Annotated in this window: 58 protein-coding genes (2 of these 58 only partly in view); 29 read left to right on the forward strand and 29 right to left on the reverse strand. The window is 71.6% G+C overall.

Annotated elements, in window-relative coordinates; genetic code table 11:
• The 7 genes from AXK60_RS03165 to AXK60_RS03195 all read left to right on the forward strand — a co-directional run.
• Nucleotides 1–149, forward strand: the 3' end of a protein-coding gene (locus AXK60_RS03165; protein ID WP_068569497.1) for a DUF58 domain-containing protein. Its footprint begins 784 nt before the window's first position; 149 of the gene's 933 nt are visible here — the last part of the coding sequence; the start codon falls outside the window, past its left edge; its stop codon occupies nt 147–149.
• Complete coding sequence (locus AXK60_RS03170) at nt 150–1,133, forward strand: VWA domain-containing protein (protein WP_068569498.1); 984 nt, start codon at nt 150–152, stop codon at nt 1,131–1,133.
• A gap of 60 nt (nt 1,134–1,193) precedes the next feature.
• The gene (fabG1, locus tag AXK60_RS03175; RefSeq protein WP_068569499.1) at nt 1,194–1,919 is read left to right on the forward strand and encodes a 3-oxoacyl-ACP reductase FabG1; all 726 of its coding nucleotides are present in this window, start codon (nt 1,194–1,196) and stop codon (nt 1,917–1,919) included.
• A 72-nt stretch (nt 1,920–1,991) separates the two neighbouring features.
• On the forward strand, nt 1,992–2,834 hold the full coding sequence (gene inhA, locus AXK60_RS03180) for an NADH-dependent enoyl-ACP reductase InhA (protein WP_068569500.1): 843 nt from the start codon (nt 1,992–1,994) through the stop codon (nt 2,832–2,834).
• Nucleotides 2,831–3,844, forward strand: coding sequence for a ferrochelatase (locus AXK60_RS03185; RefSeq protein WP_068569501.1), 1,014 nt, complete (start codon nt 2,831–2,833; stop codon nt 3,842–3,844). The genes inhA and AXK60_RS03185 overlap by 4 nt, the downstream gene beginning before the upstream one ends.
• Nucleotides 3,841–4,287, forward strand: a complete 447-nt coding sequence (locus AXK60_RS03190; RefSeq protein ID WP_139057719.1) for a hypothetical protein — start codon at nt 3,841–3,843, stop codon at nt 4,285–4,287. Before AXK60_RS03185 ends, AXK60_RS03190 begins: the two co-directional genes overlap by 4 nt.
• A gap of 159 nt (nt 4,288–4,446) precedes the next feature.
• A complete protein-coding gene (locus AXK60_RS03195) occupies nt 4,447–5,697 on the forward strand; it encodes a hypothetical protein (RefSeq protein WP_068982469.1) in 1,251 nt (416 codons plus the stop codon).
• A gap of 9 nt (nt 5,698–5,706) precedes the next feature.
• Here the strand turns inward: AXK60_RS03195 and AXK60_RS03200 are convergent, their stop codons facing one another.
• On the reverse strand, nt 5,707–6,480 hold the full coding sequence (locus AXK60_RS03200; protein ID WP_068569504.1) for a hypothetical protein: 774 nt from the start codon (nt 6,478–6,480) through the stop codon (nt 5,707–5,709).
• A gap of 83 nt (nt 6,481–6,563) precedes the next feature.
• Here AXK60_RS03200 and AXK60_RS03205 point away from each other — a divergent pair, with 83 nt between their 5' ends.
• The 6 genes from AXK60_RS03205 to AXK60_RS03230 all read left to right on the forward strand — a co-directional run bounded on the left by AXK60_RS03205 (nt 6,564) and on the right by AXK60_RS03230 (nt 12,099).
• Nucleotides 6,564–7,670: a phosphotransferase family protein gene (locus AXK60_RS03205; RefSeq protein ID WP_068569505.1), complete on the forward strand. Its 1,107-nt coding sequence runs from the start codon at nt 6,564–6,566 to the stop codon at nt 7,668–7,670.
• Nucleotides 7,667–8,830, forward strand: a complete 1,164-nt coding sequence (locus tag AXK60_RS03210) for an Rv3169 family protein (protein WP_244881002.1) — start codon at nt 7,667–7,669, stop codon at nt 8,828–8,830. The genes AXK60_RS03205 and AXK60_RS03210 overlap by 4 nt, the downstream gene beginning before the upstream one ends.
• Before the next feature lie 54 nt (nt 8,831–8,884).
• Nucleotides 8,885–9,703: a DUF3097 domain-containing protein gene (locus tag AXK60_RS03215; RefSeq protein WP_175399916.1), complete on the forward strand. Its 819-nt coding sequence runs from the start codon at nt 8,885–8,887 to the stop codon at nt 9,701–9,703.
• 35 nt (nt 9,704–9,738) lie between these two features.
• Nucleotides 9,739–10,362, forward strand: coding sequence for a TetR/AcrR family transcriptional regulator (locus AXK60_RS03220; RefSeq protein WP_068569507.1), 624 nt, complete (start codon nt 9,739–9,741; stop codon nt 10,360–10,362).
• Between the two features lie 70 nt (nt 10,363–10,432).
• On the forward strand, nt 10,433–11,338 hold the full coding sequence (locus AXK60_RS03225) for an AurF N-oxygenase family protein (protein WP_068569508.1): 906 nt from the start codon (nt 10,433–10,435) through the stop codon (nt 11,336–11,338).
• Entirely contained in the window at nt 11,335–12,099 is a 765-nt protein-coding gene (locus AXK60_RS03230; RefSeq protein WP_068569509.1) for a DUF4873 domain-containing protein, read from the forward strand. The genes AXK60_RS03225 and AXK60_RS03230 overlap by 4 nt, the downstream gene beginning before the upstream one ends.
• A gap of 1 nt (nt 12,100) precedes the next feature.
• Here the strand turns inward: AXK60_RS03230 and AXK60_RS03235 are convergent, their stop codons facing one another.
• Both AXK60_RS03235 and AXK60_RS03240 read right to left on the reverse strand, forming a co-directional pair.
• The gene (locus AXK60_RS03235; protein WP_068569510.1) at nt 12,101–12,982 is read right to left on the reverse strand and encodes an alpha/beta fold hydrolase; all 882 of its coding nucleotides are present in this window, start codon (nt 12,980–12,982) and stop codon (nt 12,101–12,103) included.
• A gap of 13 nt (nt 12,983–12,995) precedes the next feature.
• Nucleotides 12,996–13,868, reverse strand: coding sequence for an alpha/beta fold hydrolase (locus AXK60_RS03240; RefSeq protein WP_068569511.1), 873 nt, complete (start codon nt 13,866–13,868; stop codon nt 12,996–12,998).
• 82 nt (nt 13,869–13,950) lie between these two features.
• Here AXK60_RS03240 and AXK60_RS03245 point away from each other — a divergent pair, with 82 nt between their 5' ends.
• Nucleotides 13,951–14,385 carry an NfeD family protein gene (locus AXK60_RS03245; protein WP_068569512.1) on the forward strand — a complete coding sequence of 145 codons (435 nt, stop codon included), beginning with the start codon at nt 13,951–13,953 and terminating at the stop codon, nt 14,383–14,385.
• A gap of 28 nt (nt 14,386–14,413) precedes the next feature.
• A complete protein-coding gene (locus tag AXK60_RS03250; RefSeq protein ID WP_068569513.1) occupies nt 14,414–15,679 on the forward strand; it encodes an SPFH domain-containing protein in 1,266 nt (421 codons plus the stop codon).
• On the opposite strand, the gene AXK60_RS03255 is transcribed toward AXK60_RS03250, so the two are convergent.
• The 4 genes from AXK60_RS03255 to AXK60_RS03270 form a co-directional block, all read right to left on the reverse strand.
• Nucleotides 15,673–16,545, reverse strand: a complete 873-nt coding sequence (locus tag AXK60_RS03255) for an SDR family NAD(P)-dependent oxidoreductase (RefSeq protein WP_068569935.1) — start codon at nt 16,543–16,545, stop codon at nt 15,673–15,675. The two genes, AXK60_RS03250 and AXK60_RS03255, sit on opposite strands and share 7 nt — an antisense overlap.
• Before the next feature lie 121 nt (nt 16,546–16,666).
• Nucleotides 16,667–17,236 carry a hypothetical protein gene (locus tag AXK60_RS03260; protein ID WP_068569514.1) on the reverse strand — a complete coding sequence of 190 codons (570 nt, stop codon included), beginning with the start codon at nt 17,234–17,236 and terminating at the stop codon, nt 16,667–16,669.
• Nucleotides 17,233–17,844 carry a hypothetical protein gene (locus tag AXK60_RS03265; RefSeq protein WP_068569515.1) on the reverse strand — a complete coding sequence of 204 codons (612 nt, stop codon included), beginning with the start codon at nt 17,842–17,844 and terminating at the stop codon, nt 17,233–17,235. The genes AXK60_RS03260 and AXK60_RS03265 overlap by 4 nt, the downstream gene beginning before the upstream one ends.
• Nucleotides 17,845–17,897: 53 nt before the next feature.
• Nucleotides 17,898–18,950: a YeiH family protein gene (locus tag AXK60_RS03270; RefSeq protein WP_068569516.1), complete on the reverse strand. Its 1,053-nt coding sequence runs from the start codon at nt 18,948–18,950 to the stop codon at nt 17,898–17,900.
• 71 nt (nt 18,951–19,021) lie between these two features.
• On the opposite strand from AXK60_RS03270, the gene AXK60_RS03275 reads away from it, so the two are divergent.
• Nucleotides 19,022–19,942, forward strand: coding sequence for a LysR family transcriptional regulator (locus tag AXK60_RS03275; protein WP_068569517.1), 921 nt, complete (start codon nt 19,022–19,024; stop codon nt 19,940–19,942).
• Here the strand turns inward: AXK60_RS03275 and AXK60_RS03280 are convergent.
• The 5 genes from AXK60_RS03280 to AXK60_RS03300 are packed head-to-tail and all read right to left on the reverse strand — an operon-like array spanning nt 19,896 to nt 24,817.
• A complete protein-coding gene (locus AXK60_RS03280) occupies nt 19,896–20,690 on the reverse strand; it encodes an ABC transporter permease (protein WP_068569518.1) in 795 nt (264 codons plus the stop codon). The two genes, AXK60_RS03275 and AXK60_RS03280, sit on opposite strands and share 47 nt — an antisense overlap.
• The gene (locus AXK60_RS03285; RefSeq protein ID WP_068569519.1) at nt 20,690–21,550 is read right to left on the reverse strand and encodes a 2-aminoethylphosphonate ABC transporter permease subunit; all 861 of its coding nucleotides are present in this window, start codon (nt 21,548–21,550) and stop codon (nt 20,690–20,692) included. Before AXK60_RS03285 ends, AXK60_RS03280 begins: the two co-directional genes overlap by 1 nt.
• A complete protein-coding gene (locus AXK60_RS03290) occupies nt 21,547–22,626 on the reverse strand; it encodes an ABC transporter ATP-binding protein (RefSeq protein WP_068569520.1) in 1,080 nt (359 codons plus the stop codon). The genes AXK60_RS03285 and AXK60_RS03290 overlap by 4 nt, the downstream gene beginning before the upstream one ends.
• Nucleotides 22,623–23,654 carry a 2-aminoethylphosphonate ABC transporter substrate-binding protein gene (locus AXK60_RS03295; RefSeq protein ID WP_068569521.1) on the reverse strand — a complete coding sequence of 344 codons (1,032 nt, stop codon included), beginning with the start codon at nt 23,652–23,654 and terminating at the stop codon, nt 22,623–22,625. The genes AXK60_RS03290 and AXK60_RS03295 overlap by 4 nt, the downstream gene beginning before the upstream one ends.
• Nucleotides 23,655–23,710: 56 nt before the next feature.
• Nucleotides 23,711–24,817, reverse strand: a complete 1,107-nt coding sequence (locus tag AXK60_RS03300) for a TIGR03364 family FAD-dependent oxidoreductase (RefSeq protein WP_068569522.1) — start codon at nt 24,815–24,817, stop codon at nt 23,711–23,713.
• A gap of 155 nt (nt 24,818–24,972) precedes the next feature.
• Between AXK60_RS03300 and AXK60_RS03305 the strand changes: the two genes are divergently transcribed.
• A complete protein-coding gene (locus tag AXK60_RS03305) occupies nt 24,973–25,737 on the forward strand; it encodes a GntR family transcriptional regulator (RefSeq protein WP_068569523.1) in 765 nt (254 codons plus the stop codon).
• The gene (locus AXK60_RS03310) at nt 25,734–26,432 is read left to right on the forward strand and encodes a phosphonatase-like hydrolase (RefSeq protein WP_068569524.1); all 699 of its coding nucleotides are present in this window, start codon (nt 25,734–25,736) and stop codon (nt 26,430–26,432) included. Before AXK60_RS03305 ends, AXK60_RS03310 begins: the two co-directional genes overlap by 4 nt.
• A gap of 29 nt (nt 26,433–26,461) precedes the next feature.
• Here AXK60_RS03310 and AXK60_RS03315 read toward each other — a convergent pair whose 3' ends face one another.
• Nucleotides 26,462–27,148, reverse strand: a complete 687-nt coding sequence (locus AXK60_RS03315; protein WP_244881003.1) for a TVP38/TMEM64 family protein — start codon at nt 27,146–27,148, stop codon at nt 26,462–26,464.
• A 124-nt stretch (nt 27,149–27,272) separates the two neighbouring features.
• Between AXK60_RS03315 and AXK60_RS03320 the strand changes: the two genes are divergently transcribed.
• From AXK60_RS03320 to meaB, 3 genes are read left to right on the forward strand one after another with little or no spacing between them, the layout of a single operon-like run.
• Entirely contained in the window at nt 27,273–29,066 is a 1,794-nt protein-coding gene (locus AXK60_RS03320) for a methylmalonyl-CoA mutase family protein (protein ID WP_068569525.1), read from the forward strand.
• Nucleotides 29,066–31,297, forward strand: a complete 2,232-nt coding sequence (gene scpA, locus AXK60_RS03325) for a methylmalonyl-CoA mutase (protein ID WP_068569526.1) — start codon at nt 29,066–29,068, stop codon at nt 31,295–31,297. The genes AXK60_RS03320 and scpA overlap by 1 nt, the downstream gene beginning before the upstream one ends.
• Complete coding sequence (gene meaB, locus AXK60_RS03330; protein WP_082777807.1) at nt 31,297–32,277, forward strand: methylmalonyl Co-A mutase-associated GTPase MeaB; 981 nt, start codon at nt 31,297–31,299, stop codon at nt 32,275–32,277. Before scpA ends, meaB begins: the two co-directional genes overlap by 1 nt.
• 4 nt (nt 32,278–32,281) lie before the next feature.
• Here the strand turns inward: meaB and AXK60_RS25535 are convergent, their stop codons facing one another.
• Nucleotides 32,282–32,725 (reverse strand): hypothetical protein, encoded by a 444-nt coding sequence (locus tag AXK60_RS25535; protein WP_068569528.1) that lies wholly within the window; start codon nt 32,723–32,725, stop codon nt 32,282–32,284.
• A gap of 157 nt (nt 32,726–32,882) precedes the next feature.
• Entirely contained in the window at nt 32,883–33,296 is a 414-nt protein-coding gene (locus tag AXK60_RS03340; protein WP_068569529.1) for a hypothetical protein, read from the reverse strand.
• Between the two features lie 104 nt (nt 33,297–33,400).
• Between AXK60_RS03340 and AXK60_RS03345 the strand changes: the two genes are divergently transcribed.
• The 4 genes from AXK60_RS03345 to AXK60_RS03360 are packed head-to-tail and all read left to right on the forward strand — an operon-like array spanning nt 33,401 to nt 37,225.
• The gene (locus tag AXK60_RS03345; protein WP_068569530.1) at nt 33,401–33,868 is read left to right on the forward strand and encodes a flavodoxin domain-containing protein; all 468 of its coding nucleotides are present in this window, start codon (nt 33,401–33,403) and stop codon (nt 33,866–33,868) included.
• Nucleotides 33,869–33,927: 59 nt separating this feature from the next.
• The gene (locus AXK60_RS03350; RefSeq protein ID WP_068982470.1) at nt 33,928–35,574 is read left to right on the forward strand and encodes a thiamine pyrophosphate-binding protein; all 1,647 of its coding nucleotides are present in this window, start codon (nt 33,928–33,930) and stop codon (nt 35,572–35,574) included.
• Complete coding sequence (locus AXK60_RS03355; protein WP_068569532.1) at nt 35,571–36,203, forward strand: hypothetical protein; 633 nt, start codon at nt 35,571–35,573, stop codon at nt 36,201–36,203. The genes AXK60_RS03350 and AXK60_RS03355 overlap by 4 nt, the downstream gene beginning before the upstream one ends.
• On the forward strand, nt 36,200–37,225 hold the full coding sequence (locus AXK60_RS03360; RefSeq protein WP_068569533.1) for a 3-oxoacyl-ACP synthase III family protein: 1,026 nt from the start codon (nt 36,200–36,202) through the stop codon (nt 37,223–37,225). Before AXK60_RS03355 ends, AXK60_RS03360 begins: the two co-directional genes overlap by 4 nt.
• 7 nt (nt 37,226–37,232) lie before the next feature.
• Here the strand turns inward: AXK60_RS03360 and AXK60_RS03365 are convergent, their stop codons facing one another.
• Nucleotides 37,233–37,616, reverse strand: a complete 384-nt coding sequence (locus AXK60_RS03365; protein WP_068569534.1) for a QsdR family transcriptional regulator — start codon at nt 37,614–37,616, stop codon at nt 37,233–37,235.
• 229 nt (nt 37,617–37,845) lie between these two features.
• On the opposite strand from AXK60_RS03365, the gene AXK60_RS03370 reads away from it, so the two are divergent.
• Entirely contained in the window at nt 37,846–39,144 is a 1,299-nt protein-coding gene (locus tag AXK60_RS03370; protein WP_068569535.1) for a TrpB-like pyridoxal phosphate-dependent enzyme, read from the forward strand.
• Between the two features lie 10 nt (nt 39,145–39,154).
• On the opposite strand, the gene AXK60_RS03375 is transcribed toward AXK60_RS03370, so the two are convergent.
• From AXK60_RS03375 to AXK60_RS03395, 5 genes are all read right to left on the reverse strand, one after another.
• Nucleotides 39,155–39,535, reverse strand: a complete 381-nt coding sequence (locus AXK60_RS03375) for a PspA/IM30 family protein (RefSeq protein WP_068569536.1) — start codon at nt 39,533–39,535, stop codon at nt 39,155–39,157.
• A gap of 49 nt (nt 39,536–39,584) precedes the next feature.
• Complete coding sequence (locus tag AXK60_RS03380) at nt 39,585–42,119, reverse strand: sensor domain-containing protein (RefSeq protein ID WP_068569537.1); 2,535 nt, start codon at nt 42,117–42,119, stop codon at nt 39,585–39,587.
• A complete protein-coding gene (locus AXK60_RS03385) occupies nt 42,101–42,979 on the reverse strand; it encodes a Gfo/Idh/MocA family protein (RefSeq protein ID WP_068982471.1) in 879 nt (292 codons plus the stop codon). The genes AXK60_RS03380 and AXK60_RS03385 overlap by 19 nt, the downstream gene beginning before the upstream one ends.
• Before the next feature lie 99 nt (nt 42,980–43,078).
• Entirely contained in the window at nt 43,079–44,374 is a 1,296-nt protein-coding gene (locus AXK60_RS03390) for a styrene monooxygenase/indole monooxygenase family protein (RefSeq protein ID WP_068569538.1), read from the reverse strand.
• 23 nt (nt 44,375–44,397) lie between these two features.
• Nucleotides 44,398–45,612: an acyl-CoA dehydrogenase family protein gene (locus AXK60_RS03395; protein ID WP_068569539.1), complete on the reverse strand. Its 1,215-nt coding sequence runs from the start codon at nt 45,610–45,612 to the stop codon at nt 44,398–44,400.
• Nucleotides 45,613–45,793: 181 nt separating this feature from the next.
• Between AXK60_RS03395 and AXK60_RS03400 the strand changes: the two genes are divergently transcribed.
• Nucleotides 45,794–47,425 (forward strand): AMP-binding protein, encoded by a 1,632-nt coding sequence (locus AXK60_RS03400; RefSeq protein ID WP_068569540.1) that lies wholly within the window; start codon nt 45,794–45,796, stop codon nt 47,423–47,425.
• Between the two features lie 292 nt (nt 47,426–47,717).
• Here AXK60_RS03400 and AXK60_RS26755 read toward each other — a convergent pair whose 3' ends face one another.
• The 6 genes from AXK60_RS26755 to AXK60_RS03425 are packed head-to-tail and all read right to left on the reverse strand — an operon-like array spanning nt 47,718 to nt 52,307.
• The gene (locus tag AXK60_RS26755; RefSeq protein WP_156485513.1) at nt 47,718–47,882 is read right to left on the reverse strand and encodes a hypothetical protein; all 165 of its coding nucleotides are present in this window, start codon (nt 47,880–47,882) and stop codon (nt 47,718–47,720) included.
• A 56-nt stretch (nt 47,883–47,938) separates the two neighbouring features.
• Nucleotides 47,939–48,556, reverse strand: coding sequence for an ASCH domain-containing protein (locus AXK60_RS03405; protein ID WP_068569541.1), 618 nt, complete (start codon nt 48,554–48,556; stop codon nt 47,939–47,941).
• A 5-nt stretch (nt 48,557–48,561) separates the two neighbouring features.
• The gene (locus tag AXK60_RS03410; protein ID WP_068569542.1) at nt 48,562–49,029 is read right to left on the reverse strand and encodes a mycothiol transferase; all 468 of its coding nucleotides are present in this window, start codon (nt 49,027–49,029) and stop codon (nt 48,562–48,564) included.
• Nucleotides 49,016–50,053, reverse strand: coding sequence for a nucleoside hydrolase (locus tag AXK60_RS03415; protein WP_068569543.1), 1,038 nt, complete (start codon nt 50,051–50,053; stop codon nt 49,016–49,018). The genes AXK60_RS03410 and AXK60_RS03415 overlap by 14 nt, the downstream gene beginning before the upstream one ends.
• A gap of 44 nt (nt 50,054–50,097) precedes the next feature.
• Nucleotides 50,098–51,564, reverse strand: a complete 1,467-nt coding sequence (locus AXK60_RS03420) for an SDR family NAD(P)-dependent oxidoreductase (RefSeq protein ID WP_068569544.1) — start codon at nt 51,562–51,564, stop codon at nt 50,098–50,100.
• 14 nt (nt 51,565–51,578) lie between these two features.
• Nucleotides 51,579–52,307 (reverse strand): hypothetical protein, encoded by a 729-nt coding sequence (locus AXK60_RS03425; protein WP_068569545.1) that lies wholly within the window; start codon nt 52,305–52,307, stop codon nt 51,579–51,581.
• A 147-nt stretch (nt 52,308–52,454) separates the two neighbouring features.
• Between AXK60_RS03425 and AXK60_RS03430 the strand changes: the two genes are divergently transcribed.
• Nucleotides 52,455–52,955: a gluconokinase gene (locus AXK60_RS03430; protein ID WP_197466722.1), complete on the forward strand. Its 501-nt coding sequence runs from the start codon at nt 52,455–52,457 to the stop codon at nt 52,953–52,955.
• A 3-nt stretch (nt 52,956–52,958) separates the two neighbouring features.
• Here the strand turns inward: AXK60_RS03430 and AXK60_RS03435 are convergent, their stop codons facing one another.
• Both AXK60_RS03435 and AXK60_RS03440 read right to left on the reverse strand, forming a co-directional pair.
• Nucleotides 52,959–54,125, reverse strand: coding sequence for an NADH:flavin oxidoreductase (locus AXK60_RS03435; RefSeq protein ID WP_068569547.1), 1,167 nt, complete (start codon nt 54,123–54,125; stop codon nt 52,959–52,961).
• Nucleotides 54,126–54,148: 23 nt separating this feature from the next.
• Nucleotides 54,149–55,312: an MFS transporter gene (locus AXK60_RS03440; RefSeq protein ID WP_068569548.1), complete on the reverse strand. Its 1,164-nt coding sequence runs from the start codon at nt 55,310–55,312 to the stop codon at nt 54,149–54,151.
• A 62-nt stretch (nt 55,313–55,374) separates the two neighbouring features.
• Here AXK60_RS03440 and AXK60_RS03445 point away from each other — a divergent pair, with 62 nt between their 5' ends.
• A protein-coding gene (locus tag AXK60_RS03445; protein WP_068569549.1) for a TetR/AcrR family transcriptional regulator crosses the window boundary here: on the forward strand, nt 55,375–55,688 show its 5' portion. The gene runs 301 nt beyond the window's last position; the window shows 314 of its 615 coding nt (coding positions 1–314); the start codon lies at nt 55,375–55,377; its stop codon lies beyond the right edge, outside the window.

Below are 55,688 nucleotides of genomic sequence, written 5' to 3' on the forward strand. Positions count from 1 at the left end.
CGGCCGCGCAGGCGCACCGTGCGCAGGTCGCCCGAACGCTGCGCGGCGTGGGCGCGCCGATCCTCGAGCTGCGCACCGACCGCGACTGGCTGGCCGACATCGTGCGGTTCGTCGCCGCGCGCCGACGTGGATTGGCCGGTGCTTCCTAGATGGGCGGATTGACCTCGCTCGCCACGCCGATCTGGCTGCTGGGCATCCTCGTGGTGCTGGCCATCGTGGCCGGGTACGTCTACAACGAGCGGCGCCGCGAGAAGCGTGCACTCAAGTTCGCGAACATGTCGGTGCTCGATTCGGTGGCGCCGCCCGGGCGCAACCGGTGGCGGCACGTCCCCATCGCACTGCTCAGCATCGGCCTGATCCTCATGATGGTCGCCCTGTCGGGGCCGCAGGCCATGCGGAAGGTGCCGCGCAGCAAGGCGACGGTCGTGCTCGTCATCGACACCTCCCTGTCGATGCAGGCCACCGACGTCAGTCCCAACCGGCTCGACGCGGCCAAGGAGGCGGCGAAGAAGTTCGTCGGAGAACTGCCCGCCGGGATGAATCTGGGCATCGTGTCGTTCGCCGGCACCGCGCAGCTGCTGGTCTCGCCGACGCCGGATCGGTCGCTGGCGACCAACGCGATCGACCATCTCGACCTCGCGCAGCGCACCGCGACCGGCGAGGGGATCTACGCGGCGATCCAGTCGATCAAGAACATCCGGGACGTGCTGGGCGGCAAGGACAACGCGCCGCCGGCCCGGATCATTCTGGAATCGGACGGTAAGCAGACGGTGCCGACCGACCTCGACGATCCTCGCGGCGGCTTCACCGCGGCGCGCAAGGCCAAGGAGGAGGGGATCCCCATCTCCACCATCTCCTTCGGCACGCCGGGTGGCACGGTGAACATCGAGGGGCAGAACATCCCCGTCCCCGTCGACGACGCCTCCCTGAAGAAGATCGCCGATCTCTCGGGCGGCCAGTTCTTCTCCGCGTCGTCGCTGAGCGACCTCAACGAGGCGTACGGCACGCTGCGCGACGAGATCGGCTGGGAGATGCAGAAGGGCGACAATTCCCGGGTCTGGGTGCTCTGGGGCACGGTGCTGCTCGTCCTGGGCGCGGCGGGCGCCGTGGCGTACAACCGGCGGTTGCCGTGACACGCTGCCGGATACCCGGAGATTTCCCCGCTCGCGCGGGCGATTGATACGTTGTCTTCCATGTCGACATCTGAATTCACGCCCCGGTCCGTCCTCGTCACGGGCGGTAACCGCGGTATCGGCCTCGCGATCGCACAGCGCCTGGCCGCCGACGGCCACAAGGTGGCCGTGACGCACCGCGGCTCCGGCGCCCCCGGGGGCCTGTTCGGCGTGCAGTGCGACGTCACCGACAACGACTCCGTCGAGGCCGCGTTCAAGGCCGTCGCCGAGCACCAGGGCCCCGTCGAGGTGGTCGTCTCCAACGCCGGCATCACCGAGGACACCTTGGTCATGCGCATGAGCGTGGAGAGCTTCGAGAAGGTCATCAACGCCAACCTCACCGGCGCCTTCCGGGTCACCAAGGCTGCGACCCGCGACATGCTCAAGAAGCGCTGGGGCCGGTTCATCTACCTCGGCTCCGTCGTCGGCCTCGCCGGCACCGGCGGCCAGGCCAACTACGCCTCGTCGAAGGCCGGCGTGGTCGGTCTCGCCCGTTCGGTCACCCGCGAGATGGCTTCCCGCAACATCACGGCCAACGTGATCGCGCCGGGCCTGATCGACACGGACATGACTCGCGAGCTCCCCGCCGACATGACCGAGCCGCTCATCAAGCAGGGCATCCCGGCCAAGCGCATCGGCCAGCCGGAGGAGGTCGCCGCGGTGGTCTCGTTCCTCGCCTCGGACGACTCCGCCTACGTCACCGGCAATGTCATCAACGTCGACGGGGGCCTCGGCATGGGCCACTAGGCCCGTTCCGCGCGCCGACGGCGCACCGTCGAATCAGCACAGCAGCACCCGAAACCTGAAGGAGGCACGTCCGTGACCGGACTGCTCGAAGGCAAGACCATCCTGATCACCGGCATCATCACCGATGCCTCCATCGCGTTCTCGGCCGCCAAGGTGGCCCAGGAGCAGGGCGCCACGGTCATCATCACCGGCATCCCGGATCGGCTCCGCCTGATCGACCGCATCGCCAAGCGTCTGCCGCAGGAGGTGCCGCCCGCGATCCCGCTCGACATCACCGACGAGGAGTACCTCGGCACCCTGGCCGACAAGGTCCGCGAGCTCGCGCCACAGGGCATCGACGGTGTGCTGCACTCGATCGCCTTCGCGCCGCGCACCCTCATGGGCCCGGACGCGGTGCCCTTCCTCGAGGGCCCCGGCCCCGACGTGGCGAAGTCCTTCGAGATCTCCGCCTGGAGCTACGCCTCGCTCGCGCGCGCCGTGCTCCCCGTCATGAACGAGGGCGGCTCCATCGTGGGCATGGACTTCGATCCCCGCACCGCGATGCCCGATTACAACTGGATGGGCGTGCAGAAGGCGGCACTCGAGTCGGTGAACCGCTACGTCGCCCGCGAGGTCGGCTACGCGAAGAAGATCCGGTCCAACCTCGTGGCCGCCGGCCCGATCAAGACCCTTGCGGCCAAGGCGATCTCGGGCACCGCGACCGACGACGCCAAGAAGCTCAACATGCTCAACCAGTACTGGGACGGCGCCTCGCCCATCGGCTGGAACGTCGACGACCCGGAGGTCGTGGGCAAGAGCATCTGCGCACTGCTCTCGGACTGGCTGCCCGGCACCACCGGCTCGATCGTCTACGTCGACGGCGGCGCCAGCCACAACACCTGGTTCCCGGAGGAAATGATCAACGCGCAGTCGTGACCCACGACGCGCTGCTGGTGCTCTCCTTCGGAGGGCCCGAACACCCCGACCACGTGCGGCCGTTCCTCGAGAACGTCGTCCGTGGTCGTGGCGTACCACCCGAGCGCCTGGACGCCGTCGAGCAGCACTACCTGCGGTTCGGCGGCGTCTCGCCGATCAACGAGCAGAACCGTGCGCTGATCGCCGCCGTCGAGGCGGAGTTCGGTCGCCGGGGCCGGGAGCTGCCCGTGTACTTCGGGAACCGGAACTGGCACCCCATGGTCGAGGACGCCGTCGCCCGGATGAAGGACGACGGCGTGCGCGACGCGCTCGTCTTCGCCACCTCGGCGTGGGGCGGCTTCTCCGGCTGCCGGCAGTACGACGAGGACATCGCCCGAGCGCTGGCTGCCGTCGGCCCGGGTGCCCCGCGGTTGACGAAGCTGCCCCAGTTCCACGATCACGAGCTGTTCCTGGAGTGCTTCGCGGACGCCGCCGCCGCGGCGCTGGAGACGGTGCCGGCCGGCTCGCGTCTGGTGTTCACAGCGCACTCCATCCCGGAGTCCGCGGACGTCAACGCCGGACCGCCCGGGGTGTCGAACCTGTACTCGCAGCAGGTTCGGGACGCCGCCGCGAACGTCGCCGCCCGGCTCGGCCTGGAGCACGACGTGGTCTGGCAGTCCCGGTCCGGCCCGCCCCAGGTGCCGTGGCTCGAGCCCGACATCTGCGACCACGTCCAGGCCCTGTGGGACGAGCGGGTTCCCGGCGTCGCGGTCGTGCCGATCGGCTTCATCTCCGATCACCTCGAGGTGATCTGGGACCTCGATACGGAGGCCCGCGACCTCGCGGCCGAGCTAGGCATTCCCTTCGCCCGCGCCGCCACCCCGATCCACGACCCGCGGTTCGCCACCATGGTCGCGGATCTGGTCGACGATGCGGACGCGGGCCGGTCGTCAGGGCTCGGTGTCAGCGTCGACGGTGCCGCCTGCGTCGAGGGCTGTTGCCCGGCGGTCCGGCGCCCGAACCGGGCGTGAGCCGCAGGTCGCGCGGTCTGCGGGCGGTGGCCGCGGTGGCGATCGTCGCGTCGTGCGGGTCCGGCTGCGGCACCTCCTCGCTGCTCGTACCGTCCTGGCGGACCGAGATCCCCTCGGCGCCGAGCGCGCCCGTCACCAGCGGCCAGGATCTGCAGGCGACCGCACTCGACTTCTTTCGGATGCTCAAGGAGAGTCGCTTCGATGTGGCCTGGACGCTGCTCTCGGTGCGCTGCCGGGCCGTGACGAACCTCGACGACTTCGCGCGTGCCGAGAAGCAGGAGGCCTGGTTCTTCCGCACGAACGGGATGGTACCGACGATCTCCGTGCGGGTTTCGGGGCTCACCGGCACGGTCACCATGAACTGGCCGCGCGGCGCGGATCGGCCGGCCACTGTGCCGTGGATCGCCGAGGCCGGCAGGTGGTGGAACGACTCCTGCTCCTGACCATTGTCAGGAGACGACCGGTCCCGGTGCGCCACGGGCTTCACTGATTGCAAGCGGGGCTGTGCTGCGGCGTGCTATTGATGACAACGAGCGTTGTCACACTGGCGCTGGTGGTCCACCGGTGATCGCCCGCGACGGCGCACCCGAAGGAGTCGGTCCATGCATGTTCCGCGGCGAAGCAACGACCTACGCGCGAGGACTCTTGTCGCGGTCCTGGCTCTGATCGTCGGGTGCGCGACCCTTGCCCCCTCGGCGCCCGCGGCGGCCGCACCGTCGTTCCTCGACGTCCGGGTGACGAACGGCGAAGGCGAGTCGGCGGGTGGAATCGCTGCCGCGCTACCCGACACCCGCGCCGAGCTGGAGCCCCTCCTCGCGACGGCCCGTCGCTCGGGTGCGAGTCCGCAGCGGTACGCGACGCTCCTGCATCAGTACTGGTTGGTCCGGGGCGCAGACCGGGCCGGCATCGACCTCGCGAAGTGGGACCCCGCCCTCGGGCTCGGCCCGAACCGCGGGAACGTCGACAAGGTCTACATCAACTACCTCGGGCTCGCGCGGGAGCGGCCCGAGCTGTACTGGGCGGGCATGGCGGGGATCGCGGGCGTGTCCTTCGCGGCGGGGTTCTACGACCTCGACGATGTCGCGTCGATCATGAGCGTCCCCGGTGTGGGGACGCTGGCGACGGCGATCGGCGGCGTCGTGAACGCCGTCGGGCCGCAGCAGGTGCTCTCCGCCCTGCCCGCGGACGTCCGACTACTCGTGACCCGTGGACCGGGACTCACCGACGCGGACCTCCGCTGGTACATCCAGCGGCTCCTGATCATGCAGAAGCACATCTTCATCGACATGGTGCCGATGCACGAGGCCTACCTCGACGGCGGCGCGGAGGCGATCGGCGAGTACGCCCGGGCCGGGCTCATGGACGACAACATGCGGCGAGCCTGGGACTCCGTCGCCGCGAACACGCCCGCCCGGCTGACCGACGCGCTGGTCCGCATGGCCTCGCGCGAGCAGAACCAGATCGTCGCGGACCAGTGGGACGTCACGTCGGCGGGGCGCGGCGTGATGGGGCGGGTGATGTCGTACGTGACCACGCTGGCGGGGAAGCCGGCCGTACCCGACACACCGGCGCCCGGCAACTACGCGCCGATCGACGTGCGGATCGAGCCGGGGCCGGTGCGCGTCCGCGCGCCCCTGCCGGCCTTCAACTGGGCCGATCGGGCGCCGCGCTGGAAGTTCATCGCCGACGAGCTCGCGCCCAAGTACGCCGCGGCGATCCAGCGGCACCCCGCGGAGACGAGGGCGCTCCTCGCGACGCCCTTCCCCGAGCTGGCGGCGCGCGGGCGGCTCATGCAGCGAGTACCGGTCGTGCTGGCGGACCTCACCACCGGATGGTGGGTCGGCCCGGCCTGATCCGTCGGCTCAACCGCGTAGTTCGTCGCGGCAGACGGCATTGACCGCGGCCACCCGGGCGGCGCGGACGGTGCGCCACAGGTCCCGGTACGCGGCGTCGCCACCCTGGGCGGACGCCAGCGTGAGGCCGGCGTAGGGGTTCTCCGTGCCCGCGACCAGCAGGATCGCCTCGACCATCCCGGCGCTGTCGAGCACGCGGTGCGCGCGCTCGGACGCGCTGAGCGGCAGCCGGTGGGCGCCGAGGTATCGGGTCAAGTCCATCACGAGGCGCCGGGGGTCGTCGGACGCGTCGGGCGCGGGCGGCAGGCCCGCCAGCGCAGACGGTGCCTCCCGGACCGCGCCGCGCAACTCCTGTTCGGCGCCGCCCAGCGGCATCGGGTCGGGGTCCACGAGGGCGGGTTCGTGCAGGAAGGCCTGCCAGCGCATCACGTCCGCGGCCTCCGGCGTGGGAACCAGGGCGATCGACGAGGACGCTCCGTCGAACACGACGACCTCGCCCCGCGCCATCGCCGCCTGTTCGAGATCCGTCCCGGCGGGGAGCCCGCGCGCGTCGCCCGGCGCGGGCAGCAGCAGCCGGACGGTGTGCGGGGCGAGCGCCCGGATCTCGGCGAGCAGGTCCGGGAGGTCGCCGTCGACGACGGACTGCACGGGCGCCCACTCGCTCAGCGCCGCCAGCAGCTCATCGGTGCCCGCCGATCCCGCGAGCCAGGCCGACGACCACACGGCGAAGCCCTGGGCGGGCCCCGCGGTGGCGCGGCGTGCGAGGGTGGCGACGGTACTCATGGCCCGACCAGCTTACGCGCCGGATCCCACCGAATTTCTGAAACATGTTCTAGCAAACGCTCCGCGGATCTACCCTGACCGGCATGAGTGAATCGGACACCTTCGCCGAGCAAGCCCGCCCGGCGTCCTCGCAGCGCAGTCCCGACGAGGTGCGAGTGCGGCTGCAGCAGTGGTTCGCCGAGCGGGAGCCCGGCGCAGAGATCCTGGACCTGCAGCTGCCGGAGGGCAACGGCATGTCCAGCGAGACCCTGCTCGCGCCCGTCCGGTTCGGCGACGACGAGCGGCGCCTCGTGATCCGCGTCGCGCCGCGGCCGGAGTCCGATCCGGTGTTCCCGAGCTACGACCTTCCGGCCCAGTTCGCGGTCATGCGCCATGTGCTGTCGTACGGGGTGGCGGCACCGTCGTGCCTGTGGGTCGAGGAGGATCCGTCCGTGATCGGGGCGCCCTTCCTGGTGATGGACCGGATCGACGGCGAGGTCCCGCCGGACGTCATGCCCTACACCTTCGGCGCCTGGCGGCCCGACTCCACCGACGCGGACCTGCGGGAACTCGGCGACGCGTCGGTCGACGTCATCGCGACGATCCACGGTGTCACCCCGCCGGGCGACGGGATCCCGATGCCGGAGCCGGGGGAGACGGCCCTCGCCGCGCACCTGCGCCGGCTCCGGGCGTTCTACGACTGGGCGGCGGAGGGGCACCGTCGGGCCCCCGTCCTGGACCGCGCGCTCGCCTGGGCGGAGGACCATCTTCCGGGCCACGCGGACGCTGTACTCACCTGGGGCGATGCCAGGATCGGCAACCTGATGTACGTCGGCAACACCCCGGTCGCGGTGCTGGACTGGGAGATGGCCACCGTCGGGCCGTGCGAGTTGGACCTGGGCTGGTTCGTGTACCTGCACCGCTTCTTCCAGGACCTCGCCGAGCTCGCGGGCCTGCCCGGCCTCCCCGGGTTCCTCCGCCGCCAGGACGTGGAACGACGGTACGCCGACCGCACCGGACACGTACCGCGCGACATGGACTTCTACACCGCGTACGCCGCGATCGTGCACGGCGTGATCATGTACCGGATCCAGACCCGCGCCATCGACTTCGGGGCGTCCGTCCCGCCGGAGAACCCCGACGACATGATCCTGCACCGCGCGAGCATCGAGAAGATGCTCGACGGGACCTACTGGGAGGCCGTGCCGTGACCGGATCGAAGCGGGGTTCGCCCCTGCGCACCTGGAGCGGCTCGCCGCTGTCGCCGGCCGACGACCTCCCCGTCCACCAGGTCGCCGATGTGATCCGGCACCCCGCGACCTCGGACCGCAACTTCTACGACCGCTACTACTTCAACGCGCACAACGGAACCGCCGACGAGCCCTTCCTGGTGCTCGGCCTCGGCGTGTACCCGAACCTCGGCGTGGTGGACTGCTTCGCCGTCGCACGGCACGACGACGACCAGATCGTCTTCCGGGCGTCGAAGGCACTCGGCGTGGACCGCACGGACACGGTCGTCGGACCGCTGCGGTTGGAGGTTCTGGAGGGGCTCGAGCGGCTGCGGATCGTCCTCGAACCGGGGGAGGACTACGACCTCGCGTTCGATCTGACGTTCACCGCGACCGGGCCCGCGCACCTCGAGCCGCGCCACTTCCACCGGCAGCTCGAACGGGTCACCTTCGACACGCAGCGGTTCGTGCAGGTCGGATCCTGGGCGGGTTCGTTGACCGTCGACGGCGAGAGGTTCGACGCGAGCACCTGGCGCGGCAACCGCGACCGGTCGTGGGGCGTGCGGCCCGTCGGCGAGGCCGAGCCGCCGGGCCGCCGCGTCACCGAGGCCGGCAACTTCTTCTGGATCTACTCCGTCCTGCGCCTGTCCGAGGCCACGATCTGCGTCGTGCTGCAGGAGGACATCCGCGGGCGGCCGGTCGTCGAGGACGCCACGTGGATCCCGCACGACGGCTCCGAGCCGCGCTGGCTCGGCCACGTCGCCCACGACATCGACTTCGTCTCCGGGACCCGCCGGGCCCGGGCCGCCCGGCTCGCGTTCACGGGATCCGACGGTGCCCGGACCGAGGTCGACGTCGCGATCCTCACCGCGAACCACTTCGGCTTCGGCACCGGTTACGGCCTCGATCAGGACTGGCGGCACGGCATGTGGCAGGGGGAGGAGAAGGTCGAGGGCCGGCGGTTCCGGGTGTCCGAACTCGATGTGAACCTGACGATGCTCGTCCCCGTCGAATACCTCGCGACGTGCACCGTCCGGCACCCCGACGGCCGAACCGAGGAGGGCGAGGGCCTGTTCGAGTTCGGTGCGATCGGCCCGCACGAACGGTACGGCTTCACGCAGTACGTCGACCCGGCTCCCTGACGGGCGGTGTGGGCTCCCGGGTTCCGGGGGCTCGTTCGACTACGGTTGGTCGCCGTGGCGAACAGGTACGGCGACATCTACGCGGGGCACGCGAGCAAGAAGGCGCGCGTGATCCCCGAGGTTCCGGCCGACCGCGACCTCGTGGTCGAGGACGCGGCGACCGGCTTCTGCGGCGCCGTCGTCGGCTTCGACCGCAGCTACGACGGAGACCTGGTCAAGCTCGAGGACGGGCGCGGCAAGGTCCGCGTGTTCGTGATGCGCCCGGCCGCGTTCCTCATCGACGGTGCGCCCGTCACGCTGGTCCGCCCGACGGCGAAGGCACCGTCGGGCCCGGTCCGCAGCGCGTCGGGCTCGACGCGCGTGGAGGGCGTGAAGGCACGCGTGGCGCTACCGAGCCGGATCTGGGTCGAGGGCATCCATGACGCCGCGATCGTGGAGCGGGTGTGGGGCCACGACCTGCGCGTCGAGGGCGTCGTGGTCGAACAGCTCGAGGGCCTCGACCACCTCGGCGATCGGCTCGCGGAGTTCCAGCCGGGCCCGGGACGGAAGGTCGGCGTTCTCGCCGACCACCTCGTCGAGGGCTCGAAGGAGTCGCGGATGACGCAGTCCGTGGGGAAGTACGTCATGGTCACCGGCCACCCGTTCATCGACATCTGGGCGGCGGTCAAGCCGGCCGCCGTCGGGATCGCGGCGTGGCCGGACGTGCCGCGGGGCGAGGACTGGAAGACCGGCACCTGCAGGCGGCTCGGCTGGGGCACGCCGCAGGACGGCTGGCGCCGCGTGCAGGGCGCGGTGACCTCGTTCCGCGATCTCGACGCGTCGCTGATCGGCGCTGTCGAGCGACTGGTGGACTTCGTCACGGAGCCGGACTGAGGCGATATCGCGGCGGGTCGGGATAGAATCCGCAGGTGACATCGACCCCGACGACGAAACCGGACACGCGGCAGCAGATCCTGCGGGCGGCTCTCGACTGGGTCGACGAGGCGGGACTGACGCGCATTTCGATGGGCGCGCTCGCCAAGCGGGCGCGGTTGGCCCGCGCGACGCTCTACCAGCACTTCACCGGCAAGGACGCCCTCGTCGAGGCGGTCGTCTCGAGCGAGCTCGAGAAGTTCTACAGCCGGATCCACGCCTACGCCGATCCGATCGCCGACAACGACGAGCGGCTCGCCGCCGGATTCGCCTACGCCTACGCCTACCTGCGGGAACACCGCGCCCTGCAGCGGGTGCTCGCGATGAGTCCGGCGCTGATCCTCCCGTACATCCACGGCGAGTCCCCGCAGATCCAAGAGGGGCGGCGCTTCTTCCTGCGCGAGATCCGGCGCGACGAGTACCGCGACGACGCCGATGTCGAGGCGATGGCGGACTTCTTCGTCCGGCAGCTGCACTCGCTCCTGCTGACCCCGCTGCCGCCCGTCGAGGGCCTGGTCGACGGGCCGGACCACCGCGGACCGTCGTCGGCGAACGTCGAGGCGGGCCGACGGTACGCCCAGACCTTCGTCATCCCTGCGCGGGCCCAGTTCGTGCGATAGACACCCCCGACAACCTGGGGATATAGACAGAATTCTGGACTCTGTCTGCCGGTGGTGTTACGTTCGCCACATGACCGATACGACTCTGCCCGAACGCACCCGTGAGAGCGTGGCCGATCGACTCCTCGGCGGTTCCGTCAAACGCTCCTACGCGCCCGTCGTCGACATCGACTGGGACGCCCCGATCGATCCCGACAAGTTCTTCCTGCCGCCGCACATGTGCACGCTGTACGGCACCGACATCTGGAACGCGATGTCGCGCGAGGAGCAGATCGCCCTGTCCAAGCAGGAGATGGTGAACCTGCTGTCGATGGGCATCTGGTTCGAGAACCTGCTCAACCGATTGCTCCTGCGCGACCTGCTGACGAAGGACCCGACGTCGCGGGACGCCTTCTACTCGCTCACCGAGATGGGTGATGAGTGCCGCCACATGGTGATGTTCGGCAAGGTCATCGACCGCGTCGGCGAGCGCCCGTACCGGCTGCGCGGATGGAAGCTCGCCGTGGTGAAGTACGTTCTCGCGCCCGTCATCCGGGGCCAGGCGGTGTGGATCGCCGCGCTGGTCGGCGAGGAGATCTTCGACGCGCAGCAGCGTCAGATCAAGGACGATCCGGAGCTGCAGCCGATCGTCGCGCGGCTCATGCAGATCCACGTGACCGAGGAGGCCCGGCACATCGGTTACGCCCGTGACGGGGCGCGCCGCGGTCAGGCCGATCGCACCCGCCTGCAGACCCTGCTCGTCGGGAACCTGCACGCCGGGGCCGCGTTCGGCTTCCGCATGCTGTTCGCGAACCCGCGCATGTACGCCCGGGTCGGCCTCGAGCCGATGGTCGCCTATCGCGCCGCGATCACCAACCCGCACCACATCAAGGCCAAGCAGGACGGCTTCCGCGACCTCGGCCGGTTCCTCGACTCCGTCGGGCTCATGGGTTCGTTCGCGCGGTGGTCGTGGCGCAAGGCCGGGTTCCTCGCGTGAGAACCGCGGAGGCGCCGCGCATCGTCGTCATCGGCGCTCGCGTCCCGGGCGTCGACGGTGCTCTCGTCGCACCGTCCGATGTTCTCGGCCTGCGGTTCCGGCCCGACCGGGACGCCTGGACCGTGACGACCCCGGCGGGGGAGACCGACTACGACCTGGTGGTCCTACCGGGCACGACGGCCGAGATCGCCGTGCCCGCACTCGATCCGCGCGTGATCGCGCCGACCACGGTCGGGCCCGCGGACGCGGAGCGCGCCTACCTCGGGATGCTCGTCGACGGCGTGCCGAATCTCGTGCTCACCGACGGGTCGAAGGTCCAGCTCGAGACGCTGCTGGCGTGGCTGAGGTGGATGTACACCGAGGCCGCCACGCGGATCCTGGCCAGGCCGCCGGTCACCGCCCGCTGGATCCAGCGCGGCCGGCGCGTGCCCTCGCGGCCCGATCGCGACGCCGTCGACCTGTCCAACGACCACGTCCGCGATGAGGGCGTCTACACCGGCTCCGCCGTGTTCCGCTCGGGCGACTACGAGGCGGTCTCGCCCGTGCGCCTCGCCGGCCACCTCGAGCCGCTCGACGGCAACTACCACTGGTACGGCACCGTCGACGACCTGGAGATCGGTGCGGCACTGAAGAAGATGCCGCGCGGCAGCGTCACGGTGGCCGTCGGTGGGGGCGAGGGGGCGCCCGCGATGGTCACCGACAAGACGGTGTGGGGCACCTACCGCCTCGTCGGCGTCGGAGCGCCGCCGTACCCGCTCTGAATCAGCGCGCGTCGGCACCCGGCCCGGCGACGAGGCGGCAGATCTCCGCGACGACGAGGTCCGGATCGGTCAGTGGGACGTTATGGCCGGAGTTCTCCGCGAGCACGTGCCGGCCGTGCGGCGACGCGGCCGCCCGTCGAGCGTGCGCGGCCGTGCTCGCGGCGCGGATCTTCGGCGCTCGGTCGGTCTTCACGCCGGAGATGACGGTGACGGGGATGTCGCCGAGGGACGGCGGCGAGTCCTGCCATGCGGGCAGCTCCGAGCGGAAGGTCGTGAGCTCCTGCTGCATCGTGTCGATGGCCACGGGCGTCGTCGCCTCGCGGGCGAGATCCGCCTTGACGTCCGCGGGCACGTCGCCCGCGAGACGGCTGGTCAGGAGGCGGCTGACACCCGTCCGCGCAAGCACCCGGAGTACCACGAACATCACGGAGTCGGCGTAGGGGAACATCGGCCGCAGCATCGCGCCGATGCCCTCGTCGGACGGGTCCACCAGCACGAGACCGCGGATGCGCTCGGGTCGTCGCGCCGCCGCGAGCCGCACGATCGGCCCGCCCAGGCTGTGGCCGACGAGGACGAACCGGCGATCGGGATCGCCGGCGGCGAGTCCGTCGAGGAGGTCGTTCAGGTCGTCGGCCATCCGCTCGAAGGTCCGGTCGACGGTGTCCGGCGCACTGCGCCCCAGGCCCGAGCGGTCGTAGGCGACGGCCGTCGCGAACCCGGCGACCGCGGGTTGCACCAGGGCCCAACCGGATCGGGTGCCGCCCGCGCCGGCCTCGAAGACGACGATCGGGGAGCCGGGCGGACCGTCGAGCTGCGCGGCGTGCAGCCGCCTGCCGTCGCGCGTCGTCGGGTACCGGCTGTTCCCCTGGGTGCTGTCGGCCACTACTGCACGCTACCTACCCGCGCGGCGGGGGCGTCGCGGTCGCGAGCCGGCGGATCTCCTCGACGATGAGCTCCGGGTCCGTGAGGGGCACGTTGTGCGCGGAATTCTCCGCGACCACGTGGCGTCCGTGCGGGGACGCGGCGGCGCGCACGGCGTGGGAGGCATTGGCGGCGGCGCGCATCGACGCGTTCATGCCGTCGCCGGCCTTGGCGCCCGAGATGACGGTGACCGGGATGTCGCCGAGATCGGGGGCGGCGCTCCGCCAGGACTTCAGCTCGGTCAGGAAGGTCGCCGCCTGGCGGCGGTGCGTGGACATCACGCCGGGGGTGAAGGCCTCGCGGTGCGCGTCCGCGCGGACATCGGCCGGGGCGTCGGCGAACTGGCCCGCGTACACCCGCTCGAGCAGGCCGACGCGGGCCAGCACCCATCCCACCCGCACCATGACCTGTTCGAGGACGCGGAACGGCGTGCCGAACAGCACATCGGCGGCCTCGTCCGTCGGATCGACCAGCACGAGGCCCGCCACGCGGTCGGGCCGACGGGACGCCGCGAGCCGGACGATCGGACCGCCCGCACTGTGCCCGACGAGGACGAACCGACGGTCCGCGCCGACACCGTCGAGAACATCGTTCAGATCGTCCGCCATGCGATCGAGCGTGCGGGCCACCGGGTCCGGCGCGCTGCGTCCCAGACCGGATCGGTCGTAGGCGACCGCCTCCGTGAACGCGCCGACCGCGGGTTGGACCGCGGCCCACGATGACCGGCTCGCCGCCGCGCCGGCCTCGAAGACCACGATCGGCGCGTCGGCCGACCCTGGTAGGACCGCGGCGTGGAGTGTGCGCCCGTCGCGGGTGGGCAGGAAGGTGCTGTCGCCCTGCGTGTGCATCGGACCCCCGTCATCGACTAGTAAGGTAAACCTAACACGAAAGGTGCGCCGCGGTCGTCCGAGTTTCTGGCAGGATCGAGGTATGGTAGCGGCGCTCTGGCTGATCGGCGCGATCCTGCTGGCCGTGGCGGAAACGGCGGCCGGCGAGTTCACTCTGCTCATGCTCGGCGGCGGCGCACTTGTCACGGCCGGCGCCACGAGCGTGTTCGACCTGCCGCTGTGGGCCCAGGGGCTGGTGTTCGCGCTGTCGTCGGTCATGTTCCTGCTGCTGGTGCGCCCACCGCTGCGGCGGTACGTCGAGCGCAAGCGGGGCGACGCGCCGTCGTACCTGGAATCGCTGCCCGGAACGAAAGCCCGCGTGCTGCAGGCCGTCTCGGGTGGCGACGGCGGGCGGGTGATGATCGGCGGCGAGGAATGGTCGGCGCGCACCCCGTACGAGGGGGTTGCGATCCCGATCGGCGTCGAGGTCACCATCGTCGAGATCGACGGTGCCGTGGCGATCGTGGTCGACAGCTGACGAAGACCCACAACGGAGAGGAAGAGGCATGGACGGCATAGGAATCGGGCTGGTCGTACTCGTCGTACTGATCCTCGCGGCGGTCGTGGTGCTGGTGAAGGCACTGGTGCTGGTCCCGCAGGCGCAGGCGGCGGTGATCGAGCGGCTCGGCCGGTACACGAAGACGGTGTCCGGCCAACTGGCGCTGCTCATCCCGTTCATCGACACGGTGCGTGCCCGGGTCGATCTGCGCGAGCAGGTCGTGTCGTTCCCGCCGCAGCCGGTGATCACGCAGGACAACCTCACGGTGAACATCGACACCGTCGTGTACTTCCAGGTGACCCGCCCCGAGGCCGCGGTGTACGAGATCAGCAACTACGTGGTCGGCGTCGAGCAGATCACCACCACCACGCTGCGCAACGTTGTCGGCGGCATGACCCTCGAGGAGACGCTGACCTCGCGCGAGAAGATCAACGGCCAGCTGCGCGGCGTGCTCGACGAGGCCACGTCCCGCTGGGGCCTGCGCGTCGCGCGGGTCGAGCTCAAGTCGATCTTCCCGCCGCCGTCGATCCAGGAGTCGATGGAGAAGCAGATGAAGGCGGACCGCGAGAAGCGCGCCACCATCCTCTCCGCCGAGGGGCATCGGGAGGCGGCCATCAAGTCGGCCGAGGGTGACAAGGCCAGCCGGATCCTGCTGGCCGAGGGCGAGCGGCAGGCGGCGATCCTCGCGGCGGAGGCCGATCGCCAGGCCGAGATCCTCCGCGCCGAGGGCCGACGGGCCGCCGCCTACCTCGAGGCGCAGGGTGAGGCGAAGGCCATCGAGACCACCTTCTCGGCGATCAAGTCCGGCCGCCCCACGCCGGAGCTGCTCGCCTACCAGTACCTGCAGACCCTGCCCGAGATGGCGCAGGGCGACGCGAACAAGGTGTGGGTGGTGCCGAGCGACTTCAACGCCGCGCTGCAGGGGTTCATGCGCAACCTCGGCACGCCGGGCTCCGATGGCGTGTTCCGGTTCGAGCCCTCCGAGGACGCGCCCGCGACCGCCCCGGACATCGACACCTCGGGCTGGTTCGAGACGCCGGAGCCGGTGGCGCCCGTCGTGGTCACCAAGGACGAGGTGCCCGACGCCCCGATCGCGCCGACGACGAAGAACGCCGCACCCGTCCCGGACGCGGAGGTCGCGCAGCCCTCGGACGCCACCGCGCAGCTGCCGCTCGGGCAGAGCGCGGCGCAGTGGCAGCAGTCGCCGTACGAGGTGCAGCAGCCGGGCCTCACTCCGCCGCAGCACGCGCAGGAGCCGCAGCGGGACTACTGACTGCGATCCGGACGGGTCAGCAGCGCGCGGGCCTCGTCCTCGACCTGCCGGATCAGATTCTGGATCCGGCCGGTCCGGTCGATCACGGCGTCCATCACCATGCCGAACGGTCCGCGCGCGACCATCAGCGGCACCCAGCGGCGCGGCGAGACGATCCGAGCGCGTCGCGCCGTGATCCCGCGGACGATGTCCTGCGCCAGGCGCTCGGGCGTGATCGTGCGCCCGAGCGGGCCGGGGTTCGCGAGCTCGACCAGCTCGTTCGCCGGTGTGCCCGCCCGGTGCGAGGCCTCGATGATCGGCGTCGCGATCCAGCCCGGGTAGAGCACGCCCGCGGTCGCGCCCGTGCCGGCGAGCTCCGCGCGCAGCGCCCGGCCGAAGGCCTCGACCGCCGCCTTGGACATCGCGTACGGGGCGTTGGCGACGCCGTTGAAGAAGGCGTAGATCGACGCGGTCACGAGCACGTGGCCGCCGGCATCGACGACGTGGGGCAGGCAGGCGCGCACCGTGCGCCACACGCCGAGGAGGTCGACCTCGAGGATCCGCTCGAACTCGTCGACGGGGGACGCGAGGATCGTCGTGGGCTGCGCCGCCGCGATGCCCGCGTTGGCGAAGCAGACGTCGATCGCACCGAAGGCGTCGAGGGTGCGCGCGACCGCCGCGTTCATATCGTCGGAGCTGGTCACGTCCCCCGCGAGGGCGAGGGTCCGCGGGCCGAGCTCGGCGGCCAGCGCCTCGGGCGCCCGCAGATCGACCAGGGCGACGTTCGCGCCGGCGGCGACAAGGGTCCGCGCGGCGGCCGCGCCGATCCCGCTCGCGGCGCCGGTGAGGAAGACGGTGCGACCGTCGAGGGTGGGGAAGGCGGGCATGTCGATCTCCATCGTGGTCGTGCGTGTCCGGGCGTCCACTTCAGGCTAGGGGACGCGGACTACGCGGGCATCGTCTCCGGAGACCGAGATCCGGGACCGGATGTCGTCGTGCGCGGACGAGTCACCTCCCGAGGGCGACGGCCACCCCCGCGCACGCCACGGCCCAGAGCACCGAGACGAAGGTGCCGATGATGAACTGCTCGGCCGCGCCGGGATGACGCAGCTCCGGGTAGCGGGCCAGCCCCTTCGCGGCCACGATCACCGCGAGACCCGCGGCGAAGTTCGCGAGGACGCACACCGCGATCGCGGCCCGTTCGAGCACGCCGATCGCGAGCCCGCCGCGCAGCGGCGGCTCGGGGACGGGGTCACCGCCGGACGGCTCGCCCTCGGTGTCGCCGTCGGACGGTGCCGGATCCGGGGTGTTCCGGCCGGTCGCACCGGCGAGCGTGAACGCGGCGGTCACCAGGGCGCTGCCGCCCGCCATCGCGGCGACGACGGCCGCGACGCGCGCGGCTGCGAGCCCGAAGCCGGTGGCCGCGGGCGCCGCGAGCGCAACGACCGCGGCCGCCCCGACGAAGAGCGCCGGGACGGCCGCCGCCACGACGCCGGCGACGCCCTCCGTGCCGCGGCGCGCGGCGAGCACTCCGGCGACGGCGGCCGCGACCAGCAGGACGACGACGAGGGCGATCATCGCGCGACCCCCGGATCGGCGGCCGGCGCGACGTCGGCCGCGCCCAGCAACTCGACCGCCAGCGCGCGCCCCGCCGGCTCCACCGACCAGCCCGCCGCCGCCGCCCGCTGGGACGCCGCCTGGCGCGAGACGCCCAGCTCGGCCGCCGCGGCCGTGATCGACATGCCCGTGTTCAGCAACGCGGTCACCTCCTGCCCCTCCCGTGATCTGCGGCCCACGATAAGACCGAGCACTGACAGGATCGCCTCGGCGCGTCCGGCGGCGGCACCGTCGGCACCTCTGACCTGCACGGGAACGGCGACGCCCTTGGCGGCCTCCACCGCCGCGCGCGCCGCCTCGAAGGCGCGGCCCCTTCCCGCACGGGTCTGGTCGGGGAGTGGCAGCTCGACGGGGCCGGTCCCGATCCCGACGCTCCAGTGCCCGTCCGCGAGGAGCGCGAGGGCGGCGTCCACCGCGACGGCGGCGTCGTCGGTGACGGCTTGCAGTTCGTCGCCCGCCGTGCGGTCCGGCGACCGGAGCCAGCGCAGCGGGCCGAGCAGCTCCCGCGCACCGTCGACCCGATCGGCGTCCTTCCGGCTGCCCTGTTGGTCCGCTGTGATGACGATCATCTGTCAAGCCTAAACCCTTGCGGCGACCGCTCGCAAGGATCACGGCTTGCGGATCAGTGGAGCCCGGTGGTCAGAGCCTGGATACCGAGGCTGGAGGCGGACACGGTGATCCACAGCAACCCGCCGAACAGCAGGGGTGTCCACCCGGTGCGGCGCAGTGCGCTCAGGTCCGTCGACAGCCCGATCGCGGCCAGTGCCCAGGTGATGAGCAGCGTCGAGGCCAGCCCGAGGGTCGACCGCAGATCGGCGGGGAACGGGACGATCGAGTTCAGGCCCGCGAGCGCGACGAAGCCGACGAGGAACCACGGGACCAGCTTGATCGCCCGGGGGCGGGGCGCGTCCGCGGTCGTGGGACGCCGGCGTGCGACGACATAGGCGAGCACCAGGACCACGGGAACGATCATCAGCGCGCGGGTCAGCTTGACCACCACGGCGGTACGGGTGGCCTCGTCGCCGTAGGTCACGGCGGCGGCGACCACGGACGAGGTGTCGTTGACCGCGGTGCCCGCGAAGACGCCGAACGCGTGCTGCCCCATGTCCAGCATGTGGCCGAGCCACGGGAACGTGAGCACTGCGGCGACGTTGAAGACGAACACCGTCGACAGCGCGTACGCGACCGTGGAGGGCTTCGGGCGCAGCACGGGCGTGACGGCCGCGATGGCCGACGCTCCGCAAATGGCGGTACCCACGCCCAGCAGTGTGCGGAGCGTCGACTCGATCCCGAGCCACTTGCCGAACAGGGCCGCGGCGCCGAAGCAGACCGCCATGGTCCCGAACATCACCGGGATCGACGACCGGCCGACCGCCCACGCCTGTCCGAGCGAGAGCTGCGACCCGAGCAGCACGACCGCGACCTGCAGGGCGACGCCGCCGGTCAGCGCGAATCCGGTCGCCGTGCCGGGCCACCGCCGGGCGGGTCGCAGCGCGGTCGCGAGTGCGGCCCCGAGCAGGACCGCCGCGACGGGGGCGCCGAGCACCGGGATCACGCGACCGACGACCGTGGCGACCGCGGCGACGGCCAGCGCCAGCGCGGCGCCGGGGACGGCGCGACGCAGGCGGGAGTGCGGTGCGGTCCGGGTGTCCGACGGTGCGGCGGCTGTGCTCATGCCTGCAACTCTCGCGGGGATCACGGGCCGACGGTAGCTATGGATCAGCTATCTACCCATAGACTGACACTATGGAAACGCCGTCGGTGGAATCACTGCGCCTGCTCGTAGCGGTCGCGGACCTCGGGTCGATCTCGGCTGCGGCCCGCGAGTGCGGGATCTCGCAACCCAGCGCCAGCTCGCGGCTGCGCCACCTCGAACGACAGCTCCGCCTCGACCTGCTCGACCGCCGCACCCGCGGCGCGGAGCTCACCCCCGAGGGGGCCGCCGTCACGGAGTGGGCGCGCACCGTCGTGAGCGCGATGTCGGCCCTGCAGACGGGGGCGGAGGCGCTCCGCTTCGACCACACCGTGCGGATCGCCTGCAGCCAGACCATCGCCGAGTACCTCATGCCCGCCTGGCTCGCCCGCTTGCGGGAGCACACCGACGAGCCGGTGCACCTCACCGTCGGCAACTCCGCGGCGGTGATCGCCGATGTCCGTGCCCACGTCGCGGACCTGGGCTTCATCGAGGGGCCGACGGTGCCCGACGACCTCGCGTCGCGGACCGTGCGGACCGACCGCCTGCTCCTCGTGGCGGCGCCCGGCGACGCGCTCACCCGGCGCCGCGACGATCGGCCCGTGACTGCGGCCGAACTCGCGGAACTTCCGCTCGTCACGCGCGAGCCGGGCGCCGGCACGCGTGACGCCCTCGAGGCGGCCCTGCGCCGCGTCGGGCTCGCCCCGAACCCGAGGTCGGTGGCCCTCGGCACCAACGCCGCGGTGAAGATCATGGTCGCCGCGGGCGGCCGGGCCGCCGTACTCAGCGAACTCGCCGTCGCGGCGGAGCTCCGGGACGGTCGCCTCGTCGAGGTTCCCACCGATGGCGTGGACCTGCATCGACGCCTGCGCGCGGTACGGCGCAAGGACGCCGCACCGCGCGAGGTGGTGCAGACGCTGCTCGCGGTCAGTTCCGGCCGCGCCGCCGGAACGCCGACAGCACACCGAGGATGACGACGGTGACCAGCACGAGGAACATCGTGTTCGCGGCGGCGCCGAACAGATCGCCGCGGTCCGACTGGGTGAACACCGTGACGGGCAGAGTGCGCCAGGACGCCGGGTAGACCATGATCGTCGCGCCGAGCTCACCCATGCACAGCGCCACCGACAGGCCGGCGGCCGCGGCGATCGAGGGAGCCAGCAGCGGCAGGCGCACCGTCACCAGCAGGCGCAGCGGCGAGGCGCCGAGCGAGCCGCCCACCTTGTCCAGCATCGGGTCCAGTTGCGAGACCGCGGCGGAGACCATCGAATAGGCGAACGCGAACACGAGGATCGCCTGGACGAGCACCACGATCGCCGGGGTGCCGCCGAGCACGATCGGCGGCGCAGAGAAGGCCACCAGCACGCCGAGGCCGACGACCACCGACGGCACTGCGACCGGCAGGTGGAAGAAGGCGTCGACCACGCCCCGCGCGCGGCCCGGCAGGCCCGGCACCGCGAGCGCGGCCCACGTTCCCGCGACGACCGCGACCGCCGAGGCGAGGATCGCCGTCTGTGCCGAGACGCCGATGCTGGCGGCGTTCTCGGGTGTGAACACGTCCGCGACGTGTGCCGTCGTCAGGGCCGACGGCAGCACCGAGGTCCAGCCGGCGCTGAACGCCGTGATCACCGTGACGGCGATCGGGGTGATCACCAGACCCAGCAGCACGAGGGCGAACACCGCCCAGACGGCGACCCGCGCCGCCGGATTGCGCACCAGCATCAGTGCGTTCCCTTCTTCATGAGGGCGCGGTACACGGCGTACGCGCCGACGGAGATGATCAACTGCACCGTGGCCAGTACGGCCGCCGACGCGAAGTCCTGGCCGACGATCGACCGGGTGTAGACGAGCATCGGGACGGTGATCACGTCCTTGGCGCCGGTGAACAGCACGATCCCGAACTCGTTGAGCGTCAACAGGAAGGTGAGCGATCCGGCCGCCGCGAGCGCGGGTAGCGCCGCCGGCAGGATCACCGTGCGGATGATCCGCACCGGCCCCGCGCCCAGCGACGAGGCGACGTCGATCTGCACCGTCGGGAAGCGACCGAACGCGGCGAGCATCGGCCGCACCACGAACGGCGTGTAGAAGGCGATCTCGGCGAGCACGACGCCCCACAGCGAGGTGGTGAACGAGCCGGTGGGCAGCCCGACCGCCTGCAGGACGCCGACCGGCCCGAGCAGCACGCCGAGCGCCAGCGGGATGAGGAAGCTCGGGAACGAGACGACCACCTCGATCAGCCGGGCGACCGCCCCGGCCCCGGGGAACGGGACGAAGGCGAGCACCAGGGCGAGGAAGGTGCCCGCGATCAGACAGCCGACCGTCGAGAGCACCGCGACCTCGAGCGTCGTGCCCAACGCACGGAGAACCGCACCGTCGGTGAGCGTGTCGCGCCAGGTCGCGAAGCCGGCCGGGCGCTCCGCCTTGTCGGTGAAGGTGCGCGCCACGATCCCGACCAGCGGGTACACCACCGCCACGAGGATGAGGGCGACCGGCGGCAGCACCCACACCCACCGCGGCACCGCGAACCGCCCTTCCGCCGGAGGCGCGGGCGGGGCCGGCGGGGCGTCGAGGACCGCGGTCACGCCGGGACCACCATGACATCGCCGGGATCGACCTCGGCCCAGAGTGTTTCGGCGCGCAGCGGCGCGTCCACGAGCACCGGCACGTCCACGCCGATCGTCTCGCCGGTCTCGACGATCCGCGCGGTCACGTGCCGGACCGCGCCGCGCCACTGCTCCTGCTCAACGGTCACGCGCACGCCGTTCGACGGCGCCGTCCGCGTGAACCGCCACGCCCACGGCCGGACCGCGAGGAGATGGTCACCGTCGGGCAGGGGGCGGGAGGTGTGCAGCGCACCGCTCGGGAGGACGTCGGCGCCGCCGAGGAAGGTCGCGGTGAACCGCGTGGGCGGCCGGTGGAACAGATCGGCGGTGGTGCCGATCGCCTCGAGCCGGGCGTCGCGCATGATCGCGACGCGGTCCGCCAGGGCCAGCGCCTCACTCTGGTCGTGCGTGACGTAGACCATCGCGACATCGGGCAGCTCCGCACGCAGCCGCTGCAGCTCGCCGAGCATGTCCTTGCGCATGCCGGCATCGAGCGCCGACAGCGGCTCGTCGAGCAACACGACCTCCGGGCGGGTGGCGAGCGCGCGGGCGATCGCCACCCGCTGCTGCTGGCCGCCGGACAGCTGCCCGGGCAGCCGGTCCGCGTAATCGCCCATGCCGACCATCCCCAGCACCTCGGTGACCCGCGGCGCCACCGCGGACCGCTCGACGCCGCGCGAGCGCAGCCCGAAGGCGACGTTCTTGGCGACGGTCATGTGCGGGAACAGTGCGTAGCTCTGGACGACGATGCCGATGCCCCGCTTCGCCGGGGAGAGGTGCGTGACATCGCGCCCGTCGATGGTGACGGTGCCCGAGGAGACGCGCTCGAAGCCGGCGATCGCCTTGAGGGCGGTCGACTTGCCGGAGCCCGACGGCCCCAGCAGCGCGACGGTCTCGCCGCGTGCGACCTGGAAGCTGCAGTCACGCAGGGCGGTCGTGTCGCCGTAGACGACGCTCACGTTCTGCACCCCGACCGCCGTCCGACGGCGGACGGTGCGGTCCACGGCGTCGTCGTCGAGGCCCTTCGGCGCGACGATGCGCTTCGGTGCGGTCACTGGCCGGTCGCCTTCTCATAGCTCTTGACGTCGGCGTCGAGGCCGGTGAGCACCCGGCTCCAGTCCGGGTTCCAGATCTCGACGCCGTCGAGGGCCTTGCGGAAGGCCTCCCACTGCGGGCCCGACGGGGTGACATCGGTGCGGACCGGTGCGCCCCAGGACTTCTCGGGGACGTTCTGCTGGACGTCCTTCGACAGCAGGAACTCCATCAGCTTCGTGCCGTTCGCGGAGTGGGGCGCCTTGTCTGCCAGGCCCATGTAGTACGGCAGCGGCAGGGTAGTGCGTTTGCCGCCGAAGGTGGGGTAGAAGACCTCGTAGGCGACCTTGTCGGCGGCGATCGCCGCGAGCGCCATCTGGACGTCGGAGTTGGCCACCGTCAGCTCGCCCTTGGAGGTCTTCGGGCCGAGCTTGCCGGTCGACGTCGACGGGCCGACGTTGTTCGGCTGCAGATCCTTGAGGTACGTCAGCGCGGCCTCCTTGCCCATGACGTGCTGCAGGAGCAGCAGCAGGGCGGTGCCGTCCCCGGCCTTGCCGGGCGTGGAGTACTGGATCTTCTGCTTGAACGCGGGACCGGTGAACTCGGCCCAGTCCGTCGGCTTCGGCTGTGCGGCGGTGTTGCGGATCATCGCGAAGTAGTTGTTGACCACGGCCACGTACGTGCCGTCGGCGGACTTGAGCTCGGCGGGGACCGACGAGGTGTCGACGTCCGACTTCACGAGCGAGCCCTGCTGCTGCGCCTGCTGGATGAACGGCGGCAGCGTCACGAGCACGTCGACCTGTGGGTTCGCCTTCTCCTTCTGCGCGCGGGAGACGACCTCGCCGGAGCCGGCCTCGACGAGCGAGACCTTGATCCCGGTCTTCTTGGTGAAGTCGGCGAACTCGGCCTTGTACCAGTCGCCGAGGCCGTCGGCGCTGTAGACGGTGACGGAGTCCGACGAGCCGGATCCGCCGCCGGTGCCGCCGCACGCGGCGACGGCGAACACCGCCGCGACGGCCGTGATCGCGCTGAGGGAACGGGTGATGCGCATGGGGGATTGCCCTTCGTTCGGGTGGAGCGGAGGTGGGGGTGTGGCGGGGTGTTCGATCAGATGGGGAAGTGGCGCCGGGCGAGCCCGTGCGCGATGGTCATGCCGACGCCGGAGGTGACGATGCGGACTGACAGGCCCGGTGCCGGCTCGGCGACGAGGTAGGGGCGCAGCGCGCTGGAGGCGTAGACGCCCTGCCAGCGCTCGATGATCGGCAGCCCGCTCAGGCCCATGACGCGTGCGGCCTCGGCGCGGAGGGTCTCGGTGACGGCCTCGTCGAGGAAGGGCTCCACGGTGCGGTCGGTGTGGTGCGAATCGCCGATGATCAGCGTGCCGTCGGGGCGCTGCGTGAACATGACGTTCGCGTCGATGTCGAGCAGGTCGGGACGTTCGGCCGCCATCCGCGTGCGGAGCGCGGCGGCGGCCGCGGTCTCCGCGAACGCCGGGTAGCGCAGGAGAGAGGTCGCCGTCAGTACCGCGGGGGTGACGACCGTGCCGGGATCCGCGGCGCGGGCCATCTGCAGGGCGCACCGCCGGACCAGGTGCTCCTCGGCGAGATCCGGGAAGTGGTGGTCGAGATCGTGCCCGACGCAGACGATCACTCGCTCCGCATCGACGGTGCCGCGGCTGGTGTGCGCGCGGACGCCGTCGAAGCCGAGGTAGGTGGTGCCGAACCGGACCTCGCCGCGGTCCTGGGCGTCGACCCAGGCGGCCAGCCGCGCGACGGTGACGCGGGGGTCGACCCGCAGGTCGGCCAGCAGTGCTGCGCCCCCGATCACGTCGTCGGCGCCGCCGCCGGGCAGCGCGTTCCGCACCTGTGCCGGGGTCCGCAGTTCGACCTCGCCGGCCCGGCGGTCCGCGAGTTCCTCGAGGACGGCGAGCTCGGTCGCGTGCCGCGCGACGGCCAGACCCCCGGTGGCCCGGGCGCCGAGCCCGGCGCGGGCGTCCAGGTCGAGCCAGCGGTCGCGGGCGAGGTGTGCGAGATCGGCGAGGTCCCCGGACTGGCCGGTCACGCACGCATGCCCGAAGTTGCGGATCGACGCCCCGATCGCCCGATCGTCCCGGTCGATGACGGTCACCGTCAGGCCGCGATCCAGCGCCTCGACGGCGTGGGCCAGCCCCACGATGCCGGCGCCGACGACGAGGACGTCCACTGCGGTGTTCATGTCGTCCAGCGTGACGGCCCGTACCTGGACTTGGCAAGACCCGGAACACGATGTCTATACAAGTTGTATCGCTGTACATCGAGGTGGTGCTGCTGTTCACGCGACGTTCATGTGGACAGACGGTTGGGGGCGATTTCACTTGTATACTCAATGGTGTGGTCGCAGCTCAGCCTCTTCATCAACGCCTCGCCGCGGAGTTCCGCGCGCGCATCGCCTCCGGTCGCTGGCCGGAGGGGGAGCAGGCACCCAGCGAAGCGGCGCTGTGCGAGGAGTTCGGCACATCGCGCGGCCCGGTGCGTCAGGCCCTCGCGACGCTCCGGTCCGAGGGGTTGATCGTGGGCGGGCAGGGGCGTTCGCCTCTGGTCCGGCGCAATGTTCCGAGTCACGCCGCCAGCGCCCTCGGGTCGTTCACCGCGTGGGCCCGGGAGCACGGCCACGAGCCGGGGCAGCGAACAGTCCTGCAGGCCCGCGTCCCGGCGTCCGCGGCGATCGCCGAGCTGCTGCAGGTCGAGGTGGGGGATCCGGTCCTCGAGCTCCGCCGGGTCCGCACGCTCGACGGTGCCCCCGCACTCTCCGAGGCCATGTACTTCGTGTGGGACCTCGGGAAGCGGCTGATGGAGTTCGACCCGGACTCCGGGTCGGTGAACCGTTTCCTCCTCGACGCGGGCGCCGACCTCTACGCCTCCACGCATCAGATCGACGCCGTCACCGCCGGCGCGGAGGATGCGGCGAACCTCGGGCTCGCCGAGGGGGCTCCGCTGCTGCGCGTCCGGCGGCTGACCACCGATGCCGCCGGCACCGTCGTCGAGTACGCCGAGGACCGCTACGCCCCCGGCGTCACGACCGTGATCGTCGAGAACCGACTCTTCGCAGCGCCCGATCGGGCGCTGCGCTCCGTACCCGTCAGGAGAGACGCATGACCGCACACCCCATCGAGCTCGTCGCGCTGGACATGGCCGGCACCACCATCGACGACGGCGGCGCCGTCTACGAGGCGCTGCGCGGCGCCGTCGAGGACGCCGGCGCCACCGTCGCCCAGGCCGATCTGCAGGTATGGATGGGCACCGACAAGGTCGAGGCGATCACCAACCTGCTGCGTCTCGGCGGCGTCGAGCCGACGGCGGAGCGGGTCGATGCCGGATTCGCGCGCTTCCGCGAACGGCTGCAGCAGGCTTACACCGCGACGCCGCCGACCGCGATCGCCGGCGTGCCCGAGGCGCTGCGCGAGATCCGCGCCCTCGGCGTGAAGGTCGCGCTGACCACCGGCTTCGACGACGCCGTCGCGCTCCCGCTGCTCGCCGCCATCGGTTGGCGGATCGGCGAGGGCGAGGGCGCCGTCGTGGACGCGGTGGTCACCACGTCCGACGTGGCCGCGGGTCGCCCGGCGCCGTACATGATCCACCGCGCGATGGAGCGCACGAGCGTGCGCGATGTCGCCCGCGTCCTCGCTGCCGGCGACACCGCCGTCGACGTGCAAGCCGCCAACAACGCCGGTGCGGTCTCGGTCGGTGTGCTCACCGGCAAGGCCGACGGTGCGACGCTCGCCGAGGCCGGAGCGGATCACGTGCTCGGCGGCGTCGTCGACATCCCCGGGCTCCTGCGCGTCCGTCCTTAGGCAAGTGCAAGCCCTTGCGGTGAACCCTGTCAAGCCTCAGGTCTTGCGGGCATGCGGGCGTCGAGCAGAAGGCCTGCGATCCCGACCGCCATCAACGCGCCACTGACCACCACGAGCCAGGGCGACGACTCACCGGTCAGCGCGTCGCCCAGCAGCACGACCGCGATCGTGCCGGGCGCGAGGCCGGCCACCGTCGCCGCGAGGTACGGCCAGAAGCGCACCGGCGAGAGCGCGGACGCGTAGTTCACCAGAGAGAACGGCGCCACCGCGATGAGCCGCAGCGACCCGACAGCCAGCCAGCCCCGGGCCCGGAGCCGCGCGGCGATCGGGAGGTAGGCGCGGTGCTCCCGCACCCGCGCGAGCACCACGGACGGATGCCGCTCGTCGACGGCGCGCACCGCGAGGAAGGCGATCACCGCCGCAGCGGTGGACGCGACCATGCACAGCAGGATCCCGATCGGACCGAACAGCACGCCCGCGGAGACCGTGAACATCGTCCGGGGAATCGGGAACACCGTCACCACCGTGTGGGCGACGAGGAACAGGACCACGAACCAGGTGCCGGTCGAGTCCGCCCACCCCCGCACCGTCGAGATACCGGGGTGCGGGAGCAGCATCCCGACGACCACGAGAGCGAGCACGAGCACGCAGCCGATCGCCGCGCGGACGACGAGGGCGCGGTCGCCGGGCCGCAGCCGGGATTCGTTGTCGCTCACGTCGAGCCAAGATACGCGGTGTGCGCGCGGAGTGCCGCGACCCTACTGGGGCGTAGCAAGCGCAATCGGTTAACGTGGGTTCTCATCGACCCGGCGTGTGCCGGGCCACAGGTGAGGAGGTCTCGTGGCGGACAACCCGTACGACGCGTGGCGTGATTCGGTCGGTGCCGTGCTCGCGAAGTCGCGCGGCGGGACGCCGCCCGAGGACCCGATCGCAGCACTGACCACCCCCACCGAGGACGACGGCGTCGACATCGCGCCGCTGTACTCGCAGCGCGATGAACTGCCCGAGGCCCCGCTGCCCGGCGCCTTCCCCTTCGTCCGCGGCGGGAACCCCACGCCCGACGTCCGCCTGGGGTGGAAGGTCGCCGAGCGCTTCGCCGAGGGCACCGACTCCGCTGACGTGCTCGGTGCGCTGGAGTCCGGCGCGAGCGCGCTCTGGATCACCCGCGCGGATCCCGCGCCGCTGCTCGAGGGCGTGTACCCGGACATGGCGCCGATCCTGGTCTCGGCCGGTGGCCGTGCCGCCGAGGCCGCCACACAGGTCTACGCCGCCCTCGACAAGGCCGCCGAGTCCGACGCCTACCGCGCCGACCTCGTCCACGTCAGCCTGGGCGCCGCGCCGCTGACCTCGCAGGTCGTGGGCCGCGCCGATATCGCGCTCGACGAGGCGACCGAGCTCGCCCGCAGCGCCGATGCGCGGGTCGAGGACGTCCGGGCGATCGTCGTCGACGGTGCCGACCTACACAACGCCGGAGCGACGTGCGCGCAGGAGCTGGGCCTGACCGCCGCGGCCGCGCTCGACCACGTCCGCGCCCTCACCGCCGCCGGGCTGTCCACCGCCGACGCCCTGGGCCAGCTGACGATCCGCCTCGCTGCGACGGACGACCAGTTCCTCACCCTGACCAAGATCCGCGCGTGGCGCACGGTCTGGGCGCGCGTCGCCCAGCAGCTGGGGGAGCCGAAGGCGGGCAACGCGCCGGTCCACGCCGTGACCTCGCTGGCCGCCACCACGCAGCGCGACCCCTGGGTCAACATGCTCCGCGTCACCGTCGCCGCTTTCGGCGCGGGCGTCGGCGGCGCCGATTACGTGACCACGCTGGAGTACGACGAGGCCCTGCCCGGCGGCGTCGAGGGCTACTCGCCCGCGTTCGCCCGCCGCATCGCGCGCAACGCCCAACTGCTGCTGCTCGAGGAGTCCAACCTCGGTCGGGTCGTCGACCCGGGTGCCGGATCCTGGCACGTGGAGTCCCTCACCGACGACCTGGCGCGCGCCGCGTGGGGCGTGCTGCAGGAGGTCGAGCGTGCGGGCGGGTTCGGCCGGGGCATCGCCGACGAGTCGATCGCCACCCGCCTCGGCGAGGCCGCGGACCGTCGCGACTCCGCGGTCGCGCGGCGCGCCAAGAAGATCACCGGCGTCAACGAGTTCCCGAACCTGGCCGAGCCGGCCATCGCACCGTCGGCGGCCACGAACGGCCCCGTCGTGCGGTCCTACGCCGCGCCCTTCGAGGCGCTGCGCACCCGCTCCGACGCCTTCCTCCGGGAGCACGGCGTGCGGCCGCGGATCCGGATGGTCACGATCGGCACCGTCGCCCAGTACAACGGGCGGTCCACCTTCCTCACCAACCTGCTCGCCTCCGGCGGCATCGAGACCGTCCTGGACGCGGTCGAGCAGGCCGCGGGGAGTGCCACGCTCGACGGCTCGGCCGGCGCGCGGATCGCTGTGCTCGCCGGCTCCGACCCGGGCTACGCCGAGGAGGGCGAGGCGCTGGCTCGCGCGCTCCGCCACGAGGGGAATCTCGTGCTGCTCGCGGGTGCGCCCGGCACCGTCGACGACGGCCTGATCGACATCTACCTGCACGCGAAGATCGACGCGGCCGCCGCGCTCGACGACCTGCTGACCCGATTGGGGGCGTGATGACCAGCGAGATCGCCAGTTTCGCCGACGTTCCGTTCGAGGACCTGCCGGGCGCGACACCGTCGAGCGCCGACGTCGACGCCTTCGTGGACGCCTCGGCCAAGGCCTACGCCTACACCCCGGACCAGCTGACCTGGACCACGCCGGAGGGCATCGACGTCAAGCCCGTCTACACCCGCGCCGACCGCGATGCCGTCGCGGCGGCCGGCTACCCGGTGGACTCCTACCCGGGGACGGTGCCCTTCCTGCGCGGCCCGTACCCGACGATGTACGTCAACCAGCCGTGGACCATCCGGCAGTACGCCGGCTTCTCGACCGCCGCCGAGTCCAACGCCTTCTACCGCCGCAACCTCGCGTCGGGCCAGAAGGGGCTGTCGGTGGCGTTCGATCTCGCCACCCACCGCGGCTACGATTCCGACCACCCGCGCGTCACCGGTGACGTGGGCATGGCCGGCGTCGCGATCGACTCGATCCTCGATATGCGCCAACTGTTCGACGGCATCGACCTGGGCGGCGTGTCCGTCTCGATGACGATGAACGGCGCCGTGCTGCCGATCCTCGCGCTCTACGTCGTGGCGGCCGAGGAGCAGGGTGTGGGCCCCGAGAAGCTCGCGGGCACCATCCAGAACGACATCCTCAAAGAGTTCATGGTGCGCAACACCTACATCTATCCGCCCGCGCCCTCGATGCGGATCATCTCGGACATCTTCGCCTACACCTCGCAGAAGATGCCGAAGTTCAACTCCATCTCGATCTCCGGGTACCACATCCAGGAGGCCGGGGCCACAGCCGATCTCGAGCTCGCCTACACGCTGGCCGACGGTGTCGAGTACATCAAGGCAGGCATCGAGGCGGGCCTCGACGTGGACAAGTTCGCGCCGCGCCTGTCCTTCTTCTGGGGCATCGGCATGAACTTCTTCATGGAGGTCGCCAAGCTCCGCGCCGCGCGCCTGCTGTGGAGCGAGCTCGTGGCGGAGTTCGACGCGAAGAACGCCAAATCGCTGTCGCTGCGCACGCACTCGCAGACCTCGGGGTGGTCGCTCACCGCGCAGGACGTGTTCAACAACGTCGGACGCACCTGCGTCGAGGCCATGGCCGCGACCCAGGGCCACACCCAGTCGCTGCACACCAACGCGCTCGACGAGGCCATCGCCCTGCCGACCGACTTCTCGGCCCGTATCGCCCGCAACACGCAGCTGCTGCTGCAGCAGGAGTCCGGGACCACGCGCCCGATCGACCCGTGGGGCGGCTCGTACTACGTCGAGACTCTCACGCACGAGCTGGCAGAACGCGCCCGCGCCCACATCCGCGAGGTCACCGAGGCCGGCGGCATGGCGAAGGCGATCAACGAGGGCATCCCGAAGCTGCGCATCGAGGAGGCGGCCGCCCGGACACAGGCCCGCATCGACTCGGGGCGGCAGCCGGTGCTCGGCGTGAACAAGTACCAGGTGCCCGAGGACGCGGCGATCGAGCTGCTCAAGGTCGACAACACCAAGGTCCGGGGCGAGCAGCTGGCGAAGCTCGAGCAGCTGCGGGCCGAGCGCGACCCCGAGGCCGTCACGGCCGCCCTGGCGAACCTCACTCGCGCGGCCTCGGCCGAGGGCGGGGCGAACCTCGAGAACAACCTGCTCGCGCTCGCGATCGACGCGGCGCGGGCCAAGGCCACCGTCGGCGAGATCTCCGACGCCCTCGAGCAGGTCTACGGCCGACACCAGGCCGAGATCCGTACGCTCAGTGGTGTGTACCGCGAGGAGGCCGGCGCGTCCGGCAACATCGAGACCGCCATCGGCCTGGTCGAGAAGTTTGAGGAGGCCGACGGCCGCCGCCCGCGCGTGCTCATCGCGAAGATGGGTCAGGACGGCCACGACCGCGGCCAGAAGGTGATCGCCACCGCGTTCGCCGACCTCGGCTTCGACGTCGACGTGGGCCCGCTGTTCTCCACGCCGGAGGAGGTGGCCCAGCAGGCCGCCGACAACGACGTGCACGTGGTGGGCGTGTCGTCGCTCGCCGCGGGCCACCTGACGCTGGTCCCCGCTCTCCGGGACGCGCTTGCGGAGGTGGGCAGGCCGGACATCACGATCGTGGTCGGCGGCGTCATCCCGCCGGGCGACTTCGACGAGTTGTACGCGGCCGGCGCCTCGGCGATCTACCCGCCCGGCACCGTCATCGCGGACGCCGCGGTGAACCTGCTGCACGAGCTGGGCGGCAAGCTGGGGTACCAGCTGGCGTGATCACCGTCGCCGAGCTCGCGGAGGGCGTCCGCGCGGACAAGCGCGCGGTGCTGGCGCGGGCCATCACCCTCGTCGAATCGCGGCGCCCGGATCATCAGGCGCTCGCGCAGCAACTGCTGCTCGCGCTCACGCCCGCCCCGGACGCGCCGATCGCCACCCGCGTGGGGATCACCGGCGTGCCCGGGGTCGGCAAGTCGACGACCATCGAGGCGCTGGGCAATCACCTGATCTCGTTGGGGCACAAGGTCGCCGTGCTCGCGGTGGATCCGTCGTCGACGCGCTCCGGCGGCTCGATCCTGGGCGACAAGACCCGCATGGGCACCCTGGCCGTGAATCCGCGCGCGTACATCCGGCCCTCGCCCACGTCCGGCACGCTCGGCGGGGTCGCGAAGGCCACGCGCGAGACGATCGTGCTGCTGGAGGCTGCGGGCTTCGACGTGATCCTGGTCGAGACCGTCGGCGTCGGGCAGTCCGAGGTCACCGTCGCGAACATGGTCGACACCTTCACCTTCCTCACCCTGGCCCGGACCGGCGATCAGCTGCAGGGCATCAAGAAGGGCGTGCTCGAGCTCGCCGACGTGGTGGCGGTCAACAAGGCCGACGGTGACCACATCGTCGAGGCCCGGGTCGCCGCGCGCGAGCTGTCGAGCGCGCTCCGGCTGATCCACCCGCGCGGATCGCTGTGGCGGCCACCCGTGTTGACGCAGAGCGCCATCGAGGGCACCGGCATCCCCGAGTTCTGGGACGCCGTCATCCGGCATCGCACGACGCTGCAGGAGGCGGGGGAGTTCGACCGCCGCCGCCGGCAACAGCAGGTCGATTGGACCTGGACCATGGTCCGGGACACGGTCCTGTCCCGGGTCGAGCAGTCCGACGGTGTGCGGTCCGTCCGGTCCGGGGTCGAGGCTGCAGTCCAGGACGGCTCGCTCACACCTGCGTTGGCCGCCCAGCGTCTGCTCGACGCCTTCGACGGCCGCTGACACGTCAGAGTTCGATCGGCCTGTGCGCCAGCGCTCGATCGACGATCGCTTCGGGTGTCATTTCGTTGGCGGGTGTACCGGCGGCCGGATGGAAGATCAGGTCGATCGGCGCCGGATGCGGTACATGCGCCGAGAGCACCGCGACCCACCATTCGGACAGTGCGTCCGCGGATATGATGCGCCGCACCATGTCCGCCAACTCGTCCCGTGTCGGATCGAGCCGTGCAATGTCGGCCGAACGGGCCTCGACATATGCGGCCACCGCCGCTTCGCTGGGCGACACCGCACCGAACCGGCTGGTGAGCCACCCGGGGTCCACGTCGATTCCGGCCCTCGTGAGCTTCGCCGCCACGTCCGCGGGCTGGATGCCGCGTTCGAGTGCGTCGTAGGCATCGGTCATGGCGTTGCCCCATTGGTCGGCCTCGCCCGGAAACAAGTGCGCGCGCATGAGTCATGCTCTCATGGCTGGTGATGCCCGGGTTGCCCGCTGAAATCTGGTCCGCGCTGATCACGCAGGCCCTCAGGCCCCGGACCGCTGGTCCGGGGCCTGCGGGCGCGAACGTGCCGGGGCCCGCGCGAACGCCGGCCCCGGCATCGCCGGATCGTCAGGACTTCGCGGCGAGCGCGTCCAGCTTCTCGATGATGTCCGGCACTCGGTCGAGGAGCGCGAGCTTGGTGTCGAGCTGCTCGAGGAGGGACTTGACGTCCGCCACGGCGCTCTTGACCTCGGTGAGCGTGCTCGACACCTCGGTGAGCGTGCCGTCCACCGTGCTCAGCGTCGAGTCGACCGTCCCCAGCTTGGTGTCGACATCGGTCAGCGTCGAGTCGACGGTGCCGAGTTTGGTGTCGACGTTCGCGAGGGTCGAGTCGACGGTTCCCAACTTCGTGTCGACGCCGGCGAGGGTCGCGCTGACCTCGCTCAACGTGCCGTCCACGCGACCGAGCGTCTCGTCTGCGCTGGTGAGGGTGCGATCCGCGCGACCGATGATCTCGGTCGGGTTCTTGGGGAGGAATCCCATGGAAGTCTCCTTCGTCGTGACTGTTGGAACTGTTGGAGAGGAACTTACTCGAGAGTCAGTTCCTCGTCGAGACAGGCCGCCCCCGCCCGTGTGAGGATGGGGTCATGTCGGCAATGCTGATCTGCGCGTCCACACATCACGGCAACACCCGGAAGGTGGCGGACCGGATCGGCGGGGTGCTGGGCGCGGCCGTGGTGACGCCCGCCGAGGTCACGGCGGAGCAGATCGACGCCGCCGACCTCATCGGATTCGGTTCCGGCGTGTACTGGATGTCCTTCGATCCGGCGCTCGTCGAGCTGGTGCGGTCACTGCCGGTCCGGCAGCGCGGTGCGGCGTTCGTGTACGCGACCAGCGGGCTGCCGGAGACGCCGTTGCGCCGATACACCCGCAGCCTTGCGGATCTGCTCGGAGGCCGTGGGTTCCGGGTCGATCCCGAGGTGTACCACTGCCGCGGATGGGACACGATGGGGCCGTTCGGTCTGGTCGGCGGCATGAACCGCGGCCGTCCCTCCGACGCCGATCTCGCCGCCGCGGAGGACTACGCTCGGCGGCTGCTCGCGCGACAGGGGTAAGTCGACGCCGTTCGGCTGCGGTGTTGTGGGATAGCTCACATCGGCCTACTGTGGCGCTTGTGGCTTCAAATGTTGCCGAGTGGATCGCAAATGCGTTGTACGCGTACGGACTTCGTAACGCGTACGGAATCCACGGTGCCAATTCCGAGGATCTGTTCGCCGCGCTGCTCCGCGCGCCCGCGGACCGTCGCCTCGCGGTGACCATCGCCAAGCACGAGTTCGGTGCCGGCGCGATGGCCGACGGCGCCACGCGCATGACGGGTCGGCCGGCGTGCCTCGTCGCCACGTCCGGCGGCGCGGCGATGAACTGCGTTCCCGCCCTCGCCGAGGCGTACCAGTCGCGCGTTCCGGTCCTCGCGCTCATCGGCAGCCCGCCGACCACCGGCGAGGGGCGTGGGGCGTTCCAGGACATGTGCGCCGGGCCGCGGACCGTCGACGTGCTGACCGTGCTGCGGGGTGTCACCGGCTTCGCCGCCAAGGTCGCCGGTCCGGACGACCTCGGACCCGCCTTCGACGGTGCCCTCGACGCCCTCGAGCGTGGCCTGCCCGCCGCGCTGCTGCTCCCCAAGGACGTCCAGCTCGCGCCGTGCCCGGGCCTGCCGCACCGCACCGCCGCGCCGCGGGCGAGTGCTGCACCGTCGGACGAGGTGGTCCGGACCGTCCGCGCCGCGCGCAGGCCCCTCTTCCTGCTCGGCGAGGCGGCGTCGCGGGCGCGCCTGGCCGGCCCCGTGGCGGAGCTCGCGGCGCGCACCGGCGCCGTCGTCGCCGTGACGCCCAACGGCCGTGACGCCGCACCGGACGTCGGCGTGGTCGGCGTGGCGGGGGTGATGGGGCACCCCTCGGTGACCCGGGCCGCCGCGGACGCCGACCTGGTCCTCGCGCTGGGCACCGACCTCGACCTGATGGACCGCAGCGGCCTCGATGCGGTCATCGACGTCACCTGCACCGTGCACGTCGGGGCGGAGCCGCCGCTGCGCGAGGTCACACTCCACGAGTCGAGCCGCGACCTCGCCGCCTACACCCGCGCCCTCGCCGCCGCGGTCGGCGGACGCACCCGCGCGGCGTGGACCGCGATCGTCCCCGAACCGATCCTGGTACCCCGGAACGACTCCGGAATCATGACCTGCGCCGACGCCGTCGATGCCCTCGCGCCGGCGATCCCCGCCGACGCGCTGGTCTTCGCCGACGCCGGCAACGCGGGTGCCGCCGCGGTGCACCGCCTGCCGCTCGGCAGTGGGGAGAGGTTCCTCGTCGCCCTCGGGATGGGCGGCATGGGGCACGGCATCGCCGCCGGAATCGGCGCCGCCATCGCCACCCGCCGGCCCACCGTGATCCTCGCCGGCGACGGCGCCTTCTTCATGCACGGCATGGAGATCCACACCGCGATCGAGGGCCGCGCGCCGGTCGTGCTCGTCGTCCTCAACAACGACGCGCACGGCATGTGCGTGGCCCGCGAGGACAAGTTCTTCCCCGACCTGACCAGCATCAACCGGTTCCGCCCGAGCCTGATCGGCGCCGGCCTCGCCGCGATGTTCCCGTCCCTGCGCGCCCGCTCGGCCACCACGCCCGACGGTGCCCGGGCCGCGTTCGCCGACCTGCTGGCCGGACGGGGCGGCGGACCGTCGGTCCTCGAGATCGCCACGGACCCCGCCGAGATCCCACCGTTCGCAGCACTTCTGCCCGACACCGCGAAGGAGCACCGATGATCCCGACGATCGACATCGAGGGGACGATCCGGATCGAGAGCCACCCCCGCCCGGTGGCCCAGCCGATCCTCGTCGACCGCATGCGGTCGGTGTACCCGCACCAACAGATCTACGGCGATTTCTGCCCCGTCCAGTCGTACGTGAACGCACCGCCGGACGAGCTCTTCCACTGGCTCTCCGACACCCGTTCCCTCGAGGAGTGGACCTACAGCCTGCGCGGCTTCCGCGAGACCGACGAGCCCGGGCTGTGGGTGGCGCGGGACATGCTCGGCGCCGACACCGAGATCTACACGCGGACCGTCGCGCATCCGGACGCGCGGACCGTCGATTACCACTGCGCCTGGGACCAGGGGGAACACCTCTGGATGATCTACCTGATGCGGGTCGTGGACGCGCAGACGGTGCTGAACCGGCCCGGATCGGTGGTGCTCTGGAACAACTGCCACCACCCCTTCTACGACGAGAATCCGTACCCCGACACGGCACCGCCCGGCCGGCCGGTGTGGGTCGGCGACCTGTGGGACACCTTCGGCGCCGGGCACATGATGGAACTGGAGAACCTCAAGGCCATCGCCGAGCACCGCCACGCCCACGGACAGCCCGTCAAGCCCGACTGGATGTCCTCATGAGCGCCCCGGCCGCGACCCCGCGCATCGTCGGGCTCGCCTCGTACCTCCCCGAGAACCGCGTGCCCGCGGACTACTTCCGGGAGTTCGCCGACGCCGACAGCCGGACCCTCACCGCGAACCCGATGTTCGCGCCGCCCGCGTTCCGGCACCACGCGGCGCCGACCGAGTCCAACGTCGAGCTGATGTGCACCGCGATCGACCGGCTGCGCGAGCAGGTGGGCGACGCCGCGCTGCAGGCCGACGTGATCCTCAGTCACTCGCAGCTGCCGGACCTCCCCGTCGTCGGGTGCGGCGGCGACGTCGCGCGCCGGCTCGGCATGCACCCGTCGCTGGTTCTCGACATCCACAACGGTGGCTGCGCGGCGTTCCTGCTCATGCTGCAGCTCGCGCGCACGATGTTCGCCGCCGGAACCGCCCGGTCGGCGCTCCTGCTCACCGCCACCAACGCCGCCGGCAACGTCTTCACCCAGGACCGGGTGCGGAACCTGCCCCAGGCCGCCATCCCGGGCGACGGTGCCGCCGCCGCGCTCGTCGTCGCCGATCCGGAGGCGGGCGGGATGACGGTGCGCCACGTCGTACTCGCGCAGCACAGCGAGTACGCGGGCGACATGACGGCCGCCGTCGAGCCGCCGCGGAAGTACTGGGAGGCCGGCGAGGGACAGCTGCACGTCGGCTTCACCGAGGCCAAGATCGCGAAGGTGCTTGCCCGCGGGAACCGGCTGGTGCCCGAGGTCGCGCTGGCGGCGGCCGCGGCGGGCGGCCTCACCGGGCCGCAGGTGGACCACCTCGTCACCAATCAGCCCAACCGCACCTTCCTGCGGAACTGGCGCGAGGCCCTCGAGCTCCCGCCCGAACGGCACCCGGACACCTTCGACGAGTGCGGCAATCTGTTCGCCGTCGGTGTCCCGCACACCTTCGCCACCGCCCGCGGGGACGGCCGGATCGGCGCGGGGGAGAACGTGGTGCTCGCCGCCTTCGCCCACGCGGGGGACTTCGCCGCCGCGGCGCTCGTCGGGACCTGAGCCCGGCTCACGCGCGGCCGGCACCGGCGGGAACGCCGACGCCCGCGGGCAGGAAGTGCGCGGCCACACCGAGCAGCGCGGCGCACGAGAGGCGCACCTTCTCGGAGTCGGGTTCCTCGCCGGTGATGATCGGCGAGTAGACGAACGCCTCGGCGGTGCGCAGCAGGACGTAGGCGAGCAGATCGACGGGCAATTCCGGGACGTACCGCCCCGCGGCGACCTCGGCGTCGATCACGGCGACGATCCGCTCGAGGATGCGGTGCTGCACGCCACCGGCCCGCGTGGTCGTCACGCGGAAGGCGCGTTCGGGCTCGCGGCGGACGAAGGGCGCGAACGCGGTCCCGCGGTCGGAGACGGAGGAGAAGTCGCCCAGGACGTTCGCGATCCGCACGGCGCCCTCACCGTCGGCGGTCCGGGCGACGTCCGTACTACTCGGTCGAGCGGGCTCCGGGCGCCGGCCCGCGCGTCTGCACCATTTCAGCAGAATGACTCATCGTGCGTCGCCGAACTGCGGGAAAGCGGGAATCTCCGGAGGTCCGGGATCGCAGGGCCCGGCAGCCCGCGGCGGATCCGGCGACCTCGGGGCGGCCCGCGGGAGCGGCCCTTCTAGGCTGTGACGCATGACACTCTCGGACGCCGCTGCGCACCAGGACATCACCACCGTCGGAGTACCCACGCACTGGTACAACCTGGCCGCGGAGCTGGACACGCCCATCCCGCCGCACCTGCACCCCGGCACCAAGGAGCCGGTGCAACCCGAGGACCTGGCGCCGCTGTTCGCGACGGGCCTGATCGCGCAGGAGGCGTCCACCGAGGCGTACCACGAGATCCCCGAGCCGGTTCGGGAGATCCTCTCCATGTGGCGTCCGTCGCCGCTGATCCGGGCCAGTAGGTTCGAGGAGGCTCTCGGCACCACGTGCCGGATCTACGTCAAGTACGAGGGCGTGAGCCCCGTCGGCTCGCACAAGACCAATTCCGCTGTGGCCCAGGCCTACTACAACCATCTCGACGGGGTCACCAAGCTCACCACCGAGACCGGGGCCGGCCAGTGGGGCAGCGCGCTGTCCTTCGCGGGCGCGCAGTTCGGCATCGACGTCGAGGTGTGGCAGGTGCGCGCCTCGTACGACTCCAAGCCCTACCGCGGGCACCTCATGCGCACCTACGGCGGCACCGTGCACCCCAGCCCGTCCGACCTCACCGAGTCCGGCCGCGCGATGCTGGAGAAGGACCCGAACACCACCGGCAGCCTCGGCATGGCCGTCTCCGAGGCGGTGGAGGTCGCCGCGAAGGATCCCGAGGCGCGCTACGCGCTCGGCAGCGTGCTCAATCACGTCGTGCTGCACCAGTCCGTGATCGGCCTCGAGGCGGTCGAGCAGCTCGCCCAGCACGAGCAGGGGGCCGACGTCGTGTTCGGTTGCGCGGGTGGCGGATCCAACCTGGCCGGTCTCGCCTTCCCGTTCCTCCGGGAGAAGATCCACGGCCGGCAGGACCCGCGGGTGGTCGCCGTCGAGCCCGCCGCGTGCCCGTCGATCACGAAGGGCGAGTACCGCTACGACCACGGCGACGTCGCCGGCCTGACGCCGCTGCTCAAGATGCACACCCTCGGCATGGACTTCGTGCCCGACCCGATCCACGCGGGCGGCCTCCGGTACCACGGCATGGCGCCGGCGCTGAGCCACACCGTCGAGCTCGGACTGGTCGAGGGCCGCGCGGTCGAACAGAACGACGCCTTCGCGGCGGGCGTGCTGTTCGCCCGCACGCAGGGCATCGTCCCGGCCCCCGAGTCCACCCACGCGATCGCGGCGGCGGCGGACTACGCCCGCGAGAACGCGGACGAGGTGCTCGTCATCGGCCTCTCCGGGCACGGCCAGCTCGACCTGCCCGCCTATGCGGAGTACCTGTCCGGCAACCTGGCCTGACGCGCGGTCGCTACGCCCCCGGCGCGTCCGGCGGTGTGGCGGGCGAGCCGAGTGAGCGCCGGATCTCCTCGAGCTTGGCCTTCGCCGCCTTCTCCCGCTCGGCGAAGGCCCGCTCGGCGTCCTGCCCGGCCGTCGTGCCGTGCGCGAGCTCCTCGGCGCCCAGCGCGGTGGTGGTGCGGCGCTCGATCTTCTCGCGCACGTGGTCGAAGGTGGGCACACCGGCGGGCGTGTAGCCGGTGACCTCCGCGTACGACGGTGCCGTCGGCCCCGCGGGCGCGACCGGCAGCGTGTCGACCACCTCCGCGTCGATCGGCGCCTCCTCCGCGCCGGGGCCCCCGGGCGCCGTCGGGTCGGTCTGCGGGGTCTGCGGGTGATCGCCGGGGCTCGCCATGCTCCCAGGGTAGCGCCGCGACGGGGCGGCACCCCCGGCGTCGACGCGCCTACCGGAGCGCTCGGGTGCGCCAGCGACCCAGTTCCTCGCGATCCACGGCGCGGCTCCACAGGAAGCCCTGCGCGAAGTGCGCGCCGGCGGATGCGAGCGCCGCCGACTCCTCCGCGGTCTCGACGCCCTCGGCGATCACGTCGAGGCGGAGCGCGCGCGCCATGGCGATCGCCGCGTCGAGCATCGCCTCGAGCTGCGGATCGTCGTGCCCGGTGGACGCGACGACGACGGACCGGTCGATCTTGACCAGCGCGAGATCGAGGTACCGCAGCTGCGCGAGGCTCGACCAGCCGGTGCCGAAGTCGTCGAGTGCGATGCGGACCCCCAGCTCGACGAGCCGGTGCGTCGCGGCGAGCACGTGCCGCTCCGGGACGACGCGCTCGTTGATCTCCAGGATCAGCCGGTCGGGGGCCAGCCCGCTGCTTTTCAGGGCGCGCTCGACCACGTGCGGGAGCAGCGGGTCCGCGAGATCCTCCGAGGCCAGATTGACGGAGACCCACCCGAGCTCCGGCGCGGCCGCGAAATCGGCGCAGGCGCGCTGAAGCACCAGCCGCGCCAGGTTCGGCAGCAGGCCCAGGGCCTCGAGGTGGGGGAGGAAGTCCCCGGGGGCGAGTTCCTCGCCCCCGGGGCCGACGATCCTGGTCAGGGCTTCCGCACCGACCATCGCGCCGGTGGCCAGGTCCACGATCGGCTGGTAGCGCACGATCACGTCGCCGGCGTCGATCCGCTCCCGCACGTGGGTCACGAGCGCGAGCCGTTTCTGCTGGGGGGCCCGCAGCCCGGCCGAGTGCCGCACGATCCGGTTCCGGCCGTCCCGTTTGGCCTGGAGCAGCGCCAGGTCCCCGTCGATGAGCAGTTGCGTGATGCCGTCGTCGGTGGCCGGGGATTCGACCAGGCCGATCGAACAGGTGACGGACAACTGCAGCCCGTCGACGTCGACGGACTCGGCCATGGCGACCCGCACCCGTTCCGCCCAGTCCTCCGAACGGTCGGCGGCGTCGGTGCGCGGTCGGAGGACCACGAACTCGTCGCCGCCCAATCTCGCGACGAGGTCACTCGGCAGACTCGCGTCCAGCAGGCGCTGCGCGACGAGCTGGAGCACCTGATCGCCCACCTTGTGGCCGAGCGAGTCGTTGATCCGCTTGAACGAGTCCAGGTCGATCCAGAGGACGGCCAGCGCGTCGCCGTCGAGGCGGCGCTCCCCGACGACGACCGTCGCGCGCTCGATGAAACTCGCGCGGCCGAGGAGGCCGGTCAGGTCGTCGTGATCGGCACGCCAGCGCAGGCGGCGGTTCAGTACGCGGATCTCCTCCTCGGCGCGCTTGCGGTCGGTGATGTCGGTGTGCGTGCCGATCAGGCGGGTCGGCGTGCCGTCCGGCCGGGACTCCATCACGCGGCCGCGCGCCGAGATCCAGCGCCACTCGCCGTTCTTGGCCGCCATCCGGTGCTCGAACGAGAACTCCTCGATCTCACCCCGCAGCACGGGCCGCATGACCGCGGTGCAGGTCGCCACGTCGTCGGGGTGGACGCGCTGCTGCCATGCCTCGACGGTGTCGTCCACCTCGTCGAGGGCGTAGCCGAGCATCGTCTTCCAGCGTTCGGAGTAGAACACGGACTCGGTGGTGAGGTCGCGGTCCCAGATGCCGTCGCCGGCACCGTCGATCGCGAACTGCCAGCGCTGCTCGGCGCGCCGGAGCAGGGCCTGGTCGCGCCGGCTGGTCGTGATGTCGCGGGAGATGCCGATGAGGCCGACGATCTCGCCGGTGCCGTCGCGGTAGGGCGCCTTGTTCGAGAGGTACGTCCGGCGCGTCCCGTCGACCTCGACGTACTCCTCGACCTCGTGCCCGATCCCGGTCTCCATGATGGTGCGGTCCGTTGCCATCAGCGTCTCGGCGATCGCCGCGAACAGCACGGTGTCGTCGTGGCCCACCGCGTCCTGCGCACGCACGCCCATGAGCCCGGCCACCGCTGCGTTGACGTACTGGTAGCGCCCCGCGCGATCCTTGATGTAGACGAGGTCGGGCGCCGTGTCGATGACCGCCTGCAGCAGCTCGGTGGCACGCTGCGACGACGACCGCGACTCGATCACGCGCTCCTCGAGCCTGCGCCGAGCCTCGTCCATGGCCTGATCCGACGCGACCCGCGCGGTGATGTCGCGCGTGATCCCGGCGACGACCGGGCGCCCGTCGAGCGTGAGGTACAGCAGGTGCACCTCCACGGGGTAGTCGCTCCCGTCCTTGCGGCGCATCATCGCCGGGATCACCAGCGAGGCGCCGCCGCGCGCCCGGTCCAGGTTGCGGCCGGCCTCCTCGGCCGAGACCTGCACGACATCGAGGAGGTGCATGTGCAGCAGCTCGTCCCGGGTGTAGCCGGTACTCGCGCACCCGGCGTCGTTCACCTCGATGAGAAGGCCGTCCTCGTCGTGCACGAAGAAGCCGTCGGATGAGCGGTCGATGAAGGCGCGCGCGATGTCGGCGTCCCAGGGGGGTCTCGGCGGCGTCGCCGGGGTGCGGTTCACGGAGTCGGCGGACACGCCCCGGCCCTGATCTGTGCGATCACGCGCTGCAGGTGCAGCCCGCGGAGGACGCCGAGCGGGTGATCGGCCCCGGTCGAGATCGATGCGAGGAACTCGTCGAGCAGGACGCGGAAGCACTCGGTCGACGGCGTCTCCCGACTCTCGAGCACGGCCAGGCCCGCCGCGGAGTGCGCGGAGATCCGCATCACCGTCGGCAGGACGGGCGTCCGCAGGGAGAGCGACAGGGTGGAGGCGGCACCGTCGGCGTGTGTGAGCTGCGCGGTCCACGTATCGCTCCCGGCGTCGTACCGGGCGGAGGCGACTCCCTCGACGGTGCCCACGGCGGCGTCGACCAGGTCGATGACGTGCGGCCCGACGTCGTACAGCGCGCCCTCGTCCTGACGCCAGGCGGACGCGGCGAACTTGCCCGCCAGCGCGGCGCCGGAGAGCCACTGGGCCTCCGCGGCGATCGGCTGCAGCTCGGCCGCGCGGGCCAGGAACTCGCGGGTCTCGGGCGCGAACCGGCGGGTGAGCGCGAGGATCGACCGGACCCCGGCCGCGGTGACGGCGTCCGCGAGCGCGACGGCGCCTTCGAGGTCGAGGGCGATCGGCTTGTCGAGGATCACGTGCTTGCAGGCTCGGGCGGCGGCGGCCGCCAACGGGGCCTGGACGTTCGGCGGGACCGCGAACGCGACGGCGTCGACGGCGTCGAACAGCGCTGCGGGGGAGTCGAAGGCGCGTGGGAAGACCTCCGCGGCGGCGGCCGGGTCGCGTGCCCACCCGCCGACGAAGTCGACTCCCGGGTGCGCCGCCAGGGACGGGGCGTGCGTCTCCCGTGCCCAGGGACCCGCTCCGACCAGACCGATGCGCACCGTCACGCGCCCGAGTCTGCCACGGCGTGGTCACGGGCGAACACGGAGTGGCGGAGAGCGGCGTACGGGGCGGCGACGGTGATCACGTCGCCGCCCCGTACCGGCTCAGCCGCGCACCAGCGCGGCGCGCGCGTCCGCGATGAACCGCTCGACGTCCTCGTCGGTCTTGAGGTCGAGGATCGGTGCCGGCTCGGAGAGCAGCCCGAACAGGGCCGCACCCACGGCGTCGTCGGCCACCGCGCCCGCGAACACCGGGCCGGCGACGAAGGCGTACTCCGGATCACCGAGGAACAGGCGCGTGACCTCGGCGGCCGCGTGACCGCGCTCCTCCCAGTGCCGGTCGAACTGGTCAGTGATCCATGCGGCCGTGAAGTCGGATTCGCGGGCCTCGATGGCCTCCACCAGCGCCGCGACCTGGATCAGTCCGGTCTGCGCGCCCTGCCCGGCGATCGGGTCGAACGCGATCGCGCTGTCGCCGAGGGCGGCCACGGGGCGTCCGCCGCGGGTGTACCCGACGCCCTGCCGCACCGTCGGGGTGACTGCGCCGCGGAGCCAGGACCTCGGATCCTCCTCGATGACCCGCAGCTTCTCGATGTCGGGAAGGTCGTCGGGGAAGTAGTCGCGGTAGATGCTCACGACCACCTCGAGGGCGCTCTGCGCGTCCGTGACCTCGCCGAACCGCTCGACCCAGGCACCGTCGGGCTTGGCGAACCCGAGCACGCTCCACGACGCTCCCGCGTCCTTGTGCCAGTACGGGCCGATCCAGATCTCGCCGTGATCGGTGTGCAGGTTGAACACGTTGTGCTTCCCCGCGCCGTGGCCGCGGGCGGTGAAGACGTCCGGTCCGTGCCCGAGGCCGGTGAACGCGGCCGCCAGCAGGTGTCGCTGCGGGGAGCGGTAGACGGTGCGCGACTCGTCGACGGGGAACAGGCCGGACAGTCCGCCCTTGCCGGTGGAGACGAGCGTCAGGTCGTGCGCGCCGGCGATGTCGTCGAGATTCTCCGGGGTGACCGTCTCGACGTGGAAACGGCCGCCGGCCTGCTCGAACAGCCGGATCCGGTCGTACGCACGCAGGCGCACGTCGATCCCGGCAGCGGTGTAGGTGAAGTCGGGATCGAACGCGAGCACGTCCTGCAGCGCGCCCGGCTCGCCCGTGTTCAGGCGGGTGTTCATGCCGGTGGAGAGCGGCGCGTCGGCGTAGAGCTCCTCGACGAGGGTGTGGTCGACGTCGCGCGAGTGCCCGAACAGGACCGCGGTGCCGGTGGCGGGCACCTCGTCGCGGAGCTGTTCGGCGGTCCGGTCGCTGTACAGATCGACCGGGTGCCCGGCGCGGGCGAGGACGAGCGCGGCGGTGGCTCCCACCACTCCGGCGCCGATGATGGCGATACGTGCCTGGGTCATGGTCGTGCCTTTCGGTGGTGTGGCTAGCGGACGTTCTCGGTGCGGGAACCGGCGTTCCACGCGTAGGGCAGGTCGGCGCCGTTGAGCAGCAGGTCGCCGACGGCGCGGGCCTTCTGGATCGCGGGATTGTGCACCGCGAGGGTGCGGGCGTTGCGCCAGTGCCGGTCGAGGCGGAGGTCCGCGTCCACGATGGACGCGCCGCCCACCTCGAACAGGTCGCTGGTCGCCTTGAGCACGAGGTCGATCACGGCGAGCTGGGCGTGTGCCGCGGCCAGTTCGGCCTCCGGCACCAGGTCCTCGTGGACCCGACGGTCCGCCAGGGCCCGGTCGAGCACGTCGGCGACGGCGAGCACGGACTGCTTCGCCGCCCAGGCGGCGCTGGAGAGCCTGCCGATCACCTGCTGCACGAGCGGGTCGTGGCGCTGCAGGTCGGCGGCGGCGTGGGAGAAGGTGCGGGTGCGCGCCTGCACCCACGCGACGGTGTCGTCGGTGGCCCGCTGCGCGATGCCCGCGAGGCCCGCCAGCTGGACGAGCTGCAGGTACGACGTGGCGTACGTCGCGCCGGGCGCGCCGTAGCCGGCCCCGAGCAGACGGTCCGCGGGGACGGCGACGTCGGTGAACACCGTCGTGCCGCTGGCGGTGAGGCGCTGGCCGAAGCCGTTCCAGTCGTCGACCTTCTCAACGCCCTCGGCGTCCGCGTCGACGAGGACGCCGACGCGTTCGCCGTCGAGGTCCGCGGCCACCAGGATCTGATCGGCGTAGAGCGTCCCAGTGGAGTAGAACTTGGTGCCGTTGAGGCGGTATCCGTCCGCGGAGTCCTTCGTGAGGGTGGTCGCGTAGCCGCCGACGGACCCGGCGCCGGGCTCCGTGATGGCGTTGCCGACGACGGTGCCGTCGACCACGGCCCGCAGCCACCCGTCGCCCGCGGGCGTGTTCGCCAGCCGCTGGTCCTCGACGAAGTTGAGGTGCACGCGCAGCGCCTGCGGGATGTTGGAGTCGGCGGCGGCCAGGGCGATCAGCTGACGGAAGAACTGGCGCAGGGTCACGCCGCCACCGCCGAGCTCGCGGGGCACGCGCAGGGCGGTGAAACCGGCCTCCTTGAGCAGCGCGATCGGCTCGTGCGCGAGCTCGCGGTCGCGTTCGCGGGCGACTGCGCCCTCGGCGATGCGGGCGTACAGCGGGCCGAAGGTCGCATCGAGTTCCGCGTCGGTCGGGGGAGCGATGAGGGAGGTCGTCATGGGCGACAACTGTGGTCTGCGAACGAGATTCTGACGAGGATTCCCCGCGCCGTGAGCGATATTCGTGGACGATCGACGGCGAGTTGCGTCCGATTCCGCCCCGCGGCGCGGTAGAACCTGTTACAACTAGAACACGTTCTGCCGAGCTGGACGGGTTCGCAGGTCAGGAACAGGAGTGCGCATGAAGTTCAACCTCGCCGACATCTTCGAGGCGGTCGTCGACGCGGTTCCGGAGCGAGTGGTCTTGAGCTACGAGGGTGAGCAGACCTCGTACGCCGAGATGGACGCGCAGGCGAATCAGGTGGCGCATCTGTTCGCCGCGAACGGCATCGGCGCCTTCGACCACGTCGCGCTGTTCCTCAAGAACAGTGTGGAGCACGTGCAGTCGTTGGTGGCGCTGATCAAGATCCGCGCCGTGCCGGTGAACGTGAACTACCGGTACACCGGGCCCGAGCTCGAGTACATCTTCACCAACTCGGACTCACGCGGCATCGTGGTGGAGATGCCGGAGCACCAGCGCACGCTGGCCGGCCTCATCGGCAAGCTGCCCGACCTGCGGACCGTCTTCGTGGTCGGCGAGATCGACCCCGAGCTCGCCAACGCGGTCGACGGTGCGCCCGACGTCGCGCTCGTGCCCTTCGCCGACGCGGCATCCCGCTCCACGGCCCGGGACTTCGAGCCGCGCACCGGCGAGGAGCACTACATCATCTACACGGGCGGCACCACGGGCTACCCGAAGGGCGTCGTCTGGCAGCACGACGACTTCTTCCGCAAGCCGCTCTCCGCCGGCGTGCCCTACGGCGGCGAGCCCCGGACCTCGTTGGACGAGGTCGGCGAGGGCGCCAAGCAGTTCCCGCCGCTGGCCTTCCTCATCGCCGCTCCGCTCATGCACGGCGCGGCCGCGTACTCGCTGTTCACCTTCTTCGTGCTCGGCTCGCGCGTGATCCTCGAGCGCGACTTCAAGGCCGAGCAGATCGTCGGCAACATCAAGCGCGATCAGACCCAGACCATCCTCATCGTCGGCGACGCCATGGGTATCCCGCTCGTCGAGGAGATGGAGAAGCAGAAGGACACCGCCGACTTCTCGTCGCTGTTCTCGATCACGTCGGGCGGCGCCATCTGGTCCAAGCACGTGCGCGACCGGATGGCCGCGATCAAGCCCGAGCTGATCCTCCGCGACAACTTCGGAGCGTCGGAGTCGGGCAACGACGGCGTCATGACGCTCGACGAGAACGGCAACCTCAAGGCCCCGCCCACCGAGAAGATGATGGTCGTCGACGAGTCCTTCGTCGAGATCACCACGCCCGGCACGGTCGGCTTCATCGCCCGCGTCGGCAACGTGCCGCTCGGCTACTACAACGATCCCGAGAAGTCGGCACGCACCTTCCCGACGCTCGCGGACGGCCGGCGGATCTCGGTGCTCGGCGACATGGGGTACCCCGCGGAGGACGGCGGCATCGTCTTCCTCGGCCGCGGCAGCCAGTGCATCAACACCGGCGGCGAGAAGGTCTACGCGGAGGAGGTCGAGGCCACCCTGCACGGGCACCCCGCGATCTCCGACGCCCTCGTGGTCCCGGTGCCCGACGCGCGGTACGGCCAGCGGGTCGCGGCCGTCATCTCGGTGGCGGAGGGGCAGGAGCGTCCTTCGGTCGAGGACGTGCAGACCTTCGCTCGCAGTGAGCTCGCCGGCTACAAGGTGCCTCGCACCATCGTCTTCGTCGACGAGGTCAAGCGGACCCCGGCCGGCAAGGCCGACTACCGCTGGGCCAAGTCCACCGCGGAGGTCGCCGCGGAATCGGAGCAGCCGGCCTGACGGACCGATTCTCAGTGCGTGTCGGCGCGGGGCGGTCGGACTGTGTCCTGCGAACGGCAGTCCTGCGAACGGCTCCGCGATTTTGGCCGATATGGACAGCGCGCCGAACACGCTCGTGCCCAACATCTTCTGAAGCGTTCTGCGACCTCCGCTCGCGGAATCTTCGCAGAACGCTTGGAAAGTTGTGAAGCCACTCCTGGTGCGCGGGTGAACTCGGCCCGCCCAACTGTCCGATCTTTGGTGCGTCTCGGTGACTGCACGTCGGCGTGTCGGTGATGACACGCACCGAAGATCAGTCGTCCAACTCGATTTCCCGGGGGAGCTTCCGTCGACTTTGCTCGCGGATCTCCTCCAGGATCGCGTCGAACGCGTCACTCGCCTCGTCGCTGATGGGTTCCTTCATTGTCAGGGCATCCGCAAGGCTCACCCAGGGCTTGGATTGATCGTTGTCCGTCATGTCGCCTCGCTTTGCCAGCGGTTTCGCTTGAGCGTAGGACGCACGGCGGGCGCGATCTACCGGTCTTCCAGCCAGTTCAGGTACGCCGCGCCGCGGGGCGAGAGCTCGTAGCCGACCTCGTGGCTGATGGTCAGGCCCATGCCCTTGAGCTTGCGGATGTCCACCTTCATGGGCAGCAGGTCCACGCCGCGCTCGGCCGCGAGTTCCTTGGACACGACGTGCGGGTGCTCGCGGATCCACGTGAGGATGTCGCGGGTCCAGGGGCCGGAGTCCCGCTTGTCGAGTCGGGCCAGGCGAACCGCCAGGGCCTCGAGCGCGGCATCGTCGGGCAGTTCCTCGCGCAGGGCGAGCCGCGGGTCCGCGCCGGCGTACTCGAGGTGGATCCGGTAGACGTGTTCGCCGCCGCGGGCGGACCGCTCCCGGCGGGGCGCGTCGGGATCCCGCGGCCGCAGCGCCCTCCGCAGCGCGGCGGCGTCCTTCATCCCGGCCGCGCGCGCCGCCCGGTCGCTGATCCTCTCGACGTCGGGCACCCGCGTGACCCGGGTGAAGCGCAGCACCCCGGCCGGCGTGACCTGCGTGCCGCCCACCTTGACCCGGGGCGTGTCCCACCGGCGGTACTGCGTGGTGACGGTGCCGTCGCGAACACCCTCGGCGATCGCCTTCGGAATCATCATGGGAGTCAGTGTGCGGCAGCGACCACGACGTCGCGGCAGATCTCCATGTGTCCGGTGTGCTGGGTCAGCTCGCGCAGCATGTGCGTGAGCACCCACTCCGGCGTCGCGGTCGCCGCATCGCGCCGCGTGGTCCCCGTCGCCGCAGGATTGCGGATACCCGTCGCCGCCACGCCCGCCCACCGCGGGAGGTCCGCGCGCAGGCCTCGCACGATCGCCCGGGCCTCGTCGACGGTGCCCGTCGCGACGAACTCGGACGATCGGTCCCGCGGGACGTCCTCGCCGGCCAGCAGCGACCCGCCCCAATAGCCCAGGGCGCCGCCCATGTGCGTCACCAGAGCGAAGACCGAGTTGCCGCCCGGCGTGGCGTGATTCACCGTGCGGTCGTCGAGGTCGGCCAGCACGGAGTCGACGGTGTCGAGGGTCTCCGACGCCACGGCGAGGAACGCCGCGATCTGCCCGTCAGTCGCGGCCACGGGCGAGCCCTGCGATCGAGTCCACCAGGTCGTCGAAGAACGCGGTCTGGTCGGTGGCGACCGCGATCTGCGCCGTGTCCGGGCGGTTCCACGCGCCGTGCACGTCGGCGACGGTCGTGCCGCGGGTGAGCGATCCGGTGAGCTCGACGTCCACCGGGAACGAACGGGTCTCCGCGATCGCCGGGTCCAGTGCGACCGCGGCGGCGAAGGGGTCGTGCATGTGCGCGATGTAGCCGAGGTCGTGGTCGCGGTGGAACTCGAAGTAGAAACGGATCGCATCCGACGCCGCGCGGATCACCCGATCGCTCGCGGCCGACCGCGTACCGTCGGGATCCTCGGGGCTGAGTACCTCGGCCGGGCCGGACCCGGCGGCGTCGGCGAGCCGCACGACGTGGTCGGGCGTGAGCTCGATGGTCTCCGTCAGGTCGAGCGGGCAGAGGATCGGCAGGGGCGTGCCTGTGCCGTCGAGCTCGCCGTACGCGCGCAGCACCTCCCACAGCGCCTCCGGATCGACGGCGACGTTCCACTCGGAGGTGGGCGTGGTGTTGCCCGGATGCCAGAAGACGCCGCCCATGATGACCAGACGGCGCAGCCGCGTCAGGATGCCGGGGTCGTCGCGCAGTGCCAGGGCGAGGTTCGTGCACGGGCCGGTGACCAGGGCCACGACCTCGCCGGGGTGCGCCCGGGTCAGGTCCGACCACGCCTGCGCGCCCGGGACGTCCGACGGTCCGCGGCCGGGCGTGGGCAGGTCGGCGTATCCCACGCCGAAGGGCCCGTGCGTCTCCTCGGTGGTCATCAGCGGCGTCGCCAACGGCGCGTCCGAACCGACGAAGACGTCGATGTCGCTGCGGCCCAGGAGTTCCAGCCAGCCGAGATTGTTCTCGACCACCTGCGGCGCGGGCACGTTGCCGGCGGACGAGACGATCCCGAGCAGGTTCACCTCGGGCTTGCTCAGCAGGTAGAGCAGCGCGATCGAGTCGTCGATGCCGGTGTCGCAGTCGAACAGGATCTTCGTTTCCGTCACCCCGTCGACCCTAGTCGCCGGTCACCGCGGCGGCGGGCCACCCATCACCACGGCGAGGGCTTGTAGTCCTTGAGGAAGCAGCCGTGCAGGTCCACGCCCGCCTCGCCCTGCACGATCGGGTCGTAGACGCGGGCGGCCCCGTCGACCAGGTCGAGCGGGGCGCGGAAGCCCTCCTCCGCGAGGCGCATCTTGGTGTGGTGCGGGCGCTCGTCGGTGATCCAGCCCGTGTCGACAGCGGTCATGAGGATGCCGTCCTGCTCCAGCATCTCGGCACTGGAGGTGCGGGTGAGCATGTTCAACGCGGCCTTGGCCATGTTCGTGTGCGGGTGGCCGGGGCCCTTGTAGCCGCGCCCGAACTGACCCTCCATCGCGGAGACGTTGACGACGTACTTGCGGCGCGCGGTCGACGCGGCGAGTGCGGGGCGCAGCTTCGAGATGAGGATGAACGGCGCCACCGAGTTGCACAGCTGCACCTCGAGCAGCTCGAGCGGCTCGACCTCCTCGACGGTCTGCACCCACGAGTTGGTGTGCACGAGATCGGGCAGCAGGCCGCCCGCGTCGATGGCGGTGCCGTCCTCGATCCGCGCCGCGGACGACGACCCGCCGCGCAGCGCGAGCGCGGTCAACGCGGCGGGGTCCAGCGCCGCGAGATCGCCGGAGACGCCGCCGGTGTGCCCGTCGAGGGCCTCGGTCAGGGCGGCGGGATGCGCGGAGCTCGCTCGGCCGAACCGGATGATCCGGCTCGCCAGCTCGGCAGGGACGTCGCCGGACTCGGCGTCGACGAGCGCGGAGTACGCGCCGGGGGAGCGGCGCACCGTCTGCGCCGCGTTGTTGATGATGATGTCGAGCGGGCCCCGGGCCGCGACGGCATCGGCCATCGCGCTGACCTGCGACGGGTCGCGCAGGTCGATGCCCACGATGTGCAGGCGGTCGAGCCACTCGGCGCTGTCGGCGAGCGCGGCGAACCGGCGGGCCGCGTCCGTCGGGAACCGGGTGGTGATGGTGAGGTCGGCACCGTCGCGCAACAGTCGCAGGGCGATGTACATCCCGATCTTGGCCCGGCCACCCGTGAGCAGCGCGCGCCGGCCCCGCAGGTCCGTCGTCGCGTCGCGCTTGGAGTGGCTGAACGCCGCGCACTCCGGGCACAGCTGGTGGTAGAACGCGTCGATCCGGGTGTACGGCTGCTTGCAGATGTAGCAACTCTGCGGCCGCAGGAGCTCCCCGGCGCTGTCGCCCACCGTGGGCGTGGTCAGCAGGACCCCGGCCGTCTCGTCGTCGATCCGCTCGGCGTTGCCGGTGGCCGTCCGCTCGAGGACGTCGCGGTCGGCGGCCTTGACTTTGGAGCGGGCGGACTTGCGTCGTTCGCGCTTGAGCAACTTGAACATGTGGCCCACGGCGCGCTGGACCTCGACCGACTGGGGGTCGCCGTCGTCGAGGAGCGCGGCGGTCTCGAGCACGCGATGGAACGCGGCGAGATCCTCCGGCGGAATGGGGCTGATCGTGTCGGGCATGCGAACAGTGTCCCTCATGACGGGAGGGGCACCGTCGTGTCACTGGCCGACAGGTCGAGGGTGACCGACTTCTTCTGCCAGTGCATCCTCGTGATGGTGAGTGCGTCGAGAGCGGGTGGGATCACCGTGGGGCGGAGCTCCTTGACCCACGAGTCGATCGCCCACGCGACGGGGATCGGGACCGGGATCACGGCGATCGGCATGGACAGGTCGGTCACCCGGAAGGTGAGGCGGCCCGCCTTGACGCCGACCGCGACGACCACCCGGATGTCGACGCCGAGCCCGAACGCCACGGGCAGCCCGACTGTCATCCCCAGCGACTTCCGGCGCGGCATCAGTGTCACCGAGCTGACGGTGATACCGCCCACCCCGCCGCCGGCCTGGGCAGCCTCGACCACGTGGCGGATCCACGACAGCCGCAGCGTGGCGGTCGCGGTGAGGGCGTCGACCCGCAGCCCGTCGGGCACCGGCGCGACGCCACGGGCGTGCCCGTCGAGGATGATGGCGTGCGGCCCCGCCCCGACGTCCCGGGTGGTGATCTCCAGGCCGGACAGGCGCCGCTGCAGCAGCTGCAGGAGCACGGGCCGGCGCACGTCGAGCACCACCGACGGGGTCGCCCCGAGGACGTCGGTGCACATCCCCACGAGTTTCGTTCGGAGACCCTCGCGGGCGATCCGCTCGGCGAGAAGCGCACCCACCACCGCGATCACGACCAGCAGGACCGCAGCGCCGAGCACCCACATCCGTGTCTCACCCCCCCGCTCGTCGCCGCGGTCAATTATGCGACGGGCCGCCCGGCCCCGCGCCGGGTGGCTTCCCTGCGCGCTTCGCCCGCGTGCTCCGCGCGGTCGTGATCTACTCGACGGGTGGCCACGATCCAGATCTGCGTGATGGGGGTGTCCGGCTCCGGGAAGTCGACGGTGGGCGCCGAACTGGCGGACCGTCTGGGCCGGAGCTTCGCCGACGGCGACGACTTCCACAGCGACGACAACCGCGCCAAGATGGCGGCCGGTCATCCGCTCACCGACGACGACAGGTGGCCCTGGCTGGGAACCATCGGGGCGTACCTGCGCGACGAGATGATCGCCGGGCGGCCCACGGTCGTGGCGTGCTCCGCGCTCAAACGGGCGTATCGGGACCGGATCCGGGCCGCCGGCGCCAGCGTGTACTTCGTCTTCCTCACCGGCAATGAGGGGCTCCTGCAGGAGCGTATGCAGAGCCGTGCGGGCCACTTCATGAAGGCGGGCATGCTCGATTCGCAGCTGAGCATCCTGGAGCCGCTGGACCCGGACGAGTTCGGCGTGACCGTCAACGTGTCCGGCGACGTTCCGCACATCGTCACCGAGGCACTCGCGGATTTCGCGGCGACCGAGGTGCCCGGCATCGCCTGAGCGTCAGCTCCCCTCGCGCACCGGGCACCGAGTCCGGGTGTAGATCGTGGGCATACAGAGGTTGCAGTGCGTGCAGCGGTCCGGCTCGTCGGGGCGATCCTGCATACGCCGGACGAGGTCGGGCGTGCGCAGCAGCCCGCGGCCCATCGCGGCGAACTCGAAGCCCTCCGCCATCGCCCGGTCGACGGCGGCCCGCTCGGCGATCCCGCCGAGCAGGATGAGCGGCATCGACAGGGCGGCCCGGAACCGGCGGGCGAGGGCGAGGAGATAGGTCGGGCGGTACGGGTACTCACGGAGGAACACGGGGCCTGCGGCCCGGAGCCCGGCCCGGAGCGCTGGGCTCGGGAAGGCCGCCGCGAACTCCCGGCGCGGTGGCGTGCCGTGGAACAGGAACATCGGGTTGAGGAGGGAACTCCCCGCGGTGAGTTCGAGCGCGTCGAGGGTGCCGTCGGCCTCCAACCAGCGCGCCGTTCGGAGCGCGTCGTCCGGGCTCAGTCCGCCGGGCACCCCGTCGGTCATGTTGAGCTTCGCGGTGACGGCGAGCCTGCCGCCGACCGCACCGCGGACGGCCTCCGCGACCTCGCGGGCGAGGCGGGCACGGCATGCGAGATCGCCGCCGTACGCGTCGCGCCGGTGGTTGAGCAGCGGGCTGAGGAAGGCGCTGATCAGGTAGTTGTGGCCGAAGTGGAGTTCGACCGCGTCGAAACCGGCGTCCTCGGCGAGGCGGGCCGCGTCGGCGTGCGCCCGGACGATCGCGCTGATCAGTGTCGCGTCGGGCCGGAGGGTCGCGCGCAGCGCCAGCGGGCTGATCATCCTGCTGGGTGTCACGGGGCGACGGTGCTGGGCGCCGTCGGCGACGGGGCCCGCGTGTCCGAGCTGGGCCGACACGGCCGAGCCCTCGGCGTGGACCGCGTCCGCGAGCCTGCGGAGGCCGGGAAGCGCCTCCGGGCGCATCCACAGCTGCCGGCGCTCGGTACGGCCCTCCGGGGCGACGGCGCAGTAGGCGACCGTCGTCATGCCGACGCCGCCGCGCGCGAACTCGGCATGGAAGTCGATCAGGTCGTCGGTCACCAGCGCGTCCGGCGTGCGCCCCTCGAAGGTCGCGGCCTTGATGATCCGGTTGCGTAGGTCGACGGGGCCGAGCCGGGCCGGGGCGAAGGCGTCCTCCATGACCGGATTAGAACATGTTCTGTTCAGGTGCGGGTGGCGATCGCGGAGGTCAGGCCGCCGAGTGCGAGCACTGCCGCGCTACCGAGCGCGACCGTGCCGAGGCCGTTGCCGAGCGCAGCGGCGAGAGGTGCGCCGAGACTCGCTCCGCCGAAGATGGCCACGGTGTAGAGCGAGGCGGCGGCGCCGATGGCCGGTGCGCCGAGCCGGGTCACCTCCGCCACCACGGACGGGGCGGCGAGAGCGATCGCGCCGATGACCGCGAACAGGCCGATCCCGACGGTGAGCGTCTGAGCGGTCGCGCAGAGGAGAGCGCCCGTCACGGCGATGCCGACCGCGGCCAGGATGCGGGCGCGTGGCGGGGCGGCCGACAGGCGCAGCGTGATCAGGCCCGCGACGACCACCGCGGGGAGCGAGCTCGCGCGCAGGATCAGGAGGGTCGCCGACGGCCAGCGGCCGTCCGCGCCGAGCGCGGTGTACAGCGCCACGAGAGCGCTGAGAAAGGTCAGCCCGGTGCAGTAGAGCAGGACCAGTCGCGGACGCATCAACAACCCGGGGATCGCGCGGTGCACCGCGCCCGCGGACGGACGATCATCCGCAGGTGCGGTGTCGGACGGAAGGAGTGTCCGGGCGGCGACCGCCGCAACGGCGGCGGCCACCGCGAAGACCACGAACACGCCGGTGATCCCCGCGAGTGGCGCGATGAGCTGCGCGACGACCTGGCCCACCACCGCCGAGGCCAATCCGGCGCCGATCGCGGCGGTGTTCAGTGGCACACGCGCCGACGATGGCGCGGTTCGCGCGATGTACGCGAGCGTGGCCGGCGTGAACGCCGCGGCCGCGAGCCCCTGCGCCGCGCGTCCGAGCAGGAACCACGGCGCGGACGGCGCGAACGCCGCCAGCAGCGTGATGGCGGCGGTGGCGCCGGCGCTCGCGACCATCAACCGGCGGGCGCCGAACCTGTCTGCGAGCGGACCGAGCGCGAGGATCCCGGCCGCGTAGACCAGGGCGAAGACGGTGCTCGACAGCGCGGCGGTCGAGTTCGTGTGTCCGGACAGGCCGCGGATCTCGGCGGTCAGCGGCAGCACGACGTAGAGCTGCCCGACGATGGGCAGGGCTCCGGCGGCGGCGATGACACCGGTGCGGAGCAGTACGGATCGGGATGGCGCAACGGTCGCGGTGGTCGTCATGCGGCGACCGTACCAACCGTACGGTTGGCGGTCAACCGTACGGTTGGCGGTAGTCTGACCGCGTGATCGACGCTGCAGGATACGAATCCACGCCCACGAGTGAGGCGTTGATCGCCGCCGCCCGGACCGAGTTCACGCGGCGCGGGTTCGACGGTGCGCGGGTCGCACGGATCGCCGCCGAGGCCGGGGTGAACAAGGAGCGGATCTACGGGTACTTCGGCAGCAAGGAGGGGCTCTTCGAGATCGTCATGGCGAAGGCGCTCACCGAGCACGTCGAGCACAGCCCGTTCCTCGAGGGGCAGACCCTGACCGACCACGTGATGGCCGCGTTCGACCATCACCGCCGCGACCCGGAGTTGGTGCGCCTGCTCATGTG

Source organism: Tsukamurella pseudospumae, assembly GCF_001575195.1.
In the GTDB taxonomy this organism is placed as follows: Bacteria; Actinomycetota; Actinomycetes; order Mycobacteriales; family Mycobacteriaceae; genus Tsukamurella; species Tsukamurella pseudospumae.

Coding starts and splice junctions, on each gene's coding strand:
- AXK60_RS03420 (WP_068569544.1), bottom strand. CDS start 51,564: ATGCCCGACACGATCAGCCCCATTCCGCCGGAGGATCTCGCCGCGTTC.
- AXK60_RS03375 (WP_068569536.1), bottom strand. CDS start 39,535: ATGGCGAGCCCCGGCGATCACCCGCAGACCCCGCAGACCGACCCGACG.
- AXK60_RS03195 (WP_068982469.1), top strand. CDS start 4,447: ATGCATGTTCCGCGGCGAAGCAACGACCTACGCGCGAGGACTCTTGTC.
- AXK60_RS03440 (WP_068569548.1), bottom strand. CDS start 55,312: ATGACGACCACCGCGACCGTTGCGCCATCCCGATCCGTACTGCTCCGC.
- AXK60_RS03400 (WP_068569540.1), top strand. CDS start 45,794: ATGAAGTTCAACCTCGCCGACATCTTCGAGGCGGTCGTCGACGCGGTT.
- AXK60_RS03280 (WP_068569518.1), bottom strand. CDS start 20,690: ATGCTGGTGCGCAATCCGGCGGCGCGGGTCGCCGTCTGGGCGGTGTTC.
- AXK60_RS03275 (WP_068569517.1), top strand. CDS start 19,022: ATGGAAACGCCGTCGGTGGAATCACTGCGCCTGCTCGTAGCGGTCGCG.
- AXK60_RS03200 (WP_068569504.1), bottom strand. CDS start 6,480: ATGAGTACCGTCGCCACCCTCGCACGCCGCGCCACCGCGGGGCCCGCC.
- AXK60_RS03390 (WP_068569538.1), bottom strand. CDS start 44,374: ATGACCCAGGCACGTATCGCCATCATCGGCGCCGGAGTGGTGGGAGCC.
- AXK60_RS03370 (WP_068569535.1), top strand. CDS start 37,846: ATGACACTCTCGGACGCCGCTGCGCACCAGGACATCACCACCGTCGGA.
- AXK60_RS03265 (WP_068569515.1), bottom strand. CDS start 17,844: ATGATCGTCATCACAGCGGACCAACAGGGCAGCCGGAAGGACGCCGAT.
- AXK60_RS03225 (WP_068569508.1), top strand. CDS start 10,433: ATGACCGATACGACTCTGCCCGAACGCACCCGTGAGAGCGTGGCCGAT.
- AXK60_RS03270 (WP_068569516.1), bottom strand. CDS start 18,950: ATGAGCACAGCCGCCGCACCGTCGGACACCCGGACCGCACCGCACTCC.
- AXK60_RS03310 (WP_068569524.1), top strand. CDS start 25,734: ATGACCGCACACCCCATCGAGCTCGTCGCGCTGGACATGGCCGGCACC.
- AXK60_RS03205 (WP_068569505.1), top strand. CDS start 6,564: ATGAGTGAATCGGACACCTTCGCCGAGCAAGCCCGCCCGGCGTCCTCG.
- AXK60_RS03340 (WP_068569529.1), bottom strand. CDS start 33,296: ATGGGATTCCTCCCCAAGAACCCGACCGAGATCATCGGTCGCGCGGAT.
- AXK60_RS03405 (WP_068569541.1), bottom strand. CDS start 48,556: ATGATGATTCCGAAGGCGATCGCCGAGGGTGTTCGCGACGGCACCGTC.
- AXK60_RS03300 (WP_068569522.1), bottom strand. CDS start 24,817: ATGAACACCGCAGTGGACGTCCTCGTCGTCGGCGCCGGCATCGTGGGG.
- AXK60_RS03295 (WP_068569521.1), bottom strand. CDS start 23,654: ATGCGCATCACCCGTTCCCTCAGCGCGATCACGGCCGTCGCGGCGGTG.
- AXK60_RS03255 (WP_068569935.1), bottom strand. CDS start 16,545: ATGCCCGCCTTCCCCACCCTCGACGGTCGCACCGTCTTCCTCACCGGC.
- AXK60_RS03245 (WP_068569512.1), top strand. CDS start 13,951: ATGGTAGCGGCGCTCTGGCTGATCGGCGCGATCCTGCTGGCCGTGGCG.
- AXK60_RS03260 (WP_068569514.1), bottom strand. CDS start 17,236: ATGATCGCCCTCGTCGTCGTCCTGCTGGTCGCGGCCGCCGTCGCCGGA.
- AXK60_RS03425 (WP_068569545.1), bottom strand. CDS start 52,307: ATGTGGGTGCTCGGCGCTGCGGTCCTGCTGGTCGTGATCGCGGTGGTG.
- AXK60_RS03435 (WP_068569547.1), bottom strand. CDS start 54,125: ATGGAGGACGCCTTCGCCCCGGCCCGGCTCGGCCCCGTCGACCTACGC.
- AXK60_RS03250 (WP_068569513.1), top strand. CDS start 14,414: ATGGACGGCATAGGAATCGGGCTGGTCGTACTCGTCGTACTGATCCTC.
- AXK60_RS03170 (WP_068569498.1), top strand. CDS start 150: ATGGGCGGATTGACCTCGCTCGCCACGCCGATCTGGCTGCTGGGCATC.
- scpA (WP_068569526.1), top strand. CDS start 29,066: ATGACCAGCGAGATCGCCAGTTTCGCCGACGTTCCGTTCGAGGACCTG.
- AXK60_RS03240 (WP_068569511.1), bottom strand. CDS start 13,868: ATGCACACGCAGGGCGACAGCACCTTCCTGCCCACCCGCGACGGGCGC.
- AXK60_RS03345 (WP_068569530.1), top strand. CDS start 33,401: ATGTCGGCAATGCTGATCTGCGCGTCCACACATCACGGCAACACCCGG.
- AXK60_RS03355 (WP_068569532.1), top strand. CDS start 35,571: ATGATCCCGACGATCGACATCGAGGGGACGATCCGGATCGAGAGCCAC.
- AXK60_RS26755 (WP_156485513.1), bottom strand. CDS start 47,882: ATGACGGACAACGATCAATCCAAGCCCTGGGTGAGCCTTGCGGATGCC.
- AXK60_RS03395 (WP_068569539.1), bottom strand. CDS start 45,612: ATGACGACCTCCCTCATCGCTCCCCCGACCGACGCGGAACTCGATGCG.
- fabG1 (WP_068569499.1), top strand. CDS start 1,194: ATGTCGACATCTGAATTCACGCCCCGGTCCGTCCTCGTCACGGGCGGT.
- AXK60_RS03430 (WP_197466722.1), top strand. CDS start 52,455: ATGGGGGTGTCCGGCTCCGGGAAGTCGACGGTGGGCGCCGAACTGGCG.
- AXK60_RS25535 (WP_068569528.1), bottom strand. CDS start 32,725: ATGCGCGCGCACTTGTTTCCGGGCGAGGCCGACCAATGGGGCAACGCC.
- AXK60_RS03360 (WP_068569533.1), top strand. CDS start 36,200: ATGAGCGCCCCGGCCGCGACCCCGCGCATCGTCGGGCTCGCCTCGTAC.